At 46.7% G+C, this 57,671-nt stretch carries 54 protein-coding genes, 1 tRNA gene and 1 other RNA gene (1 of these 56 running past the window's edge); 12 read left to right on the forward strand and 44 right to left on the reverse strand.

What is annotated here, in order from left to right:
• Positions 1–462: 462 nt before the first annotated feature.
• The 3 genes from DXC01_RS10790 to DXC01_RS10800 form a co-directional block, all read right to left on the reverse strand.
• Positions 463–1,161: a CvpA family protein gene (locus tag DXC01_RS10790; protein WP_118698889.1), complete on the reverse strand. Its 699-nt coding sequence runs from the start codon at positions 1,159–1,161 to the stop codon at positions 463–465.
• Between the two features lie 10 nt (positions 1,162–1,171).
• Positions 1,172–2,272: a DUF5711 family protein gene (locus DXC01_RS10795; RefSeq protein ID WP_243002354.1), complete on the reverse strand. Its 1,101-nt coding sequence runs from the start codon at positions 2,270–2,272 to the stop codon at positions 1,172–1,174.
• Positions 2,273–2,386: 114 nt separating this feature from the next.
• The gene (locus DXC01_RS10800) at positions 2,387–3,673 is read right to left on the reverse strand and encodes a LysM peptidoglycan-binding domain-containing protein (protein ID WP_022214447.1); all 1,287 of its coding nucleotides are present in this window, start codon (positions 3,671–3,673) and stop codon (positions 2,387–2,389) included.
• A gap of 187 nt (positions 3,674–3,860) precedes the next feature.
• On the opposite strand from DXC01_RS10800, the gene yyaC reads away from it, so the two are divergent.
• A complete protein-coding gene (gene yyaC / locus DXC01_RS10805) occupies positions 3,861–4,409 on the forward strand; it encodes a spore protease YyaC (RefSeq protein ID WP_022214446.1) in 549 nt (182 codons plus the stop codon).
• Here yyaC and DXC01_RS10810 read toward each other — a convergent pair.
• The 8 genes from DXC01_RS10810 to DXC01_RS10845 form a co-directional block, all read right to left on the reverse strand.
• Complete coding sequence (locus tag DXC01_RS10810; protein ID WP_118698890.1) at positions 4,406–5,344, reverse strand: transketolase family protein; 939 nt, start codon at positions 5,342–5,344, stop codon at positions 4,406–4,408. The two genes, yyaC and DXC01_RS10810, sit on opposite strands and share 4 nt — an antisense overlap.
• On the reverse strand, positions 5,332–6,171 hold the full coding sequence (locus tag DXC01_RS10815; RefSeq protein WP_118698891.1) for a transketolase: 840 nt from the start codon (positions 6,169–6,171) through the stop codon (positions 5,332–5,334). The genes DXC01_RS10810 and DXC01_RS10815 overlap by 13 nt, the downstream gene beginning before the upstream one ends.
• A 232-nt stretch (positions 6,172–6,403) precedes the next feature.
• The gene (gene fsa / locus DXC01_RS10820) at positions 6,404–7,057 is read right to left on the reverse strand and encodes a fructose-6-phosphate aldolase (RefSeq protein ID WP_022214443.1); all 654 of its coding nucleotides are present in this window, start codon (positions 7,055–7,057) and stop codon (positions 6,404–6,406) included.
• 256 nt (positions 7,058–7,313) lie between these two features.
• Entirely contained in the window at positions 7,314–8,420 is a 1,107-nt protein-coding gene (locus DXC01_RS10825) for a LacI family DNA-binding transcriptional regulator (RefSeq protein ID WP_118698892.1), read from the reverse strand.
• A 38-nt stretch (positions 8,421–8,458) separates the two neighbouring features.
• Entirely contained in the window at positions 8,459–9,055 is a 597-nt protein-coding gene (gene recR / locus DXC01_RS10830; protein WP_022214441.1) for a recombination mediator RecR, read from the reverse strand.
• Positions 9,055–9,411, reverse strand: coding sequence for a YbaB/EbfC family nucleoid-associated protein (locus DXC01_RS10835; protein ID WP_022214440.1), 357 nt, complete (start codon positions 9,409–9,411; stop codon positions 9,055–9,057). The genes recR and DXC01_RS10835 overlap by 1 nt, the downstream gene beginning before the upstream one ends.
• A gap of 37 nt (positions 9,412–9,448) precedes the next feature.
• Positions 9,449–11,053 carry a DNA polymerase III subunit gamma/tau gene (dnaX, locus tag DXC01_RS10840; protein ID WP_022214439.1) on the reverse strand — a complete coding sequence of 535 codons (1,605 nt, stop codon included), beginning with the start codon at positions 11,051–11,053 and terminating at the stop codon, positions 9,449–9,451.
• Positions 11,054–11,155: 102 nt separating this feature from the next.
• Complete coding sequence (locus tag DXC01_RS10845; RefSeq protein ID WP_022214438.1) at positions 11,156–12,238, reverse strand: 6-phosphofructokinase; 1,083 nt, start codon at positions 12,236–12,238, stop codon at positions 11,156–11,158.
• 154 nt (positions 12,239–12,392) lie between these two features.
• Between DXC01_RS10845 and ffs the strand changes: the two genes are divergently transcribed.
• Positions 12,393–12,654: signal recognition particle sRNA large type (gene ffs / locus DXC01_RS10850), an RNA gene on the forward strand.
• 141 nt (positions 12,655–12,795) lie between these two features.
• Here the strand turns inward: ffs and DXC01_RS10855 are convergent.
• Together DXC01_RS10855 and tadA are read right to left on the reverse strand one after the other, a co-directional pair.
• Complete coding sequence (locus tag DXC01_RS10855) at positions 12,796–13,233, reverse strand: GatB/YqeY domain-containing protein (protein ID WP_022214437.1); 438 nt, start codon at positions 13,231–13,233, stop codon at positions 12,796–12,798.
• 99 nt (positions 13,234–13,332) lie between these two features.
• On the reverse strand, positions 13,333–13,857 hold the full coding sequence (gene tadA, locus DXC01_RS10860; RefSeq protein ID WP_118252133.1) for a tRNA adenosine(34) deaminase TadA: 525 nt from the start codon (positions 13,855–13,857) through the stop codon (positions 13,333–13,335).
• 140 nt (positions 13,858–13,997) lie between these two features.
• On the opposite strand from tadA, the gene DXC01_RS10865 reads away from it, so the two are divergent.
• Complete coding sequence (locus tag DXC01_RS10865) at positions 13,998–14,696, forward strand: anaerobic ribonucleoside-triphosphate reductase activating protein (RefSeq protein WP_118698893.1); 699 nt, start codon at positions 13,998–14,000, stop codon at positions 14,694–14,696.
• Here DXC01_RS10865 and DXC01_RS20295 read toward each other — a convergent pair.
• Both DXC01_RS20295 and DXC01_RS20300 read right to left on the reverse strand, forming a co-directional pair.
• Complete coding sequence (locus DXC01_RS20295; RefSeq protein WP_199704996.1) at positions 14,667–15,911, reverse strand: DUF6128 domain-containing protein; 1,245 nt, start codon at positions 15,909–15,911, stop codon at positions 14,667–14,669. The two genes, DXC01_RS10865 and DXC01_RS20295, sit on opposite strands and share 30 nt — an antisense overlap.
• Before the next feature lie 61 nt (positions 15,912–15,972).
• A complete protein-coding gene (locus DXC01_RS20300; protein ID WP_199704997.1) occupies positions 15,973–16,470 on the reverse strand; it encodes a type II toxin-antitoxin system HicB family antitoxin in 498 nt (165 codons plus the stop codon).
• 167 nt (positions 16,471–16,637) lie between these two features.
• On the opposite strand from DXC01_RS20300, the gene DXC01_RS10880 reads away from it, so the two are divergent.
• Entirely contained in the window at positions 16,638–16,874 is a 237-nt protein-coding gene (locus DXC01_RS10880) for a helix-turn-helix domain-containing protein (RefSeq protein WP_022214014.1), read from the forward strand.
• 139 nt (positions 16,875–17,013) lie between these two features.
• On the opposite strand, the gene DXC01_RS10885 is transcribed toward DXC01_RS10880, so the two are convergent.
• The 7 genes from DXC01_RS10885 to DXC01_RS10920 form a co-directional block, all read right to left on the reverse strand.
• Positions 17,014–18,363 (reverse strand): MATE family efflux transporter, encoded by a 1,350-nt coding sequence (locus DXC01_RS10885; protein WP_118698894.1) that lies wholly within the window; start codon positions 18,361–18,363, stop codon positions 17,014–17,016.
• 58 nt (positions 18,364–18,421) lie between these two features.
• Positions 18,422–18,550 carry a hypothetical protein gene (locus DXC01_RS20890; protein WP_264466946.1) on the reverse strand — a complete coding sequence of 43 codons (129 nt, stop codon included), beginning with the start codon at positions 18,548–18,550 and terminating at the stop codon, positions 18,422–18,424.
• Between the two features lie 123 nt (positions 18,551–18,673).
• A tRNA-Pro gene (locus tag DXC01_RS10895) sits at positions 18,674–18,747 on the reverse strand.
• A 328-nt stretch (positions 18,748–19,075) separates the two neighbouring features.
• Complete coding sequence (locus tag DXC01_RS20635; protein WP_243111605.1) at positions 19,076–20,389, reverse strand: amino acid ABC transporter ATP-binding/permease protein; 1,314 nt, start codon at positions 20,387–20,389, stop codon at positions 19,076–19,078.
• 369 nt (positions 20,390–20,758) lie between these two features.
• Entirely contained in the window at positions 20,759–21,586 is an 828-nt protein-coding gene (locus DXC01_RS10910) for a PD-(D/E)XK nuclease family transposase (protein WP_022214011.1), read from the reverse strand.
• A 701-nt stretch (positions 21,587–22,287) separates the two neighbouring features.
• Positions 22,288–23,103, reverse strand: coding sequence for a hypothetical protein (locus tag DXC01_RS10915; RefSeq protein ID WP_118698896.1), 816 nt, complete (start codon positions 23,101–23,103; stop codon positions 22,288–22,290).
• A gap of 41 nt (positions 23,104–23,144) precedes the next feature.
• Positions 23,145–23,714, reverse strand: coding sequence for an iron dependent repressor, metal binding and dimerization domain protein (locus tag DXC01_RS10920; protein ID WP_199704998.1), 570 nt, complete (start codon positions 23,712–23,714; stop codon positions 23,145–23,147).
• Between the two features lie 211 nt (positions 23,715–23,925).
• Here DXC01_RS10920 and pduB point away from each other — a divergent pair, with 211 nt between their 5' ends.
• A complete protein-coding gene (pduB, locus tag DXC01_RS10925) occupies positions 23,926–24,642 on the forward strand; it encodes a microcompartment protein PduB (RefSeq protein WP_118252139.1) in 717 nt (238 codons plus the stop codon).
• Positions 24,643–24,731: 89 nt separating this feature from the next.
• Here the strand turns inward: pduB and DXC01_RS10930 are convergent, their stop codons facing one another.
• The 4 genes from DXC01_RS10930 to DXC01_RS10945 form a co-directional block, all read right to left on the reverse strand.
• A complete protein-coding gene (locus tag DXC01_RS10930; RefSeq protein WP_118698898.1) occupies positions 24,732–26,108 on the reverse strand; it encodes a PcsB-like coiled-coil domain-containing protein in 1,377 nt (458 codons plus the stop codon).
• A gap of 273 nt (positions 26,109–26,381) precedes the next feature.
• A complete protein-coding gene (gene spoVG, locus DXC01_RS10935; protein ID WP_022214006.1) occupies positions 26,382–26,678 on the reverse strand; it encodes a septation regulator SpoVG in 297 nt (98 codons plus the stop codon).
• Between the two features lie 76 nt (positions 26,679–26,754).
• On the reverse strand, positions 26,755–27,876 hold the full coding sequence (glgD, locus tag DXC01_RS10940) for a glucose-1-phosphate adenylyltransferase subunit GlgD (RefSeq protein ID WP_022214005.1): 1,122 nt from the start codon (positions 27,874–27,876) through the stop codon (positions 26,755–26,757).
• Positions 27,873–29,150 carry a glucose-1-phosphate adenylyltransferase gene (locus tag DXC01_RS10945; RefSeq protein WP_022214004.1) on the reverse strand — a complete coding sequence of 426 codons (1,278 nt, stop codon included), beginning with the start codon at positions 29,148–29,150 and terminating at the stop codon, positions 27,873–27,875. Before DXC01_RS10945 ends, glgD begins: the two co-directional genes overlap by 4 nt.
• Positions 29,151–29,447: 297 nt before the next feature.
• On the opposite strand from DXC01_RS10945, the gene murC reads away from it, so the two are divergent.
• The 4 genes from murC to DXC01_RS10965 all read left to right on the forward strand — a co-directional run bounded on the left by murC (position 29,448) and on the right by DXC01_RS10965 (position 34,486).
• Entirely contained in the window at positions 29,448–30,827 is a 1,380-nt protein-coding gene (gene murC / locus DXC01_RS10950) for a UDP-N-acetylmuramate--L-alanine ligase (RefSeq protein WP_118252143.1), read from the forward strand.
• A 335-nt stretch (positions 30,828–31,162) separates the two neighbouring features.
• The gene (locus DXC01_RS10955) at positions 31,163–32,278 is read left to right on the forward strand and encodes a DnaD domain protein (RefSeq protein ID WP_118698899.1); all 1,116 of its coding nucleotides are present in this window, start codon (positions 31,163–31,165) and stop codon (positions 32,276–32,278) included.
• 25 nt (positions 32,279–32,303) lie between these two features.
• Positions 32,304–33,296 carry an ATP-binding protein gene (locus DXC01_RS10960; RefSeq protein WP_118698900.1) on the forward strand — a complete coding sequence of 331 codons (993 nt, stop codon included), beginning with the start codon at positions 32,304–32,306 and terminating at the stop codon, positions 33,294–33,296.
• A 2-nt stretch (positions 33,297–33,298) separates the two neighbouring features.
• On the forward strand, positions 33,299–34,486 hold the full coding sequence (locus DXC01_RS10965; protein ID WP_022214000.1) for a ribose-phosphate pyrophosphokinase: 1,188 nt from the start codon (positions 33,299–33,301) through the stop codon (positions 34,484–34,486).
• A 92-nt stretch (positions 34,487–34,578) separates the two neighbouring features.
• On the opposite strand, the gene DXC01_RS10970 is transcribed toward DXC01_RS10965, so the two are convergent.
• The 8 genes from DXC01_RS10970 to DXC01_RS11005 all read right to left on the reverse strand — a co-directional run bounded on the left by DXC01_RS10970 (position 34,579) and on the right by DXC01_RS11005 (position 46,899).
• Positions 34,579–36,330 carry a metallophosphoesterase family protein gene (locus tag DXC01_RS10970; RefSeq protein WP_022213999.1) on the reverse strand — a complete coding sequence of 584 codons (1,752 nt, stop codon included), beginning with the start codon at positions 36,328–36,330 and terminating at the stop codon, positions 34,579–34,581.
• 14 nt (positions 36,331–36,344) lie between these two features.
• Positions 36,345–37,736 carry an asparagine--tRNA ligase gene (asnS, locus tag DXC01_RS10975; RefSeq protein WP_118698901.1) on the reverse strand — a complete coding sequence of 464 codons (1,392 nt, stop codon included), beginning with the start codon at positions 37,734–37,736 and terminating at the stop codon, positions 36,345–36,347.
• A 103-nt stretch (positions 37,737–37,839) separates the two neighbouring features.
• Entirely contained in the window at positions 37,840–40,299 is a 2,460-nt protein-coding gene (locus DXC01_RS10980; protein ID WP_243111607.1) for a beta-propeller domain-containing protein, read from the reverse strand.
• Positions 40,300–40,508: 209 nt separating this feature from the next.
• A complete protein-coding gene (gene galT / locus DXC01_RS10985) occupies positions 40,509–41,999 on the reverse strand; it encodes a UDP-glucose--hexose-1-phosphate uridylyltransferase (RefSeq protein ID WP_118698902.1) in 1,491 nt (496 codons plus the stop codon).
• Positions 42,000–42,050: 51 nt separating this feature from the next.
• A complete protein-coding gene (locus DXC01_RS10990; RefSeq protein ID WP_118698903.1) occupies positions 42,051–44,501 on the reverse strand; it encodes a hypothetical protein in 2,451 nt (816 codons plus the stop codon).
• Positions 44,498–45,679 carry a class I SAM-dependent methyltransferase gene (locus tag DXC01_RS10995; RefSeq protein ID WP_118698904.1) on the reverse strand — a complete coding sequence of 394 codons (1,182 nt, stop codon included), beginning with the start codon at positions 45,677–45,679 and terminating at the stop codon, positions 44,498–44,500. Before DXC01_RS10995 ends, DXC01_RS10990 begins: the two co-directional genes overlap by 4 nt.
• Before the next feature lie 19 nt (positions 45,680–45,698).
• Positions 45,699–46,070, reverse strand: coding sequence for a hypothetical protein (locus DXC01_RS11000; protein ID WP_022213993.1), 372 nt, complete (start codon positions 46,068–46,070; stop codon positions 45,699–45,701).
• Between the two features lie 124 nt (positions 46,071–46,194).
• Positions 46,195–46,899 (reverse strand): 5'-methylthioadenosine/adenosylhomocysteine nucleosidase, encoded by a 705-nt coding sequence (locus tag DXC01_RS11005; RefSeq protein WP_022213992.1) that lies wholly within the window; start codon positions 46,897–46,899, stop codon positions 46,195–46,197.
• A gap of 255 nt (positions 46,900–47,154) precedes the next feature.
• On the opposite strand from DXC01_RS11005, the gene DXC01_RS11010 reads away from it, so the two are divergent.
• Positions 47,155–47,403, forward strand: coding sequence for a TIGR03905 family TSCPD domain-containing protein (locus DXC01_RS11010; RefSeq protein WP_022213991.1), 249 nt, complete (start codon positions 47,155–47,157; stop codon positions 47,401–47,403).
• Between the two features lie 85 nt (positions 47,404–47,488).
• On the opposite strand, the gene DXC01_RS11015 is transcribed toward DXC01_RS11010, so the two are convergent.
• The 3 genes from DXC01_RS11015 to DXC01_RS11025 all read right to left on the reverse strand — a co-directional run bounded on the left by DXC01_RS11015 (position 47,489) and on the right by DXC01_RS11025 (position 51,097).
• On the reverse strand, positions 47,489–49,105 hold the full coding sequence (locus tag DXC01_RS11015; protein WP_118252147.1) for an MBL fold metallo-hydrolase RNA specificity domain-containing protein: 1,617 nt from the start codon (positions 49,103–49,105) through the stop codon (positions 47,489–47,491).
• Positions 49,106–49,464: 359 nt separating this feature from the next.
• Entirely contained in the window at positions 49,465–49,992 is a 528-nt protein-coding gene (locus tag DXC01_RS11020) for a DUF6147 family protein (RefSeq protein ID WP_243111608.1), read from the reverse strand.
• A gap of 61 nt (positions 49,993–50,053) precedes the next feature.
• On the reverse strand, positions 50,054–51,097 hold the full coding sequence (locus DXC01_RS11025) for a DUF4367 domain-containing protein (protein ID WP_118698906.1): 1,044 nt from the start codon (positions 51,095–51,097) through the stop codon (positions 50,054–50,056).
• 152 nt (positions 51,098–51,249) lie between these two features.
• Here DXC01_RS11025 and DXC01_RS11030 point away from each other — a divergent pair, with 152 nt between their 5' ends.
• A complete protein-coding gene (locus DXC01_RS11030) occupies positions 51,250–52,320 on the forward strand; it encodes an undecaprenyldiphospho-muramoylpentapeptide beta-N-acetylglucosaminyltransferase (protein ID WP_118698907.1) in 1,071 nt (356 codons plus the stop codon).
• Positions 52,321–52,380: 60 nt separating this feature from the next.
• Here the strand turns inward: DXC01_RS11030 and DXC01_RS11035 are convergent, their stop codons facing one another.
• Both DXC01_RS11035 and DXC01_RS11040 read right to left on the reverse strand, forming a co-directional pair.
• Positions 52,381–52,911, reverse strand: a complete 531-nt coding sequence (locus DXC01_RS11035) for an RNA polymerase sigma factor (RefSeq protein ID WP_022213986.1) — start codon at positions 52,909–52,911, stop codon at positions 52,381–52,383.
• Between the two features lie 24 nt (positions 52,912–52,935).
• Positions 52,936–53,337 carry an HIT family protein gene (locus tag DXC01_RS11040; RefSeq protein ID WP_022213985.1) on the reverse strand — a complete coding sequence of 134 codons (402 nt, stop codon included), beginning with the start codon at positions 53,335–53,337 and terminating at the stop codon, positions 52,936–52,938.
• A gap of 127 nt (positions 53,338–53,464) precedes the next feature.
• Here DXC01_RS11040 and DXC01_RS11045 point away from each other — a divergent pair, with 127 nt between their 5' ends.
• Positions 53,465–54,205, forward strand: a complete 741-nt coding sequence (locus tag DXC01_RS11045) for a sensor histidine kinase (RefSeq protein WP_022213984.1) — start codon at positions 53,465–53,467, stop codon at positions 54,203–54,205.
• Here DXC01_RS11045 and DXC01_RS11050 read toward each other — a convergent pair.
• The 5 genes from DXC01_RS11050 to DXC01_RS11070 form a co-directional block, all read right to left on the reverse strand.
• Positions 54,121–54,735, reverse strand: coding sequence for a rhomboid family intramembrane serine protease (locus tag DXC01_RS11050; protein ID WP_243111609.1), 615 nt, complete (start codon positions 54,733–54,735; stop codon positions 54,121–54,123). The genes DXC01_RS11045 and DXC01_RS11050 overlap by 85 nt on opposite strands.
• 136 nt (positions 54,736–54,871) lie before the next feature.
• Positions 54,872–56,236, reverse strand: coding sequence for a DUF6382 domain-containing protein (locus DXC01_RS11055; protein WP_118698908.1), 1,365 nt, complete (start codon positions 56,234–56,236; stop codon positions 54,872–54,874).
• Positions 56,237–56,238: 2 nt separating this feature from the next.
• Entirely contained in the window at positions 56,239–56,679 is a 441-nt protein-coding gene (locus DXC01_RS11060; RefSeq protein ID WP_022213981.1) for a TadE/TadG family type IV pilus assembly protein, read from the reverse strand.
• On the reverse strand, positions 56,676–57,119 hold the full coding sequence (locus DXC01_RS11065; RefSeq protein ID WP_118698909.1) for a prepilin peptidase: 444 nt from the start codon (positions 57,117–57,119) through the stop codon (positions 56,676–56,678). The genes DXC01_RS11060 and DXC01_RS11065 overlap by 4 nt, the downstream gene beginning before the upstream one ends.
• Positions 57,097–57,671 carry the 3' portion of a TadE/TadG family type IV pilus assembly protein gene (locus tag DXC01_RS11070; protein ID WP_243111610.1) on the reverse strand. 67 nt of this gene lie beyond the right edge of the window, so only the last 575 of its 642 coding nucleotides appear in the window; its start codon lies off the right edge, out of view; the stop codon is at positions 57,097–57,099. Before DXC01_RS11070 ends, DXC01_RS11065 begins: the two co-directional genes overlap by 23 nt.

The following is a 57,671-nucleotide window of genomic DNA, read 5'->3' on the forward strand; positions in this document are numbered from 1 at the left end:
GCACGCCGCCAGCGTTCATCCTGAGCCAGGATCAAACTCTCTGATAAAATGTTTGATTCACTCAAGATAACAACTAGCTATCTCTCGTTTTACTGTTTATAAAAAGTTCATTCTGTTGAATGATGATTCTTAAAGAATTTTCGAGAATCGTATGTGTTTCACTGTTTAGTTATCAAGGTTCTTTATGTTTCGCTCTCTTTCGACAGCTCATTTAGTTTATCACGTTCATTTTCGTTTGTCAAGAACTTTTTTAAGTTTTTTCAAAACTTTTTGATGAACTTTTGTGATTTCGTTGCTCATTAGCAACTCGTTTATTCTATCGCATTCATTTCTGAATGTCAAGAACTTTTTTTATTTTTTCTGTTTTTATTTCGCATCTGCTTCATAAAGTCCAGAAAAAATCCGCCTCATCTCGAAGCGGATTTAAGTATATCATCGTTGTTTTTATACGTCAAGCGTTTTTTATAAAATTTTTGAAAAAATTCGAACTAACGGGTCATATTGATAAAGAGTACTCAATAAGGTATCTTTTTCGATCAATTCGAGGGCTGTTTTGCCTATTTCGGTGCTGCATAACACAGTCAGTACCAGAAATGCGATCCATATAAATACGATTCCCTTGAGGAATCCTACTGCGCCTCCGGTCAGTTTATTTGCTGTTTTGAGGACCGGAAGTCCTGCGATCAGATTCAGGACATACACGATAAGCCGGATCATGATCGTAGATAAAATATATGCCAGTACATAGGACAGACCATTGATAACTGTCCTCGCAAGATATCCTGAAACATATTCTGTCATGGTATCTACGGAAAGTGCCGCATATGTTTCCGCATTATTGTTCTCTTCGAGATTTTTTCTGAGGAGATCCGGAAGTTTCAGGCCGTCGATGAGGTTTCCTGTGCTGTCCGTCTCGTATTCTGCTTTTTCTTCGCCTTGGCTCTGCACGAAATTTGCACAGGTTTCCTGTATCGTATTATAGATTGGTGTTTTCTGCATGAGAAATTCATTTATATATGGATTGATCGCCCATGCAAGAGAAAGCGAAAGGAACACAAAGAAAAAAGAAACGATTTCTTTGATAAATCCCCGACTGTATCCTCTCCATACACATAATATCAATATGGCCAAAACAACGATTCCAAGCCATGTCACATTCATCTGCTGCTCCTTATTTAAGTTTTATCACATTGACACCGTTGTCCAGCACAAGCATGTACTTATTCCAGCCGATCTTGAAGAAGTTGTTGATTGTACCGTCAATGGTTCCATTATAACGTTCTACTCCACGGCTGTTCATGACGCAGATCTGAGAACTGTTGTACATAAGAATACATCCATCACTCATCTTGATCGTTGTATATGGAACATTGAATTCCTTCTCGAAGCGGAGAGTTCCATCTATGCTGTATACCTGCATTTTGTACTGTTTGTCTTTGTTTCCGCTCTTGAATACAAGGCCGATCGTATTTTCATCAAAAAATGTGCTTACGATTTCTTTCTTAACTTCTACTGTTGTGCCTTCCTTCGGGATCTGGGCTCCGGAATAAGTCGTGAATCCATTGTCCTTGAGTGCCACAGATCTGGTTGCGTCAATATATTCCACCTGCGGGATCACAACGCCCTCATAAGTATAGCCGCTTACGATATGGTCATCTTCACTCTGTCCCACATCGCCAAAGTTATAAAAGGCTACATAACTTGTCGTCTGGCTTCCCTCAACAAACTGATATGTCACCATCATGATCTCGCTGTTGTCCGAAATCGCCACATCCATCGGATATCCCGGATCAGCAACATGTGTCTGGTTTTCTGCGATCAGCGTACCATCGGAACTGTAGAAATTGATCCAGGTAGCATCCCCGCCATCAAGAATAGCAGCAACCATTCCCTGTGAGGAAACCCTCGCCTTGACAATATTATAAGATGTCGTCACACTTCCTGTCTCACCATCCTTGTCAAAGATCTCGATCAATGTGCCGTCCTGATCTGCGACAACAGCTCTGTCACCCTTAATGTCCGCAACAGGGTTCTTCATCTCATACAGGACACTCCAGTATGCCTCCATGCTGCTATTCACCAGAGAAGCTCCATCCGGACTGTAGCGCAGAATTCCATTTGCCATCTCCTCATAGCCTGTAGAAACCACGTCCTCCTGTTCGCTCGTCTGAAGGATCTCATAATCATGATAGCTTCGTTTCTCTACATAAAAATAAACAAGTGCCGCCACAGCCGCGATCACACCTATCGTAATCACCGTACCACGGTGCACAAATGAATTCTTCTTTTTTCGTTTTCTTTTCAGATTCTTTAGGATATTCAACATTTTAACCCTTGCCTTATGTGATCATTTATTTTGTGTTACATGCCGATTATAGCAAACTTTTCAGGGCAATACAATTATTTGTCCCGGATAAATGATCTCGTTCTCAGAAATACCGTTTGCGCGGCAGATGTCAGCAACTTTGTCCATGGTTCCATAATTTTCGATGCTGATCTGGTACAAAGTATCTCCCGGACGGATCGTATAAGAGCCCCGTGTCTGCATTGCAGATGTTGTCTCGCTGTCCTGATCTGAACTGGCCTGACCTGAGTTATCCTGTCCTGTGCTTTCTTCTTCATTCTGCTTCTTCTGCTGGATCCGCCGCTGTGCTTTCCTGGTATCAGATTCTTCCTTGTAGATCTGCGCCTCTTCTGCGCTGATCGTAACAGTTGGAATGAGCGTCGGTTCTGCTGTCGGCGTTATCTTCGGACTTTCTGTCAACTCCGCCCAGGAAGTCGGTGTCACCTGCTGCACAGACGCGGCAGGAATCTGTGTAATCTCCGTCTCCTGCATGATATCCGCAGAAGCAGTCCTTGTCTCTCCCTCAATGTTCTGCCCCACCTGATAATTCCGGTAAAAGCGCACACCGACCACTGCAAGTGCCAGCACGATACACGCCGTCGCCGCATAAGAAAAAACAGAAGTCTTCTCTTCTGTTTCCTCAGGTTCTTCTTTCTTCTTTTTCTGAATCAGTGATCGAAATGCCCTGACAGCATCATCCTGAACGGTTTCCTGTGACTCTTCCTGGATCTCAGGATTCTTTTCCAGCATGTAATTCTGCATCTGGGTATTTTTTTCATAATAGATATAATATCCACTCTGTCTCACCAGGAAATTATTTTCGTATCGAAAAAAAGCTTCTTCCTGTTCTGCCGTATCCATAAGCATCAGGATCTTCTCACCGCCGAACTGGTTCCTGTGCACCTTCCCAATCAATTCAGAAACCACCATCGGCAATGACTGCCTTGCCAGAAACCATCCTACGATCTCCTGCCCTTCAAAATATTTCTCCTGTTCTTCGTGGATCTTCTGCCACATATTCTGCGTGATCTCGATATGTTCTTCTGTGATCTCCCCGGCATCTGCCAGAAGTGCTCCCCTGATAAACGTATACCCCGTTCCGGACTGCCACCGGTTCTCTCCGAGAAAAACTGCCAGAATACCACTGTCCTCTTCTTGCTGGCACTTCGCCTGTGCCGCCCTGTGCAGGAATGTATAGACATAATCCTCTATATAGATCCTGTAATTCTCCCCGGCAAGTCCGATCTGACGTATATTCTTCGGCAGGTTCCACCCTGTTTCTCCGTCATTTACCTCCTGTTTCTCATCCTTATAAATGACTTCTATCATATCCTATCACCCCTTCAGGCATCAGGATAGCATATCCAAACCGCGGATTTTGGCATAATATAAGAGCCTTTTCTCAAAATTTAACGACAGATTCTGCATCTGCATAATTCAGAACGAACCGGGATACAATGAAACAGGAAAATATAGCCGGAATCTCAGATCAAAAATAAATTATGAGGATTTTCTTATGACTTTTTATATTAATGCCAGTCAGAGGGATTCGGTACTTCGGATCTCTCACACTTTGAAACAGTGTATTCTCGATCACCAGGAAAAGTGGTCGGAACTTGTCTTTCTCTGCATTGGAACAGACAGGGTTACAGGTGACTGTCTCGGACCTTTTGTCGGTCAGAAATTAAGCAGTTGTTCCACACCAGATTTTACAGTCTACGGAACGCTTTTTCAACCCGTTCACGCCCTGAACCTCACTGCCATGTATTCCTTCATCCGAAAGCGTCATCCAGAGGCTCTGATCGTCGCTATAGACGCTTCTCTGGGACAAAAAAAGCACCTGGGTTATGTGACCATCGCAAATGGTGCACTTTACCCAGGTGCCGCAATTCATAAACAGCTGCCGTCAGTCGGCCATATTCATATTACAGGGATCGTCAATGTCTCCGGTGTGCTTGAACAGCTCACGCTCCAGACGACTCGCCTGTCTACGGTCGTTTTCCTCGCGGACACGATCGTTCAGGGAATCCTCGAAATGATTCCTGTAACAGATCTCAGATCTTAGACGAATTCTTTGACCTGTTTGTAGATACCTTCTCCATCCAGACCATATTTCTCAAGAAGAGCAACTGCCGGTCCGGATTCACCGAATCTGTCGTTGACACCGATACGTTTTACCGGTACAGGAGCTTTCTCTGCAAGGCATTCGCATACAGCGCCGCCAAGTCCGCCAATGATAGAATGTTCTTCTACTGTGACAACTTTGCCGGTTTCTTTTGCTGCTGCAACAATCAGGTCTTCGTCAAGAGGTTTGATCGTGTGGATATTGATAACTTTGGCTTCGATTCCGTCTGCTGCCAGTTTCTCTGCTGCTTCAAGGGAAGCTGCTACGCAGAGGCCGTTTGCAACGATCGTAACGTCCTTACCCTCACGGAGAACGATACCTTTACCCATCTCAAATTTGTAATCCGGGTTGTCGTTGATCACCGGCACTGCCAGACGACCGAATCTCATATAAACTGGTCCCTCGTATTCATAAGCAGCTTTTACCATAGCTTTTGCTTCGATATCATCTGCCGGGGACATAACTACCATGCCAGGAACAACTCTCATAAGAGCGAAATCCTCGCAGCACTGATGTGTTGCACCGTCTTCACCAACGGAGATTCCACCATGAGTTGCACCGATCTTGACATTCAGATGCGGATATCCTACGGAGTTACGGATCTGCTCGTAAGCACGTCCTGCTGCAAACATAGCAAATGTGCTGGCAAACGGAACCTTACCTGTAGCTGCAAGACCTGCAGCGATTCCTACCATGTTGCACTCTGCAATACCGCAGTCGATGTGACGCTCTGGAAATTCTTTCTTGAACATTCCTGTCTGAGTAGCTGCAGCAAGGTCAGCGTCCAGAACAACAAGATCCTCATGTTCTTTACCAAGTTCCACCAGAGCTGCGCCGTAGCTTGCTCTTGTAGCGATTTTCTTTACTTCTGACATAATGCTTCACCTACTTTCTCCAGATCTTCCATTGCCTGTGCATACTGCTCGTCATTCGGAGCTTTGCCATGCCATCCGACCTGGTTTTCCATGAAGGATACGCCTTTACCTTTGACTGTCTTCATGATGATCGCAGTCGGCATTCCTTTGGTTGCTTTTGCTTCATCGAATGCAGCTTTGAGCTGATCCATGTCATTTCCATCTGCAACGTTGATCACATGGAAATTAAATGCTTCGAATTTCTTGTCGATCGGGTATGGAGAGCATACTTCGTCAACTTTACCGTCGATCTGAAGTCCGTTGTTGTCCACGATCACTACCAGGTTGTCCAGTTTGCGGAATCCGGCAAACATAGCTGCCTCCCAAACCTGACCTTCCTGGATCTCGCCATCACCAAGAAGTGTATATACTCTGTAAGATTCATCGCTCAGTTTTGCGGAAAGTGCCATTCCTACTGCTGCGGAGATTCCCTGTCCAAGAGATCCACTTGTCATATCAACACCCGGGATGTGTTTCATATCCGGATGTCCCTGCAGATAAGATCCGAGATGACGAAGTGTCTTAAGGTCTTCTTTCGGGAAATATCCTCTCTCAGCAAGTGCAGAGTAAAGTCCCGGTGCTGTATGTCCTTTGGACAGTACGAAACGGTCTCTGTCAGCTTTCTCAGGATCCTTCGGATCGATGTTCATTTCCTGAAAATACAGGTATGTGAATAAATCTGCTGCTGATAAAGATCCGCCCGGATGGCCGGCTTTTGCAGCATGAACTGCGGTCACGATGTCTTTGCGGACTTCGTTCGCAATCTTCTGAAGCTCTAATTTCTCCATGATTATTTCTCCTTTTATTAGTTTACAACAGACTCATGCTACAACCAATTCCAGCATTCGTCAAGCGATATGTATTGTTATATTGTTACTGTTCACAGGTAGTATCACGCGAGGTGTTTTGCCATGAATATGGCAAAATCCCGAGACATACAGGGCAAAATCCCATCACCATAGGTGATTTGGAATGGATTTTGACCAAGTTACTGTGAACGGAGTGAACAGTAACTTTATATTATTCACCAAATACTGCTTTGTAGTCTTTCTGGAATTTCTCGATTCCAGCGTCTGTCAGAGGATGTTTTGTCATCTGTTCAAGAACTTTGTATGGAACTGTTGCGATGTCTGCACCAGCAAGAGCACACTCTGTTACATGGATTGGATGACGAACGCTTGCACAGATGATCTCTGTTGTGATTCCTGCCACTTCGAACATCTCAACGATCTGACGAATCAGTGGAAGTCCGTCTGTGGAAATATCATCAAGTCTTCCAAGGAACGGAGATACATAGGTAGCACCTGCTCTTGCAGCAAGTAAAGCCTGGTTAGCTGTGAAGATCAGAGTAACATTTGTTTTGATTCCTTCTTTAGAAAGAACTTTGACTGCTTTCAGTCCTTCTACTGTCATAGGGATCTTAACTACCATGTTCGGATGGATCTTTGCGATCTCACGTCCTTCTGCAATCATTCCTTCTGCGTCTGTTGTGGTAGCTTTAACTTCACCGCTGATCGGTCCGTCAACGATAGATGTGATCTCTTTGATCACTTCGTTGAAGTCTCTTCCTTCTTTTGCGATCAGGGACGGATTTGTGGTAACACCACAGATGATTCCCATGTCATTTGCTTTACGGATGTCTTCTACATTGGCTGTGTCGATAAAAAATTTCATGATTGATTCCTCCTGAATTCTGCTGTTTTTGAATAGCATCGCTTTGATGATTTCATTATAGCAGATAGTTTTTTGAGGTCAAGGCGGGCAAAAATTATTAATAATTTTTTTATTAATAATTTCGCATTTTATTAATAACTTCGAGTGAAAATCAAATGGATTTTGTATAAATCCAAGTACATTTTATGGTTTTTTTGATCGTTTCCCGAAGGGAATTTTAAATTATTAATAATAATTTCAGCCCAATATATTTATTTTATTTTTTATCTTTCTCATCTGTCGTTCTCGCGTATGCAGTTGTCTTGCGGACGATCAGCTTCGGTGTGTATTCGATGTTATAAACACTCGTTGGCTGAAGCCCTGTATAAAACTGATCATTTGTCGTAATCTTTCTTATGATGATATCACAGGCATCTCTGCCTTTGAGGGCAACAAAGTGGTCGATCGTCGTCAGCGAAAGCCTGCGGATCCCTGAATAAAAAATATCATCGCAGCCGATCACGGACACATCCTTCGGAACACGGATCCTGGATTCCTCCAGCGCATCGATCGCACCGATCGCCATCATGTCATTCTGACCGGCGATCGCGGTAAACTTGCGCTGTTCTTTGAGAAGTTCCATCGTAAGCTGATAGCCCATGGAATATTCAGAATCCATACGGGGCATCCTGCGGTCGATCGACTCATCGGCTGCTTTGATGAGGACATGTCCTTCGAGTCCTTCCTTCTCGTATTCCTTGACAAAACCGTCAATCCTCCTGGAACGCTGCCACTGTCTCCTTGTCAGGGGCGGTGTGATAAACGCCACATCTCTGTGTCCCAGGTCCAGGAGGTGGCGTGCCATCAGCCTGCCTACCATAGTGTTGTCCTGATTAATCGCGTCTACGGTGATCGTCTTTTCTTTGTTGCTGATGATAACCAGAGGAATCCTGCGTGCCAGTTCCTCCACTCTCTTCTGAAAATCCGGATTTGGATTGCAGGTATAAATGATTCCCTGTGGTTCTATGTTTCCGATCATCCTCAGATACCGCTCTTCCAGTCTGGCATCTCTCTGCGTATTGCAGATAAAAACGCCGTAGCCCTTCTCGTTTGCTACAGATTCAATACCCTGAAGCAGAAGGACATAGTAAGGACTGGTAAGAGTAGGACAAAAAACAACGATCAGTTTTTCTTTCCTGCCGTTGTTTTTGTGCTTGCGGTGAGGCAGCTCGTACCCCAGTTCTCTGGCGGCACGCTCTACCTTCTCTATCGTTTCTTCCGAAAAAGAAACATTATTTCTGCGATTGAGGATCATCGATACAGTGGCCTGGGAAACCCCTGCCCTTTCTGCCACCTGGGAAGAAGTTGCCTTCTTTCTAGCCAAAGCCTGTCACCTCTTTCTGCTTTTTGTCTGAAAATCTGTCAAAGCTGGACTCTGCCTTCCAGCGCACGGAGCAGGGTCACTTCGTCAATGTATTCCAGATCTCCGCCTACCGGCACGCCGCTGGCGATCCTGGTGACTTTGATCCCGGTCGGTTTGATCAGTTTGCTGATGTACATCGCCGTTGTCTCACCTTCCAGGCTGGAATTTGTCGCAATGATGACTTCTTTTACGTCTTTCTGCAGTCTCTGCATCAGTTCCTTGAGACGGATGTCGTCCGGTCCGATGCCGAGCATCGGGGAGATCGCACCGTGAAGTACATGGTACACACCGTCGTATTTGCCGGTTTTTTCATAGGCAGCAAGGTCTCTGGTGTTCTCCACGACCATGATCGTGCTTGCATCTCTCTTGGGATTTGCACAGATCGGGCAGAGTTCCTGATCGGTCAGAGTACAGCAGTTTTTGCAGTAGCGGACTTTTGCCCTTGCTTCTGTGATGGATGAGGTAAGCTGCCCTACCTGGTCCTTCGGCATATTCATGATATGAAAAGCCAGACGCTGGGCGGATTTCGGTCCGATTCCCGGAAGGTGGGACAGCTGCTCGATCAGCTTATTGATGTGTGTGCTGTAATATTCCATCAGAAAGGAAGTCCTCCGCCTAAGCCGCCAAGTCCTCCTGTGAGTTTGGACATTACTGCTGTAGATTCTTCTTCGACTTTGCGCAGTGCTTCGTTTGTAGCTGCTACGATCAGGTCCTCGAGCATTTCAATGTCGTCCGGATCTACTACTTCTTCGTCAAGTTTGACTTTGGTCACTTCACGTTTACCGGAAATGGTTACTTCTACTGCTCCGCCGCCTGCGGTTGCTGTGAATTCTTTTTCTTCTAATGCTTTCTGGTTTTCTTCCATCTGACGCTGCATTTTCTGCGCCTGTTTCATTAAGTTGTTCATGTTTCCAGGCATACCCATGCCCGGGAATCCTCCACGTTTTGCCATGATTGTAAATCCTCCATTAACTTAAAATTTTTATTCTTTACTCCTCCAGGGATGAGCCTGGCTCTTCCTCTATCTGTACATCCATATGGATGTTCTGGCGGATCGCCTGATCCACCGTGATCTGTGTCAGGTTTGTCTGCTGATGATCCTCTGCGACAAGCATATGAAGTTCGACGCTCTTGCCAAGCTGCTTCTCAATGATCGCCTGAAGTTCCTGCTTTGCCTCGGAATCATCCGGATAAAGCCTGCCGAGCGGTGTCTGGAACTCTACATACAGTATCGGCTCGCCTGTCTCTCCGTTGTATTTCGGGATCGACTGCAGAAGTGCCTGTTTAAAAGCTGCCGTCGTCTGACCGACGATCACCTTCCAGCCGGATACGATCTTTTGCAGATCCTCCGGGGCGGCTTTCTGCGGTGGTGCTGCCGGGATCGGGGCTGCTTCCTGTACGGATGCTCCCGCACTCTGGACAACGACCTGCTGCACCGGACGCTCATCGATCCTCTGTTCCAGCACACGGATACGGTCAAGGACAGAATCCAGATTTGTCTCCATTGCCGGACGGCAGAGCTTGATCAGCGCGATCTCCACCAGAACTCGTTTCTGTGTTGCGAAACGGATCTGGTTTGAAAGTTCCGAAAAGATGCGGATGTATCTCATCAGAGTATCGATATCCGTCATTTCACTCTCTTCTTTGAGAAGTTTGAGGTTCTCAGATGAGACGTCGATCGCTTCTTCCGGATTGTCGGAAGTTTTGACCAGGAGAAGGTTTCGCATGTACCAGGTAAAATCTCCTACAAACTGGCTCAGTTCCCTTCCTCCTACGATCAGTTCCTCCAGGCTACGGATCGCAGCGGTCACATCTCCTGCGAGGACTTTTCGCAGAAGTTTGCTGAAAACTTCTGTGTCCACGGCTCCCAGGACTTCCAGGACTTTGTCATAGGTGAGCGTCTGACCAAGATAAAAGGCAATACACTGATCCAGAAGACTCAGCGCATCTCGCATGGAACCGTCGCCGGCTTTTGCCACATAACGGACGGCTTTTTCCTCTGCCTCTACGCCCTCTGCCTTAAGAAGTTCTGTCAGGCGGGCTGCGATCGTGTCGATCGAGATCCTGTGGAAATCATATCTCTGACATCTGGAAAGGATCGTGATCGGGATCTTGTGCGCCTCCGTCGTCGCCAGAATAAAGATGACATAGGACGGCGGCTCCTCCAGAGTCTTGAGCAGTGCATTAAAAGCTCCCGTAGAAAGCATATGCACCTCATCGATGATGTACACCTTATAATTGCCCTCCGTCGGGCGGTAAGTTACTTCCTCCCGGATCTCACGGATGTTGTCAACACCGTTGTTGGATGCCGCATCGATCTCGATCACATTCATCGAAGTTCCTGCCTGGATCGCTTTGCACATCTCGCATTCATTACAGGGGCTTCCATTGACCGGATGCTGACAGTTGACTGCTTTGGCGAGGATCTTCGCTACAGTCGTCTTACCGGTACCTCTCGTTCCGCAGAAAAGATATGCGTGTCCGATGCGGTTGGCATTGATCTGATTCGTCAGCGTTGTCACAATGTGGTCCTGCCCCTTGACATCAGCAAAATTATCAGGCCTGAACTTCCGGTACAGGGCAGTATAACTCATAATTGTACTCCTTTTCCTGCCCGGGCGGGCAGTTTCCCGTCAATATTCCCGGGCATTAAGCCGCCGCAGGAAAACTCCCGCGGCGGCAGTTATTGTTTAGTTTCAGTCTCCGAAGCTGATACCGATCTGTTTGGCTGCTTTGACGATCTGGTCTTTCGGAGAAACCATCTTGAGTTTGCCAGCGCATTCTGCAAGCGGAACTCTCTTGATCTTGCCATTGATGATACCGATCATGATGCCGTATTCCTCATCCAGAATGGCCTCTGCTGCACCTGCACCGATCCTTGTAGAAAGAACGCGGTCATACGGGCACGGCTCGCCGCCTCGCTGAATGTGTCCCGGAACAGTGACACGTACTTCGCTTCCGATGACCTGATTAATCTGATCTGCGATCTCGTAGGAAACTGACGGGTATTTCTTGGCTCTTGCTTCGAGTTTTTCTTTGTATTTCTTCTTAGGAAGTTCTGCGTCCTCCTTGGAGATCGCACCCTCGGCTACTGCGAGGATCGTGAAACGCTTGCCTTCTTTGTTACGTTTCTCGATCGCGGAGCATACTTTCTTGATATCATATGGGATCTCAGGGATCAGGATGATATCTGCGCCGCCTGCGATTCCGGCATGGAGTGTCAGGCTTCCAACCTTGTGTCCCATGATCTCCACGATAAATACGCGACCATGAGAAGTTGCTGTTGTGTGGATGCAGTCGATCGCGTTGGTAGCGATATTTACTGCACTCTGGAATCCAAAAGTCATATCTGTGCCATAGATATCATTATCGATCGTCTTCGGAAGATGGATGATGTTGAGACCTTCTTCTCTTAACAGATTGGCTGTTTTCTGTGTTCCGTTTCCTCCAAGGATAACGAGGCAGTCCAGGCAGAGTTTGTAGTAGGTCTGTTTCATAGCCTCTACTTTGTCAAGGCCCTTCTCATCCGGCACGCGCATCAGTTTGAATGGCTGACGGGATGTACCGAGGATCGTGCCGCCTCTTGTCAGGATACCGGAGAAATCCTTCACGGTCAGCATACGGTATTTGCCGTAGATGAGTCCTTTATATCCATCGTCAAAGCCGTAAACTTCCAGGTCGTCCACTGTATTGGACAGAGCCTTTACAACACCTCGCATGGTTGCATTTAAAGCCTGGCAGTCGCCGCCGCTTGTCAACATTCCGATTCTCTTGATCATAGAATTGTCCTCCTCACTGCGTATTGTTTTCTACGCAAAGTAGATTTTGCAGTCGTTTAAAAATCTGTATCAAAAAACATCTGCAATTTGATTTCTATTATATAATACTTTGCCCCCTCTTGACAAGTATACAAAAATCGTTTATACTTAAATTCCGCGCAGCCGGGGAGATAGCGGTGCCCTGTACCTGCAATCCGCTACAGCAGGGGTGATGCCAATCTGAGGCTTGTCTCCTGTGGGGCTGCCCTTTATAAGTGGCGTTGACGTTTGGGTCTCACGCAACAGGACTCTGTGAACCGTGTCAGGGCAGGAATGCAGCAGCACTAAGCAGAACCTCTTGTGTGCCGTGAGGGTGCCTGGGCCGAGTTAACTGTAGAGGTAACGTCCATGGGAACATTTCGAAGTGCGGCGCGCGGAAATAAAGAACTTTCATACTCCGATGACAGAGATGGCATTGGAGTATTTTTATTTTTTACAGGCAGAAGTTTCTTTATACAAACAGACCGGGAACTACAGGATTTCTTACCTGACAGTTTCCGGTCTGTTTATTCCGTGTTTTATTTGCAGAACTCTGCTACTACCTGGTTGATGAGTTTGCCGTCTGCTTTACCTTTGAGATCGCCCATGACAGCTTTCATGATCTGGCCTTTGTTCTTGGTTGCGAGAACTTCTGCGAATTTCTCTTCCAGATAAGTCTTGATCTCTTCTGCGCTCATCTGCTGTGGTGCGTATTTTGCGATTACATCGTATCTTGCCTGGTATTCTGCACGAAGATCCTCACGGCTTTCCGGGCAGGTATCGAGCTGTTCTTTGACTGTCTTTAATTCTTTGAGGATCACGCGGTCAACCAGCGCTTCCGGAATATCATCACGGCATCCTTCGTCGATGGCTGCTTTTTTGGCTGCGGAGATCAGAGCGGATACTGCTTCCTTGGTTGTTTTATCCTTTGCTTTCATGGCTGCTACCATGTCTTTTCTTAATGCTTCTACTGTCATTTTCATTTCCTCCTCGTTTATCGGATTGCTGTTCAGCATACGGCTTCTGCAATCACTCTTTGTTTATTATCATAGCACGATTTCTGCAAAAAACAAGATTTACTGTTCCTCTGTTTTCTGCTCCTGCATTTGCTGTGCTTCCTGCTTTGCGAGCATTTTGCGTTGTTTTTTCTTTTCGCGGAGTTCGCGGAAGAAGTCGGACAGCATTGTGGAACATTCTTCCTGGAGGACGCCTCTGGTGGTTTTTACCTGATGATTGAAGCCTTCTACTTCAAGAAGGTTCAGGACTGAGCCCGCACATCCTGCTTTGGGATTCATGCTTCCGATCACCACCTCATCGATCCGTGACTGGACGAGTGCGCCGGCACACATCTGGCATGGTTCGAGTGTCACGTACATCGTGCAGCCTTCCAGCCGCCAGTCGCCAAGTTTTTTGCTTGCTTTGCGGATCGCGTTCAGTTCTGCGTGGGACAGGGTGTTCTTGTCTGTATTTCTGCGGTTATATCCTCTTGCGATGATCTTGCCTTCGTATACGATCACACAGCCGATCGGAACTTCTTCCAGTGCCCGGGCTTTTTTTGCCTGACGGATCGCTTCTTTCATGAATTTTTCCTGTTCTGTCAACATGTTTTCTCCTTTTTTGTGTGGTGGGTTTCCGGTCGTCTGGTTGTTACTGCTATCCAGTATAAAGAAATCCGCTTGCAAAAGCAACGAAAAATAACTAGAATAAAATATCAGATATCATGATGAAAGAAGGGGAAATCATGCCTCATATACATGGTTTAAATAAAACGACATTACTTGATTATCCGGGGCGGGTTGCGGCGACGGTCTTTCTTGGCGGCTGCAATTTCCGCTGTCCGTTCTGCCAGAACAGTTCTCTGGTGCTGCATCCTTCCGAGGAGCCGGAGATTTCTGAGGAAGAAGTTCTGCGTTTTCTCAAAAAGCGAACCGGGATTCTGGAAGGGGTCTGTATTTCCGGCGGGGAACCGACACTGAGTGCAGACCTTGAAGATTTTATTGTTAAAATCCGCGAGATGGGATATCCGGTCAAACTTGACACAAATGGAACGCAGCCAGAAGTTTTGAAAGATCTTGCAGAAAAAGATCTCATCCAGATGGCTGCTGTCGATATCAAAGCCTGTCCGGAGAATTACCCTTCCCTGACCGGGCTTCTGAAGCCCGATCTGGATGCGGTAAAAGAAACGGTTGATTTTTTGCTGCACGGGAAACTGGATTATGAATTCCGGACGACAGTTGTGCGCGAACTGCACAGCGAAGAAGATTTCCATAAGATCGGCGTATGGTTAAAGGGTACCAAAGCTTATTATCTCCAGGCTTACAGAGACTCGGACGAGGTTCTGCAGCCTGGATTCAGCAGTTATTCTCTGGAAGAACTGGAACATTTCCGGGAAATTCTTCTGGAAAATATCTCAAGAGTTGAGATTCGGGGCATCGATTAGGCGATACCAGTAGCCTCCTTTGCCTTTTGGGATGCGGATGTTGGGACTTTCTTTGAAATAGGAAAAGCCGAACATATTCGCCATGAAGCGTTCCTGCTGGTCGTAACCGCCGGGGACGCCGAGGATCCATTGTCCGCAGGTGTTACGGCAGAGAAGAAGATGCCCGAAATTATAGTAGCCGTATTGTAAGAAGCGATTGTTACGCAGCATGCAGGCGCGGCGGCCCAGGAAGCAGAGTTCTTCCGGGGTGATCTTGCGGCAGTCGGTCAGCTCGCCATCGTTAAATGCGTCACATGGGGTACCGATAGGCTTCGATGTACGAGCCTGCCCGGACATGTGTGGTGGACGCGGCGGCGGGGGTGGTACTGGGCGACCTGGACCCGGCATCGGCGGCGGTACCGGATGACCCGCCCCTGGCTGATGCGGTGGGCGCGGTGGCTTCGGTGGATGATTCGGTTCTCCCGGCACCGGACCATGCGGCGGGCGATTCGGTCCTCCCGGCCCTGGACCATACGGTGGGCGCGGATATTCTTCGATTTCCTGCCCTTCTATGGACTGAGTATGGATTTCCGGCCGCGAAGTGTCCATATCCTGCGACGATTTATCCTGAGATTTCATCGCCCCTTCACCTGCACTCTGTTCCGTTATGTTTCCATCCACTATATCTCTTTCATCCTCGCCAGCATTTTCTACATTATTGTGTAGACTTCCCATCAATTTCGCATCTTCCGTTTCCTGCTCCTGTCCTCCACGATCAGTCTTTCCTTCTTCCGTTCCAACACGCTTCGATTCCCCATCAGATTTCGGCTCCTTCCGTGCCTCCGGCATCACCCGGAAGTCCTCCGGCCAGATCGGCTGGTCATCCCATTCTGTGCCAAAGAATCCTCCACTTTCCAGGATCAGCACCATACCATTCATTTCCCCAAGCGGGATCTTTCCTTGCCCGACAGCCATCGTCTCCGTTTCCAGCAGACAGTCCATCTTTCCCTCTTCCGTCCGGCAGTTTCCGATCCTGCTGCCGTCAAGCAGTCCTTTTTTCCTCACAAACCCATAAACACTACATTCCGTTCCCGCAAGCAGTCCCGGACAGCGCAGATGGATCTCCATCCTGCACACCTTCCCCCAGGCTTCTACCCTGATGAATCCACAGTTACTCCCTTTTTTTCCTTTCAGATATTCATATACATACGCCACAAAGCGTCGATATTCCGCCAAAGTATATCCTCCTGATTTTTTACATCACTTATGTATATGAACCCCCATTTCAAAATAGACCTTACAGTTTCTCGCATCCACCCATGATCCATCGCTCGCGCCACTGCTCATATCCCGCGCGGACCCATTTCTCCAGAGATTCCTTCATATTCTCACGAAGCATCTCCTTATCTTTCCCATATCCGATGCAGCCCGGCAGCTCCGGATAAAAACCGACATAACCTCTGCATGGATCTTTTTTTGTTTCATAAGCATCCTCCCACAGATTTTCCGTCATCATTTCCATCGTTATTTCTCCCAGTTCCACCATCTCATACAATCCGTCCAGAACTCTCTGATACAATCCATCTGCTTCATCTTCTGCTCTGTCTCTGTGCCGATCCAGTTCTCCGCTCAGTTCCCCCTTCTGGCTCCACACATCACAAATCTGCCGAAACTCTTTCTCCCAGATCCCATATTTTTTTCTCATCAGATTCAGATAATACACCGCATCCGCATAACAAAGTTTCCCGCTCTCGATCATTGCACATATCTGTGACAATTCATTTTCTATCCCCATATTTACTCCTTCTTTTCCTGCGGATCAGACGTGTTGTTTTTTATGTTATGTCTTTTCCGTTTCAGGACAAATGTTTCCCTATTACGAAACATTATAAAAGAATTCGTCTATATCATCAATGCATAAGAGCTTTCTTTATTGCGAAATTTATTTATGAGGAAGACGATATGCAGAAAATACGACCGGACCTGGACATCGGCGGGAATATTCAGCAGATGCGTTATCAGAACAAGCTCACACAGGATCAGGTGATCGCCCGTCTGAATCTCATGGGAATCCCGATCTCCAAAAGCACTTACGCAAAGCTGGAAACAAACCGTATGAACATCAAAGTCAGTGAACTGCTCGCACTCTCACAGATTTTGCACTGCGATGTCGGGGAATTTTTCAAAAATCTCATATGATCCGTTTTTTCACTTTCTCATAAGTTTTCTTTTCATGTAGTCCATTTCGTACTTTTTATTTTCCCACTCAGACCCACCATAGAATCCCCGGAAACACTACCGACAATTTCTCAATACACAAACAAAAAAACACCGCCAGTCATTTCTGACCAGCGGCATTTCTCATTCCATATCCATTTTTTACTTTCCGATAGAAAATAATCGTCAATACAGTTGCTGCGATCCACCCGAACGGCCACGCCATCCAGATTCCCGTACTTCCAAATCTGGGCGAAAGCATCAGTGCAAATCCGATTCGAAGAATCAGGTCCGGAATCGTCGCGATGACAAAGTAGATCATTGCCCCGGAACCACGGATGATCCCATCTGTCATAAGTTTCACCACGATCATGAAATACCACGGCGAGACGATCCGAAGAAACATCACACCCGCATGGATCGCCGCTGAGCTTTCTGCATTCAGAAAAAGTCCCATCATCTGCTGGCTGAGTCCGAAATAAAGGACTACAAACGGAAGTGCTGTCAGCTCCGAAAGTTTCAGCCCTGTCCGAAATCCCATCGGAATCCTCTCCTGTTTTCCTGCGCCAATGTTCTGTGCCGTATAACTCGAAAGGCAGGAACCAAGCGTCATAAAAATATTGATCGCAAATGTATTCAGTTTGATCGCCCCGGAATATCCTGCAACGACTGCTGACCCATATCTGTTTACGATATCCTGGACAAAAAGGTTACCCACGCTCAAAACACTCTGCTGCAGAATACTCGGCACCGCAATTGCAAGGATCTGTACAAAAAGTTTCCTGTCAAACAGCGGCACTCTTTCCGTTCCTGCAAACTTCTGCAGTCTCACCAGCAATGTAACAAGCGCCAGCACCGCCGAAATCCCCTGTGCAATAAATGTCGCCCATGCAACACCGGCTACGCCCCAGTGAAGTTTCGCCACAAACAGAAGATCCAGGACAATATTTCCTGCCGATGATCCAAGCAGAAACCACAGCGGCGTCCTGGAATCACCAAGTGCAGTAAAAATCCCCGTACAGACATTGTACAGCATCAGAAAGATCAGTCCAAACACATAAATCTTAAGATATAGCACACCGTCCTGCATGATATTCTGTGGCGTGTGGATCCATTCCATCATATTGCGGCAGAAAAAATATCCATACACTGTCAGAATCACAGCAAGGCTCAGTGATGAGGCAAAAGCCGTCGTGACAGCACGCTTCACACCCTTGCGGTCACCCGCTCCAAACAGTCTTGATACGATCACAGATGCCCCAAGGTTCATTCCCACAGCAAATGCCATAAAAATAACAGTGATCGGGTAAGACGCCCCAACCGCAGCCAGCGCATCCTCTCCCGCAAATCTTCCCGCGATCATACTGTCCGCAATATTGTATATCTGTTGAAAAGCCACACTGAACATCATCGGAAGCCAAAAACGCCATAACGTTTTATCCGGATGTTCCTTTGTCAGATCTGTAACCATTTTTTCCTCTTTTCTTCACAAAAGGGACGATCGCTCGTCCCTCATGATTTCTGTAAAATTATAACTGATGTGTACTTCCGTTCAAAGTATCCGTAATCTCCTTGATGCTGACAGGTTTCGGGATATATCCGTTCATTCCCGCATCGCGGCAGTTTTTGCGGTCGCTTGCAAAGGTATTGGCTGTCATCGCAAAGATCGGAATATTGTTGTCATCGCAAATTTCGACATAAAGATTTGAGAGAGAATTTCTTGTTTTTCTATGACAACGTAAAAAGGAACTCCTTAAAATAAGGAATTCCTTCATCGTTAGTCGAAGTGACAGGATTTGAACCTGCGACCTCTGCGTCCCGAACGCAGCGCTCTACCAAACTGAGCCACACTTCGTTATTTCGTTGTTTAAATTTGTTATGTCGTTCAACGCAAGACATATTATATTATAGGGTATCGGAATTGTCAACAGGTTTTTTGAAAAAATTTAAAAAAATTTTCTGTTGGGATATAAGTGATTGTATCGTGTGTTTTGTTTGTATTATTCGAACTACAAGAAACATGCTTTGAGAGTTTCGCAAATTATCGCGGCAGTCGTCAAGATCTCCTATAAAATGAGGCATTTTGCCCGTTACTTCCTCTAATAATATATCCCCGCCCGCGGGGTGAGGCTCCGCGGGGCGGGGATATTATTTCTTCGGCGGTAGGAGCGCCGGAGATAGCGTTATATTGGGGCGAAATCTTTCATCTCAAATACCACATCTGCCACATTCATAGTGGATTTCCTGTGTGGTACAAGAACCACCGTCTTCTCTTCTGCGGATTCTCTGAGGGATTTGAGGATGATGCCTTCGTTCAGGGAATCGAGGTTTGAGGTCGGTTCGTCCATGAGAAGGAATGGACTGTCATGAAGGAAAGCGCGGGCGATGCCAATTCGCTGTTTTTCGCCACCGGAGAGGGTGTCTCCGAGTTCGCCTACTTCTGTGTCGTAGCCTTTGGGAAGGTGCATGATGAAGTCGTGGATGGACGCTTTGCAGGCGGCTTCCATGATCTCCTCGCGCGTCGCGCCCGGCTTGCCGATTGCGATGTTGTTGGCTATGGAATCATGGAACAGGTGGGTCTCCTGTGTCACGTAGCTTTCCATATCGCGGAGATGCTTTGTAGGAATCTTTCGCACGTCTTCGCCGTCTACGTGGAGCGCGCCGGAATTCACATCCCAGAAACGCATCAACAGCTTGAGAAGTGTGGATTTACCAGAACCGCTCGCCCCGTGGATCCCCAGGATCTTTCCTGCCGGAATATCCAGTGAGTAATTGTCCAGAATCACTTCATTATCATATGCAAACGTCACATGCTCCGCATCTGCGCCAGAAAATGTCCATCCTGCAGCACCATTACCAACATCCTGCTTTGCAGACACTCCCACTCCATCAGATGCACTGGCAGCATCCCGTTTTAAACCATCCACTACCAAAGCAGACTTCCTCTGCCCTGCACCACTCTGCACATCAGCAGTCACATTCCTGCACGCCTGTGCACCAGGCATCCACTCGCCCTCAACTTCCTCTACCTGCGGTTTCTCCTCAAGGATCGACAGCACTCTCTCCCCGCTTGCAAGCGTCTGGTTGAGGTTATTGGAAAGGCTTGACAGTGCCACAACCGGGCCGAAGGAGCCCATCATGGCGATCGTGCAGGTCAGCACTCCGTCATATCCGATACTGCCCTGTCCATACAGATTCAGCGTCAAAAACAGCATTCCGAAAGACGCGATCAGGATCACCAGATTCGTCACTGATCTCTGGCTTCCTTCCATCTCGCTCAACTTCTTCTGCATCCCCGCCAGTCCGTCAGACCTCTTCTGCATCTCATCCGCACGTTTCGCGCCCTGCTGGTACTGGATCGTCTCGTCCAGACCACGCAGAGAATCCAGCACAAAACTGTTCAGTTTGCCAAATTCCGTACGGAATTTCATACCGCTGCCGCCGCCTCTTCTGCCGTTCCAGAGCGGGATCACAACGCCCACAACCAGATATGCCACCAGTGCAAACACCCCTGCTGCCGGGTGATCGCCAGCAGTTTAAACGCAATAAAATGATTGCAGTACTGTTCCACATAATGCAGCACGCCACGCAAGCGTATAAATCGATGACGCAAACTTTACATATCGGGCATAATAGGCATCGAGAAATAGAATAAGTACATAAATCGATGCAACCTTGCTATTTCGGTATCATCGGCCTGGGTGGGTGCCGGGATGGTTACTTTACGCTAACTCATCTTCTATGAAGCTAACGCATGTGGTTAGTTAAAGTCAACTTATATTACCACCTGGCAACCTGCTGCTGACTTTCTACGCTCTCTTCATTACTGCCCGACAGCCTCCAGCCAGCTTTCTACATTTTCTTCCTCACCGCCCGGCAGCCTCCAACCAACTCTCTACGGTGGCTTCTTTTTCGCTGATGACTTCGGCGATTTCTTTTATTGACATTCCCCTCTGAAAAAGAGCTTTTGCCGTTTTTCTGCGTTCGTTTATTTCGCACTCCTGACGCATTTCTTTCATCAATTCTTCTAATGCTTCGCACATACTACCCGTCTCTCCTTCTGTCTCTTTTAATTCTGATACTCGTTTTGACAAGATTTCACTATACATTTCATCTGCGTTCTTGCAATGCAGATCATGCATTAATCGTCCCAGGTCTGTGTCCTCGTTCTGAATTGAGGAGTTTACATATATGATATGTGCGCCATCTCCAAACATATCTCCCGTTTCTTCGATGACCCGATCTGCATGATAAATCGGCAGACCTTTTCCTGGTACGTCATCTCGTGTGATAAAGATCACGTAACTCTCCGGCAGCTCCTCATAATCCTGACCCGGATTTAATGTGTTCATATCCAGCAGGCCGCTGTGATAGCGTGCTCTTTTCGGCGATGCGCCTTCTGATTCCTGCTGGATTTCTACATTATATCTCTTATCTTTATCGTCCTTTGCCACGCAGTCAAGAATTGCTGATCTGCCCTGTAGATTCTTGTAATCCTTCTGGACAATGTGATCCACAACCTGCAGGTCCTTCATTTCCATTATGATACGCAGAATATATTCTGCACATTCGCGTTTCTTCAGTACATTTCGCATGAAGATATCATTCATGATCGTAAGTTCTTTTATTACGTCTTTGTATCTTATGTAGCGCTGTTCCAGTTCATTATCTGGAGCTATACCAGTGGTTCCCATTTCGATAACGTCCTCCATTCGTAATGATAAAATAATTTTGCAGTGTGTTTTATGTAATTTTTTATCAGCTTGAAATGTATTTTTTTAGAGTATTATCGGAATGTATTTTTAATTTTGGGTTTTTGTTTCAGAAAATTTTTGACCTCTGTGCAGATGAAGTTTTTTCTGTATCAACTCCTTGTTTATAGTACTTTATGTTCTTAATTTTAACAAGAATTATATTTCTGGTCAACGAAACTTTTTATAAAGTTAGGTAAATATTTGTTTCTACTTTTTTTATTTTTTGCCTTTTGTCCGGGGGATTTTTCGCCTGGGTGGCGTAAGAAGACCGTCAAGGGACGTCGCCCGTCCCCTGACAACCCCCGGGCTGGGTGTTGGACGGAAATTTTGTCGTGTGGGGTGCCCTTTGAAAAATTCTCCTGGTGTTTCAGGTCGGGAGATTTTCGTATGAATGGGATTCTGGGTTGCGCTGTGGCTCCTTGAGTCTTGGGTTTTGTATGGGGTAGGGTGTCCTGTGGACACGCAGATTGTTGGTTGGGACTGGGGATGGTTTGTATAGATCTGATTTCTATTGGTATCCGAATCCACAAAATTCCCATAAAAAAATGGCCCAAACCACAATCAAGTAGATTCAAGCCAACAAAAAAATCTTAATAAATAACTCTCAGCCAACTCACCACCTCCAAACAAGCACTCTCCCCTCACATCCAGAAGGTTAGCAACGCCGTGCTCTCCGGCATATGCGCCTTCCCCGCAGTACAAGTCACCGTGATCATGATCATTCCCTTAATATTCCCATGACTGCTCCGCGTAAACCGACACGCGCTCAGCGGGATTCTCACCTTATTCGCGCGAAGATCAACTTCGCACAGCTGCCCATGATTCTCATACTTAAGGGACGAAAGCCACCCCGTCATATCCTTGCCATCGATCCGGGAAATGCCATGTACCGGACAGATCGTAAGTTCGAGCCAGCTTCCCCGGCTATTATTACGGATCACCGCAATATGCTCAAACCCCTGATGTGCCATGGAAAGACGCGGGCCGCCGGTACGGTTCACCTGATGAAGCGCTATCCCCACCTCATAATTGCCCCTTTCAAGGACTTTTTCCAGGAAATTCGGCGTAAAAGATTCCTGCGAGATCGTAGTATCTTTTTTTACCTGTGTATCACTTCTGGTGATAGACAGAAGAAGTTCATAATCGACATTTTCTATCAGCTGGCGAAGCGATTCCTGCCGGGATCCTTCGCTCACTCCCAGACGGGTCAGATAAGACTGCGTGGACTGCAGAATGCGCTCGTACATCCTGAGTGCACGGATGCCAGCCTCAGTAAAAGTATACTGTTCCGTCAGATACCCATAATTTACACATTCCTTAAAAAAACGACTTACCGGACCGTGGCTCACACCACAGATATCAGCAACAGTCCCCACACAGCCACGCTTTTTTTCAATTTTTTCCAGAGTCATCAGATAGTTAATCTGAAGCAGTGAAGGATGGAGTAGATCTTTCATAGTTTATGTATATTCCTTTCCAGTAAAAAAACGAGCCAGTCTTACCATATATGAACATCCAGTTCCCTGCTGTTCCAGTCCACCGGTTCCTCGTCCTCATTCGCAAACGCGATCAGGGCATTTCCCTCGATAACAGGGTCCTGTCTCTGAATTGAAAATTCAAAAACATCAGAAGGAATGACAGGTTTCCCTTTATGCAGTTCCGCACGGATCCATTTTTGCTGATCTTTGTACCAGAGACAGCCCAGATTACTGTCCGGCTCCGGATCGATCTCAAGCTCAAACCAGCTTTTTTCTTCCTCGACATGAAGCCTGATATTCTGGGAAAAATCATGAAATTCCCGCGCGAACCTGCGGGGATACGTTTTTTCCATATAATAAATCCCCATCAAAAAAACATAGTCTCCAGGTGCATACCGATAACTCAGATCCGTATACCGCAAAACTCTCTCAAAAGTCTCTCCATAATTCACAAAATTGCAAACCTGCCGGACTGTCTCCTCGCTGACGATATGCTCCATACGGCAGGCATCCTCCCTGGCGGTTTCACTTCCCACACCGACAAACTGCAGAAACTGAGCAAAAGTCTCATGCCGATACCCACACTCCACCCCCGTCAATAGCCCCAGCGCTTTTCGCGCCCAGCGAAACAGCCCTCCGCGTGGTCAGGAGGGGAGCGCGAGGGGAGAACGACCTTCGCAACTATGAGTGCCCTCCCCTCGCAAGGCTTTTCAAAGCCCTTGTCAGACTCAATAATATATCGTATATTATAACTAACACACAAAACTCGCCCGCCAGCGGCGGGCGAAAGGAGAACCCACTATGATAGATATACACAACATCAGCACCCACTGCACCCGCACCGAATTCGTCGGCACCACCGTCCTCGACACCATCGGCCTCGTCATCTCCGGCATAGATGACACCTTACTATCCACCATGAACATCAGCACCAAATACCACACCCTCGGTCTCTTCAGCTCCCGGACCGGAGCCGCCGGTCAAATCACCGCAATAGACGACGCAGTCAAAGCCACCAACACCGAAGTCCTCTCCATCGAATTTCCAAGAGACACCAAGGGCTGGGGCGGCCACGGCAACTACATCGTGATCGGCGGTAACGATGTTTCCGATGTACGCCACGCGATCGAACTCGCACTTGAACTCACGAAAAAAAATGCCGGAGAGCTGTACATCAGCGACTCCGGACATCTTGAATTTACATTTTCCGCCAGCGCAGGCGCAGCCCTGCAAAAAGCTTTCCACGCTGTACCGGGACAGGCTTTCGGCTTCATGGCAGGATCCCCTGCTGCGATCGGTCTCGTCATGGCTGACACCGCAATGAAAGCTTCCGCCGTCAACATCGCCTGCTACATGACCCCGAGCATCGGCACCAGCCACTCCAATGAAGTCATCCTCGGTATCTCCGGTGATGCCAGTGCCGTCAAAGCCGCCGTCCTCGAAGCCCGCCAAGTTGGTCTCGAACTCCTCATCGGCATGGGCAGCTACCCCGAAATCCCCGGTACACCGTACCTGTAAATCAAAAAAGCCCGCGCCCCACACCACTCATCCAACCGACAAGTGATCCTGGGGTACAGGCTTTTTATTATATTCATTAATAATTGAATTTAGTTAAGCTGGTAAACATCTGCATACTGCAGTCCGAAGCTCAGCGCCTCGCTGTGGCTGCTGCAGTAGATATCTACGTGTCCGTATGGAGTTCCAAGGTCTTCTACGGTGTAAACGTTGCCGTTGATGAGAAGTTTGGTTCCGAACGGTACGCCTGCCATGGCTACGGTACGTCCTGCTACCGGCATGGTTCCGCTGGCTGTTGCGTTTCCTGCTGTTCCGCAGCAGATCGCACAGTTACAGTAAGCAGTCAGCTTGAAGTTTCCAAGGTAAGTTCCCTGACTGGAGTCAGAAGAAGAACTGCTGTCGCTGGAAGATGTATCGCTGCTGTCAGAAGAACTGTCAGAGCTTGTATCCTCGCTGGAATCATCACTGGAAGTATCCTCTGTTTCATCTGTATACTGGCTGTCATCATCGATAGTTCCTGCATTATCATCCTCAGAATAATCATCGGAGCTGTCAGAAGAACTATCCTCTGTGTAGGAATCATCACTCTCATCATAGGACTCGTCCTCAGAGTAATCCTCGTCACTGGATGCATCCTCGCTGTAATCAGAAGAATCCTCCTCATTTGCAGCTTCTGCTGCCGCTGCCTCGGCTGCTGCCTGAGCCGCTGCTTCCTCAGCTGCACGCTCCTGCTCAGCCTGCTCCATCAGGACTGCGATATCATTGTCTGCGTTGTTGACCTCTGCCATCAGAGCATTCGCTTCTTCCTGACTTGCGCTGATCTGATTTACATAGGAGCTGATATTATCGCTTGTTGTAGCAACAAGGTTCTGAACCTCCTGCTGCTTGGAGCCTTTCTCTGCGAGCATAGTATTGATGGAAGCGGATTCCTCCTCGATCTTCTGCTGCTGATCGGCGATATTCTGCTGTGTTGTCTCGTATTTCTCAAGCATGTTTCTGTCGTATTTGGACAGCTCGGAAATGTTGTTTGCCTGATTCAGGAGCTCGGAAAGACTTCCTGCTGAGATCAGTGCCTCAAACATGGTTGTGCCGCCGTGCTCATATATGTACTGGATACGGTCGGACATTGCTTCCTTCTGCTTGATGGCTGCCTTCTTCGCACTGGCGAGTGCAACCTTGACTTTGTTTAACTCGTCCTCTTTCTCAGCGGCCTGTGTGCTTAACTGGGAAATGCTCTCTGTCAGTTCATTATATTGTGAATTCAGTTCTGACAGGTAGGATTCGAGTTCCTGTTTCTTGCTCTCCAGGCCACTGATGTTTGCCTGTGCCTGGTCAAGTCCTACCTGCGCTTCCTGCTTCTGAGCCTGTGCTGCGGCTATCTGATCTTCTGTAGAAGCGAATACGGTTGTTCCCATAGAAGCAGTCATTGCACATGTTATCAGCAGTGAAAGAACTTTCTTACTTTTCATATAAACACCTCATAACTTTTTTGTATCCTTAGTATAACACATTTTTTCATAAAATCAACACTTTTATTTAATTTTTGTAACATTCATGTAACATTTCAAATAAAAATCCCCGATTTTACCGCATATCCACTATATCTGTTACAAAAAAATTACACCGCAAAACCAGTCCGCCACTCTCTCCGCAGCACCACCCCAGGCAGATCTGTCATCAATTCTGCACAAAAAAACAGCCCGCCGGGATCTCTCCCAACAGGCTGGTGCAACTGGCATCTGTTATTCCGCCGCAGCTTCCTCCAGTTCCTCTCCGTCTTCCGTATTCAGAAGTTCCTGATATTTCTCCAGGATCAGAGACTGGATATGGTCTCTTGTCTGCGAATTGATCGGATGTGCGATATCACGGTATTCTCCGTCACTTGCCTTGCGGCTCGGCATTGCGATGAACAATCCCTTTTCTCCCTCGATCACCTTGATATCATGTACTACAAATTCATCATCTATTGTGATCGAAACGACCGCTTTCATCTTTCCTTCTTTTGCAATCTTTCTCACACGTACATCTGTAATATTCATTTGTTTGCTGCCCCTTTCATTTTTCATACGCACAGTTTGATTCTGTATTTATCTGCCACCATTACCAGCGACCTGATTATAATGCGTACCTTTCATTCTTTTCTACAATGATACGAACCTTGCCGTCCTCACCGGTGTAACAGGAATCTGCCCTGATCGTATCTCGGCTCTCAACGATGCAGTTCTCGATCCGGACATTATCGCCCAGATAAACATCATTGAGGATCACGGAATTCCTGATCACACAGTTGTTGCCTACGTAAACATCCTTGAACAGCACAGAATTCTCAACTGTACCATTGATGATGCATCCGCTTGCAACAAGACTGTTCTTTACGACTGCTCCCGGATTGTACTTCGCCGGTGGAAGGTCGTCGATCCTGGTCTTGATTGCCGGTTCCTGTTTGAAGAAATAGTTCCGGATCTCCGGCTGCAGGAATGCCATATTGGTCCGATAATATGCTTCCGCAGTAGAAATATTGCTCCAGTATGTATCTATCTTATAGCCGTAAATTCGTTTGAGGTTTTTGTAACGGATAAGGATATCATTTACAAAATCATGTCTGCCTTCCTGGGCAGCGCGCTCCAGAAGCTCGATCAGCTGGCGGCGCCTGATGACATAAATGCCGGTAGAGATCGTATTGTAATTGGATACGATCGGTTTCTCTTCGAATTCTTCGATCCTGCAGTCATCATTCATGCGGACCACGCCAAAACGCTCTACTTCACTCTGGTCCTTACATGTCGTACATACAACAGTGATGTCTGCACGTTTCGAAATATGGAAATCCAGAACCTTGTTGTAATCCATCTTGTAGATACAGTCGCCGGATGCGATCACAACATACGGCTCATGGCTTTTCTTGAGGAAATCAATGTTCTGGTAAATGGCATCTGCTGTTCCCTGATACCACAGGCTGTTGTCCTTGGTGATCGTAGGGGTAAATACAAAAAGTCCTCCCTGCTTACGGCCGAAGTCCCACCATTTGGAGGAACTTAAGTGTTCGTTGAGGGATCTTGCGTTGTACTGGGTCAGTACGGCAACTTTCTGTACGTGTGAATTTGCCATATTGCTCAGTGCGAAATCTATACTGCGGTAACTTCCGGCTACCGGCATTGCTGCGATTGCTCTCTTGTCCGACAATTCCCGCATACGGCTGTTGTTGCCGCCTGCAAGGATAATCCCGATTGCCTTCATGACTGCTCACCATCCTTTGCTTTGATCACCTGTCCACTCTCAAGAATTCCGTTCGGATAATCCTCCGCTGCAGTAATTCCTGAAATTGCAGTGTTTCTTCCTATCTTAACATTGTCCGGTATGACGCTCTGCTCTCCGATCGTAGCAAGTCCGAACGCATAAACTGCAGGCTTGAGGACGTTCTTCGCCTCTTCTCCGCATCCAATGATAACGTTATCGCCAACGGTGACATCCTCTGCTATGATCGCCTTGTCCAGAACGGAGTTCTCTCCTATTACAGTGTTCCTCATAATGATGGAATCCTTCACAACCGTTCCCTTGCCGATCACGACATTCGGTCCGATGACGGAATGATAGACCTCTCCGTAGATCTCCGTGCCCTCGCCGATCAGACAGCAGTCTGTCACTGCATCCGCTGCGATATACTGAGGCGGGATAATATCTCCCTTGGTATAGATCCGCCAGTATTCTTCATAAAGATTGAACTCCGGAACAATGTCGATCAGTTCCATATTGGCTTCCCAATAAGATCCCAGAGTTCCAACATCCTTCCAGTATCCACTGTATTCGTAGGCAAAAAGTCTCTGCCCCTTGTCCTTACAATAAGGAAGGATATGCTTGCCAAAGTCACAGTTGCTCTGTGCCTTAAGTGCGATCAGAGCCTCCTTCAGCACAGGCCAGCTAAATATGTAAATTCCCATAGAAGCCAGATTGCTGCTCGGCTTCTCCGGTTTCTCCTCGAATTCCTTCACACGTCCTGTCTCGTCAGTCACCATGATGCCGAAACGGCTTGCTTCCTCCATAGGGACAGGCATACATGCAATTGTGATATCCGCTTTGTTTGCCTTGTGGAAATTCAGCATGATCTCATAGTCCATCTTGTAGATGTGGTCGCCGGAAAGAATCAGCACATAATCCGGATTATACTGCTCCATGTAATCGAGATTCTGGAAAATCGCATTTGCTGTTCCGGTGTACCATTCGCTGTTGTCGCTCCTCTCATATGGAGGCAATACGGTCACACCGCCCTCATTCCTGTCCAGATCCCACGGGATTCCGATTCCGATATGTGTATTCAGACGCAATGGCTGATACTGCGTCAAAACGCCCACTGTGTCAATGCCTGAATTAATACAGTTACTCAGCGGAAAATCAATGATACGATATTTTCCCCCAAAGGCGACCGCTGGTTTCGCTACCTTAGCTGTCAATACTCCAAGTCTGCTGCCCTGACCGCCAGCCAGCAGCATGGCGATCATCTCTTTCTTAATCATGCACTCACCTCTTGTTTTGTTTGATTTTTTAATTATACCATACTCATCAAGATTAGTGAGCATTATTTACAATTTTTTTGTGTAAACTTTGTGTTTTTTATATTTATTGCACACGTTTTTTGTGTTACGAAAAAACGTCGCATTACTTTTTATGTGAGTTCTGCACAATTTTTCGACATTTTATTGTATATTTTTTCATCCATCAAACTTAGACTTTTCATTTCCACCCTCAAGGGGTATAATATTAGCGTAACTGTTTCGTATTTTCACAGTTAATAAATTAAGGAGATTATCATTATGTATCAGATAGACTTTCATAAACCGATCGCCATCCATTTCATTGGTATTGGCGGAATCAGCATGAGCGGACTGGCTGAGGTCCTTCTGGAAGAGGGATTCACCATCTCCGGCTCTGACGCGAAGAAAAGCCCGCTGACCACTCTTCTCGAGGAAAAAGGGGCTACCCTCTACTACGGACAGCGTGCTTCCAACATCAAGGACTCTGTTGACGTTGTTGTTTACACAGCAGCCATCCATCCGGACAACCCGGAATTCGCCTGTGCAAAGGAGAAAGGCATCCCGATGCTCACCAGAGCGCAGCTTCTCGGACAGATCATGCGCAATTACGACACCCCAATCGCAGTATCCGGAACTCATGGCAAGACTACCACAACTTCCATGATCTCCCACATTCTGCTCAAAGGTGAATGCGACCCGACCATCAGTGTCGGCGGTATCCTTCCGGCGATCGGCGGAAATATCCGTGTCGGTCAGTCAGAGACTTTCCTCACCGAAGCCTGCGAGTACACCAACAGCTTCCTGAGCTTTTTCCCGAAGATCAGCATCATCCTGAACATGGATGCGGATCATCTGGATTTCTTCAAGGATATCGATGACATCCGTCATTCTTTCCGTAAGTTTGCAGAACTTCTTCCGGCAGACGGTGCACTCATCATCAACGCAGATACTCCGAAATACGAGGAGATCGCGAAGGATCTTCCATGCAAAGTCATCACCTACAGTCTTGAGAAAGAAGCCGACTACACAGCCGACAATATCACATACGATGAATTCGGACATGCTACTTTCCGCGTACTCCATAACGGTGAGCCGATCGGAACCTGCACTCTCCGCGTTCCGGGAATCCACAATGTTTCCAATGCGCTGGCATCCATCGCCTGCGGACAACTTCTGGAACTTTCCAACGAAGTGATCTTTGAGGGACTTAAGGACTTCACAGGAACAGACCGCCGTTTCCAGTACAAGGGACAAATCGGCGGCGTTACGATCATCGATGATTATGCACATCATCCGACAGAGATCGAGGCAACTCTCCATGCAGCAAAGAATTATCCACACAAAAAGATCTGGTGTGTTTTCCAGCCGCATACTTATACACGTACCAAGGCTCTGCTTCCGGAATTTGCCAAGGCTCTTTCCCTGGCAGATCATGTCGTTCTTGCTGATATTTATGCAGCCAGAGAGACTGATAACCTCGGAATTTCCTCCGCAAACCTGCAGGAACTGATCTCTGAGATCGGTACTCCGTGCGAATATTTCCCGACTTTCGACGAAATCGAGAACTTTTTGCTTGAAAATTGTACACAGGGTGACCTGTTGATAACTATGGGGGCCGGAGACGTTGTAAATATTGGAGAACAGCTCCTCGGCAAGTAAGTTATCCACATTATCCACATGCTTATACACATTTTGGACGGTGTATAGCATGTGGATTTTTATTGCCCTGGAGTGTTTACATAAGTGTATGTGGAAACCTGCAAAAATGCGCTGATTTGCACGTTTTATCGACATTTATCATGGTTGCAGATAATTTTATCCCAATTTCACTTTCCACATTATCCACATTATCCACATTTTAGTGTGGAAATCTTTTACCGAAAAATACCCTATTCTCTTTTGAAAAAGGTTGTGCTATAATCCAATTGTTCCAGACTGCCGCTGTTTCGGCGGCATTTAACCGGAATTTTTTCTTGGAAAGTGAGCGATATTTCATGGCAATGATCACCTTACAAAACTCCTCCATGACGGAGATCACGATCTTATCGAACACATTTATCGACAATTATATGCCGGAGGCAAACGGGGAATTCGTCAAAGTGTATATCTATCTTTTGCGTTCACTCTCCAATGCTCCGGTTTCTTTCAGTCTGGAGCAGATGGCAGACCGTCTGCTGTGCACAGAGAGGGACATCCTCCGTGCGCTGAAATACTGGGCAAAGCAGGAGCTCCTTGTCCTTGATTTCACAGACAGTGATAAACTCTGCGGGATTGCACTGCTCTCTCCGGATAAACATACGGAGAATGCGTCTTCTGTCTCTGCTTCTGTGGAGACCGTTTCCACCGTAGAACAGCCGGCCATTCAGGCTGCATCAGCTCCTTCCGCCGCTGTGGAACCTTCTGTTCCCACTGGCAAAGCTTCTTCTGACAAGAAGCAGGAACTGACCCCTGAGCGTATCCGCGAGCTGAAGCAGAATGAGGAGATCATCCAGATCCTTTATATCGCAGAACAGTACCTCGGCAAGACGCTCTCCCCTACGGAGAGCCAGAAGCTGCTCTTCTTTTATGACGGGCTTGGCTTAAGCGCGGATTTGATCGAGTATCTTCTTGAATACTGCGTCAGCCACAATCACAAGAGCATCCGTTACATTGAGAAGGTTGCCATTGCCTGGGCTGAGGAAGGCATCACTACTGTCGAGCAGGCGAAGCGTTCCAATTCACGTTATAATAAGGAATATTTTACGATTCTCAAGGCGCTGGGGATCACGAACCGTAACCCGGTTGAGACAGAGATCACGCTTATGGATACCTGGCTCAAGACGTATTGTTTTTCCATGGAGATCATCCAGGAGGCATGTAACCGTACCGTTCTCCAGACCGGACAGGCAAGTTTCCAGTACACGGACAAGATCCTCGAGGGCTGGAAGAAGAAAGAAGTCAAAACTCTCGACGACATCCGTTCTCTGGATGATGAGCACCAGAAACGCCGCCAGAGCAAGAAGGCTGCCTCCAGGAAACCGGCCGCACCTGCTTCCAATAACCGTTTTAACAATTTCGAACAGAGAGAATATGATTTCAGCGAATATGAGAAGCATCTGCTGAATCAGTAAGCTTTTTACACATAAGGAGAAAAGCGTGGCTTTACAGAATTTTCAATATGATACCATCATGAGAGAATATAGCCGCCGTCAGTCAGAGGTCCAGCGAGCCCTCGAGGAGCGGCGCAAAGAAGCGTATACACGAGTTCCCAGACTCCTGGAAATCGACCAGGAAGTCGCATCTTTGAGTGCCCGTAAGGCCCGTGCATTGCTTCTCGGACAGCCGGCTTCCATCGAGGAACTGCGCGAGGAGGTTGCTGCGCTTGCCAATGAGCGGATCTCTCTTCTCAAGGCAAACGGGTTTCCTGCGGATTACCTGAAACCGCATTATTTCTGCCATGAATGTCAGGATACAGGATATACTGACGGTCACCGCAAATGCGCCTGTTTCAAAAAAGCAGAGATCGAGCTTCTTTATACACAGTCAAATCTTACAGAGATTCTCAAAAAAGAAAATTTTGAGCACTTTTCTTTTGACTGGTATTCTGATACAATAAAAAATGAAGCAACAGGATTAACTGCCCGCCAGACAGCACAGCGGGCTTACGATACCGCCTGGAACTTTGTGCAGGATTTTGACTCCCGCTTCCAGAATCTGTTTTTCTATGGCAGCACCGGTGTAGGCAAGACTTTTCTTTCCCACTGTATCGCCAATGCACTTCTGGAGAGTTCTCACTGTGTTTTGTATTTTTCTGCGTTTGATCTGTTTGACAGCATGGCTCAGACAGCTTTTTCCAGAAAATCCGAAACCGACCCCGGCGAAAATTTTATCCTGGACTGTGATCTACTGATCATTGATGATCTGGGTACGGAGCTGACCAACAGCTTTGTGTCCTCGCAGTTATTTTTGTGCATCAACGAGCGTATTGCCCGGCGTAAATCCACGGTCATTTCAACGAATCTGACGCTTGAGGATTTCTCAGCCACGTATTCCGAGAGAACTTTTTCCCGGATCGCGAGCAACTATCAGATGTTGAAACTGATCGGCAAAGACATCCGAATACAGAAAATATTTTTAGGAGGAAAATAAAGATGGCACAGTTAAACAACAAGGAACTGACTACACTTCCAGTAGGAAGACTGGGACTCATCCCTCTGGAAAGCTGTCGTCCCCTTGGCGAAAAGGTCAATGAATGGCTTGTTAAATGGAGAAACGAAAGAGACCACGCAGAAATGCAGTCCTTCGCATTTGAAGGATATCAGCGCGATTCTTACATTGTCGATGTCAAAACTCCTCGTTTTGGCTCCGGTGAAGGTAAGGGTGAGGTCAATGAATCTGTCCGTGGTGATGATATCTATCTTATGGTAGATGTAACCAACTACAGCCTGACTTACCGTATCAGCGGATTCACCAACCTGATGTCTCCGGACGACCATTTTCAGGATCTGAAACGTGTGATTGCAGCGATCGGCGGCAAAGCACGCCGTGTCAATGTCATCATGCCGTACCTTTATGAGAGCCGCCAGAGCAAACGTACTGGCCGTGAATCTCTGGACTGTGCATCTGCACTCCAGGAACTGACCGGAATGGGCGTAGAGAACATCATCACTTTTGACGCACATGATGCGCGTGTACAGAATGCTACTCCGCTTCATGGTTTTGAGACCATCCAGCCGGCTTATCAGTTCATTAAGGCTCTTCTTAAGAACGAAGAGGGACTTCATATCGACAATGACCATTTCATGATCATCAGCCCGGATGAAGGAAGTATGAGAAGAGCGATCTACCTTGCCAACGTCCTCGGTGTTGACATGGGTATGTACTACCGCAGACTGGACTACACCCGCAAGGTAAACGGCCGTCATCCGATCGCAGCTTACGAGTTTCTTGGACCGAAGCTCGAGGGCAAGGACGTTATCCTGATCGACGATATGATCTCCTCCGGATACAGTATCCTTGAGATCGCATCTCTCCTCAAGAAACGTGGTGCAGGCAGGATCTATATCTGCACAACCTTCGGCTTCTTTACAGACGGACTTGAGAAGTTTGACGATGCTGCAAGAAACGGAATCTTTGATAAGCTTCTGACCACCAACCTGATCTATCAGACTCCGGAACTTCTTGCGAAGCCATACTACATCAGCTGTGATATGAGTAAGTATATCGCCCTGATCATCGACACTCTGAACCATGATATGTCTGTCAGCCACCTGCTGAACCCGGCAGACAGGATCAAGCGCTGCGTGTCCAATTATATGGCTCAGTATGACGAGAAATAATATCTGATTACATTTTTTCTTCCATAATAAATACCCCGCGGGGAGGATGTTTCTTGCATCTTCTCTGAGGGGTATTTGAATTTATAAGTATATTAGTTCTGATCTCCTGCAAGCTTCTGGATCGTGGACATTGCCAGATTAAGGGAATCGATCTCTATCTCCTCTGCGATCGGAAGGTATGTATAGTCTTCGACTTCCTGGTACTCTTCCATCAGGTTTGACAGGCTGATCTCCTTTTCTTTGATTGCTTCATCGAGATCATCTTTGCCGGACTGTAAGCGGTCCTGACGCGCAAGGAAACGCTTCTTGACTCTCCGACGCTTCTCAAGCTCACGGATGGTTTTCATATTGAAAAAGCCTTCCAGCAGCACGAGGCAGATTCCGGCTGCGGCTGCTACCAGTGCCAGCATCGTTTCTTTGAAATGTACGCCAAGAATGAGTGCACCTGCCAGAAACAGAATCAATGTTACACAGATTCCGGCTGCCTGTATCTGATTTCTGCGTTCCAGCTGTTGAATACGTTCTTCCGAAAATCCCTCTCCGTGACCTCCATCCAGTCTGCGTAAAGAATCCTCCTGCGCGCGCATTTCAATTCTCTCTTCCTCCAGTTCATGAAGTTCCCTGTTCATATGGTCAATAGAGGTACGGATCTTCTGTTTCTCAGCAAGATTCTCTTTCTTCCGGCGTTCTACCTGCACCTGATAACCCTTGCGGGACATCTTGAGCATCTGTAAAATGCGTCCGAGATCCTTCTGTTCTGCGTCCTGCATAACACGCCCGTTTACAAGCACAGAAGCATTCAAAAGGGACTGCAGGCCGTGATAAAGTGCCTTGTCCTCTACGACAGGTCTGCTGCCGCTATCTGCAAACTGTTCGATATAGTCCCCGATCAGGGTTCCCTTATATTGTTCGTGCAGTTTCTCAAGATCATATGCCGGACGGGACTCGTCCAGAACTTCCACGATATTTCCCATTGTTTTGAGGCGTTCTGCGAGAAGAAGGCTTCCCGGGGAGCGGGTTCCCTGTATGATGATACGGTAGATATTTTTTCCGCCACGCTTCATGATCTCGTTACGCAGCATTTCCTCCAACGTATGCTGTGTAGAACCTTCTTTGACTGTCAGAAGAAGATTCTGGTAAGAACGGCTGGCAAACGGTACGAAGTGCGTCCTTACTTTACCTTCACCGTAGGTTCCTTCTATATATCCATGCTCTCCCAGGTCATTCCTGTCGATCGGCTCCAGCGCACCGGAATACAGCATCCAGTCCTTGAACGGTGCCTGCTGCTGGTGCTTATGTCCAAGTGCAATATAATCAAATCCACCGTCTGCCAGTTTACGGAAATCCATCGGGATATGCTCAGTATCTCCACCATGCGCCATCAGAACGTGAAATCCTCTTTTATCGGATTTCTTCCAGCCATCATAAAGTGCTTCGTGAATCTCCTTATGTTCGTAACTCAGACCATATACATAGACGTTTTTCTCCGGAATCTCAATACAGGTATGGCTCTCTCCGTCAAAAAATGATACATTCTGATTCCATTTGAATGTCCGGTAGAAAGAATCCTTCCTCATATAATCGCTGTCTCCGGCCATAAGAAAGACTCTGGTCTGACTGATCGTGCCAAAAAGGTCATTTATCTCTCTCAGTTCGCTTAGAAGAGGCTGTCGATGAAAGAGATCTCCGGCTATAAACAGCAAATCCACCGGGCTCTTGCGTATTGTCGCAATCACCCGGCGGAAAGTTTCCCAGATTTCTTCTTCCCGCTCGCGACTCCACGGGCAGCCTCGATCCGGCACTGCCCCCAGGTGTACATCTGCAAGATGAATAAATCTTATCATTTAATTACTACTCCTTATAAATCACAGTTATTTACAGTTCTCGGGAACGGGATCACGTCACGGATGTTGCCCATTCCTGTCAGATACATTACACAGCGTTCGAATCCAAGTCCGTATCCGGAATGACGGGTAGAACCGTATTTACGGAGATCCATGTAGAACTGATAATCCTCGGCTTTGAGTCCGAGTTCATCCATACGGGATTTCAGTTTCTCGTAGTCGTCCTCTCTCTGGCTTCCTCCGATGATCTCTCCGATTCCAGGAACAAGGCAGTCCATAGCTGCAACGGTCTTGCCGTCGTCATTCAGTTTCATGTAGAATGCTTTGATCTCCTTCGGATAATCTGTAACGAATACAGGTTTCTTAAAGATCTGCTCTGTCAGATAGCGCTCATGCTCTGTCTGAAGGTCGCATCCCCAGAATACTTTGTAGTCGAATTTGTCGTTGTTTTTCTCAAGAAGCTCAATTGCTTCTGTGTAGGTTACATGACCGAATTCGGAATTTACTACGTGGTTCAGACGATCCAGAAGTCCCTTGTCGATGAAGGAATTGAAGAAGTTCATTTCTTCCGGAGCGTTCTCAAGTACATAACGGATCACGTATTTGAGCATTGCTTCTGCGAGATCCATGTTGTCGTTGAGGTCTGCAAATGCACACTCTGGCTCGATCATCCAGAACTCAGCAGCATGACGTGTGGTGTTGGAGTTCTCTGCACGGAAGGTCGGTCCGAAGGTGTAGATGTTGCGGAATGCCTGTGCATAAGTCTCGCCGTTGAGCTGTCCGCTTACAGTGAGGTTTGTCTCCTTGCCAAAGAAGTCCTTGCTGTAGTCTACAGTTCCGTCCTCGTTCAGCGGCGGGTTCTTCATATCCAGTGTGGTTACCTGGAACATCTCTCCTGCACCCTCACAGTCGCTTCCTGTGATCAGTGGTGTATGAACGTAAACAAATCCTCTCTCCTGGAAGAATTTGTGGATCGCATAAGCGCACAGGGAACGTACACGGAATACTGCCTGGAAAGTGTTTGTTCTCGGTCTTAAGTGTGTCATGGTTCTTAAGTATTCAAGAGTATGGCGTTTCTTCTGAAGCGGGTAGTCCGGTGCGGATGCGCCTTCTACCTGTACTTCCTCTGCCTGGATCTCAAACGGCTGCTTTGCTTCCGGTGTCGGAACGAGGGTTCCTTTGACGATGATGGCAGCACCTACGTTTAATTTGCTGATCTCAGCAAAATTCTCCATGGTGTCGTGATATACGATCTGAAGTGTCTCGAAATAGGTTCCGTCATGAAGGACGATGAATCCAAATGCTTTGGAACCACGGACGCTGCGGACCCAGCCTCCTACTGTCACTTCCTGATTCATATATTGTTCTCTGTTTTTGTAAATTTCTCTTACAGTTGTAAGCTTCATAATCTGTTTCCTCTCTGTCTTTCATTTCTCATCCAATTGATTTCTAGTATAGACTATTCGTCTGATTCCTGCAAGGAGTAAATATGAGAGATTACGGGATTTCTTATGATTCCCAGAGAAGAGTATCTGTAAGTTTATATCCGTCTGTCATATCGTAGGAACTGATGCCGTTTTCTGTAACAAGATAAAACGTATCTGAAATATAAATGCCTCTCATGGTGCGGTATTCCGTATTGGTGAGTGCATCGTCAAACAGACCGCTCTGTGTGATGTTCAGGTATGCTCCCGGAACAAAACCGTCTTCTTCGCTGTAGGAAAGAAGTCCGTAGTAATACTGTTCTTCTGTGTGGTAGTAGTCTCCTGTGCCGCTGTTCTTATACAGTCCGTAGGCAAAACCGAAGAGGTTTTTGTCCGGGGATGCCAGGATCGCGCGGTAATTGGAAAGCGCATCGCAGATGGATACATTCTTGAGAACAATGCGGTCAATCTCTTTGACATCGGAAGGATCTGTGATGTCGAACATGGAGCATTTCAGACCTTCGATGCTGCCTGTGTCGGGATCTGTCTCCCAGCCGATACCGAGCAGCTTGTTTTCTCCGTAGAAATGGAGGTATTCGGAGAAGCCGGTGATCTTGAGTTCGCCGATGATCTTCGGTTTCGTCGGGTCAGAAAGATCTGCTGAAAACAGCGGGTCTGTGTTTCTGTAGGTGACAAAGTATCCGGTATCTCCCATGAAACGGGCAGACTTGATCTCTTCGTTATCGGCAAGGTTCTCGATCTTGCCAATGGTTTTCATGTCTGCATCAAGGATATAAAGTCCGTTGGTTCTGGTATATTCGCTGTAATCTTTGTTCCAGCCTGCGGTTGTTGTAACCAGGCGGAGGTTTCCGTTATATTCATCCATGGAAAAACTATTGTTGAGTTCTCCGGATACGGAACCGGTGCTTCCTTCTGTAAAAAAGCCATCCTCATAACCGATGCGGACGATCTCCGTGCGCGGTTTCGTGTCGGATGCGGTCCAGTCGGAAACAGCAGAATAGATGTTGGATTCGCTTACGTAAAAAGTCTCTGCGCCGCTGACAACTGCCATGCTGTCTGTGATCTGATCCGGGTTCTCATCGGAGACGGAGGATGCTACCAGATAGTTTTTGCCGTCATAGGTGTAGTCTGTTGTTTCTTCGGCTGCCGGCAGGTAGATGTGGTCGTATGCGATGTACTCGTCATCAATCCTCGGAATGTATTTTACTTTTGCATCGACCCCGTCTGTGGTGTCCGGGGAGTAGGAAGTAAAGAGATAAAGATTCCCGCCATTTCTTCTGGAAGAAAGGTATGTGCCGTCCTGCTGGCAGGTTCCTGTCTGTTTCGGATTCTCACGGTCGGAAATGTCATAGGTGTCGATGGAGACCGTTGTCACCGGGACGCTGTAGCTGGCGCGGACGGTGTTGGTGTCGGTGTTATCTGTTTCGCTGTCTTTATCGGTGTTCTTATTAGCTTTACTGTCGCTGTTATTCTGTGCGTTGGTTTCCTGGTCGCCGCTGTCAGATGAAGAAAGGTTGATATCTCCTTTATAAGTAATATATGTCTCCTGCTGGCGGATCACCTGGAGGCTGTCGCCGTTTAAATACATTTCCATATAATCGGCATTACGGTCGCCGGAGATCTCGCTGACCAGTTTCATGGAAACGGCATCTACGATACGGATATCACCCCTGCTGTTCATCGCATAGATGTAGGTCCCGTCTGTCTTGACAATGTCTGCCTCGTCAACGTTTTCTTCCTGTGTATTGGTTGTTGAATGGTCGGTGGATTCCTGCGATTCATCATAGGTAAAACCGGAGTCAATATCAGACGGATACATTGCCGCGGAGGAGTCTTCCGTGGCAACAGCATCTGCGGTGCTTTCGCTTACCATATCTGTCTCTGCATCAGATGAATACAATTCAATTCCTCGTGCACCGTCTGCTGCGTTCCAGTTGTTGCTGTCGCTCTGCCATTTGTGCAGGATCTCATATAAAGATTCATAGCTCTCAGCATGTGCGAGACCTGTGATTGGAGGTGTGGCGATTTTTTCCTTACCATCAGCCTTGCTGTCCTGCTGCCCGGTGCTTGATATATCTGTTTCATCTGTTGTTTCTGTTACATTTGATGTATCCGATTTCAGGGCTGCCTCATCTGCCTGTAATTCTTCCCCCTGCTCTGCGCTTTCCTGACTCTCATCTGCGCTCGCAGTTTCTTCCTGTGCAGCCTGCTTCTTCGCTTCCTCGATCTGTTTCTTCGTCTCCGGATCTTTCATGAGCCGCGGTGCCACGCCAAACGCCGCCGCTCCCAGCACAACGACCGCTGCCGCCGCTATCATATACTTTTTATTGATAACCGGCATCTTACGTTCCGGCTGCTCCTCCTGCACCGGCTCCCTGCGGATCGAACTTTTCCACTCCGGGATCTCCTCCTCACCAGAGTTATCCACCGGCGGTGTCGCCTGCATACGCTGGTCTGTGGATTTCTTCTCAAACTTTGGCTGTTTCTGCTTCTTATCTTCTGGTTTGTTCAGATCATCTTTCATAAAGTCACCTCTCCTCATGATTTCTGTTACTGCTTCGCCCTGTTTCCGTTATTATAAGTTTACCCTGTGCCATTTATTTATATTAGTGCTATTGTACCATATCATTCCCGCTTATCTGTAAAATTTTTTTGTTAAAAGAATATAAACAAAAGGGGCCTCAGCCTGTCACAGCCGAAGTCCCTCTCGTGGAAACTGTTATACTAGTGTTCTTATAAAGTTTCGATAAATCTCATAAACGCCTCTCTGCCTTCCGGTGTACATTTGTAGACGCCGGCATCTTCGAGAACATGGGTGAAGACGATCCCAACTTCTTTCTGAAGGATCCCATGAACGTTGTCCTTGTTGATGTTGTCATATTTCGGCAGGAATTCTGCTGCCCAGGCAGCGTGTTTCTCGATTTTTTCGTTGGAAGCGATATCCTTGCCTTCGAGAATGTATTCCTCGAGAAGTTCCAGCTCTTCTTTCAGTCTCGCCGGAAGAACTGCAAGTCCCATAACCTCGATCAGACCAATGTTTTCTTTCTTGATGTGATGATACTGAGCATGCGGATGATAAACACCAAGAGGATGCTCCTCTGTTGTGATATTGTTTCTCAGTGTCAGGTCAAGTTCATACATATCGCCGACTTTACGCGCGATCGGAGTAATCGTATTATGCGGCTCTCCATCTGTCTCTGCAAAAACAAATGCCGCTTCATCGGTGTATCCTCTCCATACTTCCAGCACATGAGTCGCAAGATCCACCAGACGGTCAGAATCTTTGTGACGGATACGAAGTACAGATAACGGCCATTTCACGATTCCAGCTTCCACATCCTCAAATCCCGGAATGGTCACATGTTTCTCGATCGGAGCTTTTGCCATGGCGAAAGTGTAATGTCCACCCTGGAAATGGTCATGGCTCAGGATAGAACCGCCAACGATCGGAAGGTCTGCATTGGAACCAAGGAAATAATGCGGGAAAAGTTTCACAAAATCAAACAGCTTGATAAACGCATTTCTCTCGATCTTCATCGGTGTATGCTGGCTGTTGAACACGATGCAGTGCTCATTGTAATATACATATGGAGAATACTGGAATCCCCACGGTGTATCGTTGATCGTGATCGGAATGATCCTGTGGTTCTGTCTTGCCGGATGGTTTACACGGCCTGCATATCCCTCATTTTCCGGGCACAGAAGGCATTTCGGATAACTGCTTGCCTTGGCATTCTTTGCTGCAGCGATCGCCTTAGGATCCTTCTCCGGCTTGGAAAGGTTGATGGTGATGTCGATATCCCCGTATGGGCTCTTAACTTTCCATTTCTGGTCTTTCTTAACACGATAGCGGCGGATATAGTTGCTGTCCTGGCTCAGTTTGTAGAAATAATCCGTTGCTTCCTGCGGGTTCTTCTCATATCTGTCCCAGAACTCCTTCTGAACCTGTGCCGGACGCGGCATCAGGCAGTTCATAAGTCTTGTATCAAAAAGATCACGGTAGACAACACTGTCCTCGATCAAACCTCTTTTGACCGCCTCATCCAGAAGCTCGTTCAAAGTTTCTTCCAGATCTACATCAGCAGCTTTTTCTTCCGGTTCCACGAATTCATCCTCATGAAAAACATCAAGAAGAAGGTTGATCGTGTAACTGCGCTCACATTCTGGTGTAAGTCCTGACTCAATTCCATACTGTACAAGTTTTGCAATACTGTTACTTAACATATGTGTTGTCCCCCTGTCATTTTGTGGTGTTTTTTAACAACTTGTTTCCATTTATTTCTGATCAAGATACGTGATAAACACATTTCCTGCACTCTGGAACAGTGCTGTACTGTCATTCATTCCATATGGCTTCACTTCTCCTGTAGACGGATCGAGCAAATAGGTATTGTACTGATCATATCCAACGATCACAACACTGGAATCTGCACCGGTCTTGGCGATCACGGCACGCTGTGCACTGACCTCGTAAAGCACATTTTCCAGAGAGCATCCACTGAGATCGACAACCTTTGCACTGTCACCCAGACCATTCTGAAGATTCTGAACATCCAGAGAAGCTGTCCGGATGATTTCCGGAATGTCCGTAGTATTCAGGGTAAGCTGTGTCTTCATATTTCCACGCTCCCATACATACTGCTGTGCACGGTTCAAAACAACTCCTGTCTGTTTGTCAGCACGCTGGACTGCTTTTGCCGGATCTGTCCAGACACTGTCCAGACCGCCTCTGGCATATACATAATAAACTTCCTCTGTGGAACTCTTGTCTACCTGGATATCTACAGTCTTCTCACCGACGCTGCTCACCTTCGCATAAAGAACCAGCGGCTCCTCTGCTGACGGTGAATCATCAAACGTAAGCCGGACGATCACACCCTGGCGGGTTGAGCTTGTCTGCTCCGCACTTGTCAGATCCGTTGAAGTCGTGTTGTTGTTCATGATATTGTCTTTTTTGACAGCTTTGTAAATATCGCCGTTTTTCTGCAAAAGATTAAATTCCATCAGCGTTGATCCAACCGTCACACCTGCCACATACAGTCCATCCTGGTGATACTCCTTCTTTACCGTGCCGTCAAAGCCTTCGATACGGAAAGTCGAAATTCCATCTATATCGTAGCCGTTCGCATTCGGCAGTGTATCTCCATCCAGAACGATTCCATAAATGATATCCTCATTCATAAAACCAAGAAGAACCAGTTTCTGTGCTGTCTTCGGAGCGATCATCCGGGTTTCCATGGTATCAAAATCAATCATTTCGATCTGGCCTGCCTGATCCCCGCTCTTAATCTTCCATGCTGCATGTGCATTTGTTGCAGAAACTCCGAAGTCATCACTGTCAATGTGATCACCCAGAACTTCATAGGTATTTTCATTAATATTAATGCTATAGAGATTTCCTGAAATCAGAAGGAATAACTGGTTATTCTGGTTTACATAAGATAATGTTCCAAGATCTTCTTTCAGGAATTCATAAGACTCCGTACACGGAATAAATACCTGCTCTTCAATCACACTCTTGTCGTTGTTGTAGTGGTAAATTCCGACACCGCTGTAGCCCTCATGCGCTCCGCGGTTCATATATCCATAAACCATGAAATCAACATCGCCGTTGTCCGCGACATCCAGAATCGTGATATCATGCTCTACCCGCGCGTCACGAAAATCACTGTTTTCATTCTTGCGGAAGGTAAAAATCTCCACAAACTTACCGGTATCCGGTGCGTAGCTCCACAGATCTCCATTCTGCGTAAATGCAGTCACACTTCCCTCTTCGTTCGTCATGTAATCCACATTTTTGCTCCGAACTCCCAGAATAAGCCCACTGTTACTGATCACAGAACGCGACGGGGCAAAAACCTGCGTTGCAGAACGCTCAAAATCCAGAAGGCGGATTCTTGTCTCGTCATATCGCATTCTGTAAAAATCTGTTACAAGATAATATTCGGCGTTTCCATTTTCATCCGGTGCCGTGATCTCATATTCAACAGAAATACTGGCTGTTGTTTCATTGATATCCTTGATGATCGGAATTCCCGCCTTGGATAACTGCGGATTCAGATTTCCCCAGATGATATCAGCAAGCGGTGAATTGATATTCAGCCCGGCAAAATTCCTCGAAGAAGCACTGTCTGACGTTTCCATATAAGCTGCCAGATTATCTGCCTGGTCTTTATCGAGGCTCATCTGTACGAAGTCACTCGCAAATTTCGCATACTGCTCGGTATACGTTGCAGATCTGGAAACTACCCTTGTATAGTAATAGACATCACCATGATTCGTCGAAAGCGTGATCTGAAAAGAATATTCCTGATTCATCAGAAGCCCGGAAGAAATCTCGATCTCTGTCCTTAAATATCCATCAGAACCTGTCTCCAGGTTCTTGATCGTGCGGTTTTCCATGACCTTGCTTCCATCAGAAGTCCGGATCTCGTAAGAAAGATTTCTGACTTTCGCATCATATGGATTTACTGCAAGTGTTAATTTCTTTGTCGTATCCAGAGGTGTTACGCTGTCCCTGACAAAATCCGTCTCCATAGGCTGTTTATATCCGTACATGCGGTTCGTGAGTGTATCTCCGAACTGCACCATTACCTCCGGTAAGGTGGAATCATTCATATCTGAACGGTCATCGGTTGTCTCACTGTTCATAAGAAATGAGGTTCCTGCCACTCCAAGCACAAACACAACAAGAAGGATCAAAAACCGTTTGAGAAAATTTTTCATAGTTTTTGTGCTCCCTTCTCTGTCTGGATGCCCTGCGGATAGAGAAGTTTCTCAAGTATGAGATCTGCGTGAAGTGCCTCTGTCATCTCTGCAAGGCTGTCTGTGGACTGTTTCTTACCGGTCTTGACCGCACGGATCAGAAGATTCTTCGGCGTGTGCTCCATATCGATGAACTCAAGGATCTGTGTACGGTACCCCTTCGATTCAAGAAGTTCCGCGCGGATTCCGTCTGTCAGGAGCGCGGACATTCGTTCTTTGAGGATTCCATATTTGAGAACCGGTTTGAGAAGTTCGTTCTGGATCTTGTCGTTCAGCTCATGCTGGCAGCACGGCACGGAAAGGATGACCTCTGCCCCCCACTCAACCGCCTTGGCAAGTGCATAATCGGTTGCCTTGTCACAGGCATGAAGTGTCACGACCATATCCACCTTCGTAACGCCGTCATAATCTGCGATGTCCCCCTGCAGGAAATGCAGTTTCTCATAACCATATTTCTGTGCGAGTCCGCTGCATTTCTTAATTACATCTGTCTTGAGATCCAGACCGATGATGTTGACATCATAACCCTTAAGTTCTCTCAGATAATAATACATGGCAAAAGTAAGATACGACTTACCGCAGCCAAAATCCAGAATCGTGATCTCCCGCTCTCTGGAAAGTGCCGGAAGGATATCCTCGATAAATTCCAGAAAACGGTTGATCTGTTTAAATTTGTCATAAGAGTGCTGGTGGACTTTGCCCTGCGCATTCATTACGCCGAGATCCACCAGAAATGGGACTGGTATTCCTTCTTTGAGGATATACTGCTTTACCCTGTTGTGTGCCATGATCTTCACCGGTTCCAGTGCCGGATGCTGTTTTACTTTCATGGTCTGTTTACCCTTCTTGCTGACAAGAACGGAAGCATCTTTGCGCTGTCCCTGTATCTGAAGCTGGGAAAAACCGTCTTCGAGGCAGTCTGTAATGTAGGCAGTCACTTCCTCATGTGTGTAGTTCTTGTGGATGGCTTTCTGACCGACTGTCGCAGTTGCCTGATAACAGACAGTTCCTTTGATCTCCACAGGACGTATACGCACTTTGGACGGGACATCGGCATCTTTTTTGCGCTGTCCGCTCAAGACCGCCAGCATCATTTCCTGGTCAAACTGTTCCTCCAAAAATTCCTGTAATGTTTTCATATTTTACTGTAAATTCTTTCTATCTATATAAACCATAGTTCCTGCGTCTTCTGCATCGTCTGCGGGAGATTTCCTGGCAGAGAAGGACCTGGATGAGATCATCCATAAGGCTGTCTGGTACACCCTGGGCTGCCGTTTCACCTTCTACCTGCGTGCGGATCTGCCTGCACAGCTGATGCAGCATAAATTTATCCGGATATTCGTCATAAAGTCTGCTTCCTTCGTAATCCAGAAGCTGGCATTCTTCCTCCACTTTTTCCTGGATCCTGCCTGCTGCCTCGGGATAATAAGATTTCATCAGCGCAAACTCCTGCTCCTGTATCCGTTCCCCGTCATAAAGAGCGGGATTGGCATATGCTACATAGAATGGAAAAAATCTGTCGTAGTACATAAGTTTCTCCTGTTTTTCCCACTATCTATAATAGTCTATGCACTTAGGTCTGTAGTGTGCGTTTTCAGCCAGAAATCAGGCGATTTCAACCGTTACTGTTCACGGCTGCTGTGAGCAGTAACAATCAGCCCTGGATCTGATTCAGGATGCGAAGTGTCATCTTGACACAGTGTTCTACTGCCATTGCCTCAAAAGTCGGGTAATCTACTTCTGCGCTTCCGTCTGCTTTGTCAGAGATCGCGCGGACTACGAGGAACGGAACATTGTTGAGGTAAGCAGCCTGTGCGATCGCTGCGCCCTCCATCTCTACTGCATAAGCATCGAACTGTTTCACAATCTCGTCCTTGACTCCCTGATCTGCCACGAACTGATCTCCGGATGCGATACGTCCCTCAAAAACTTCGATATCCGGGTTCACATCTCTGCATGCCTGTACGGCAAGTTTACGCAGAGCCTCATCACTCTTGAAGGAAAAAGTCTCCATCTGCGGGATCTGTCCCACCGGATATCCAAATGCAACTGCGTTCATGTCGTGATGTACAAGGTCTGTGGAGATCACAAGGTCTCCGATGTTGATATCAGCATTCAGGCTTCCTGCGATACCGGTGTTGATGACAACTTCTGCGTCAAAATCGTCGATCAGGATCTGTGTGCAGACTGCCGCATTTACCTTGCCGATCCCGGAGCGGACTACGACTACGTTCTTACCCTCAAGAGTTCCTGCATAAAATTCCATGGAGGCTTTGCGTGTGATCTCTACGTTCTCCATACGTGCTTTCAGTTTCTCTACTTCTACTTCCATTGCGCCGATGATACCAATACATCTCATAATAGTTATTCTCCTCTGTGTGTATGTTTTATCTGTAAAAAATTTCTTTATATTTTATCAAACCAGTAGCTGCCCATTCTCTATGGCAGTTTTTTATTATATCACTGGCTATTCTGCTTTCAGTAAACATTTCGTTACTGTTTTTTCATTATAACAAAACTTCAGATTATATGGAAACTTTTTTTGCTTTCTGTTATAATATTAATTCGGCAGGGAATTCTGCCGTAAATGTTGAATTCAAAGGAGGATTTTACTATGGTATACAAGACATCTGGTGTCTGTTCCAGCGCCATTTCATTTGATATTGACGATGCAGGAAAGGTTCACGACGTGAAATTCCAGGGCGGCTGCTCCGGAAATACACAGGGTGTTGCCAAACTCATCGAGGGAATGGATGCCAAGGAAGCGATCAGCAGACTGGAAGGAATCCGTTGTGGTTTCAGACCGACTTCCTGCCCGGATCAGCTTTCCAAAGCATTAAAACAGGCATTAGGAGAGGCATAAAAGCCTCTCCCTTTTGCATTGCATATCGAGGAGGTGCCAGTGACACCTCCGCTGATTTATTATGTTTATAAAATTGTTCTGTGTATCAGATATCATCTCTGTCCCATTTATCACACAGCGACTGGATATCTCTCGCAAAGCGGTCGAGGTCTTTGTTCGGAATGCCCTCGCTCTTGCGGATAACGGACATAAGGCGCTGTCCCATGGCAACCAGTTTCTGGAATGCTCTTGCGGCTTTGCTTGCCTTCGGGGAAGCGGAAGCCTTAGTGATGCGGATACCCTGTGCCTCATAGATGCAGTTGTTTGCCTTGAGGTCGTAGATCGTACCGCTGAACGGAGCCATGGAGTCCAGTCCCATCTCATCATGCAGACGGCGGGCAAAAATCTCTGTCACTTCGTCATCGCCGTGTGTTACAAATACTTTCTTCGGCTTATCGCCAAAAGCTTTGATCCAGTCTATCAGACCGTTGACATCGGCATGACCGCTGATTCCCGGCATCTGGCGGATCTCTGCGCCTACATGGACAGTCTCACCAAAAAGCTTCACGTCCTCGGCACCCTCGAGCAGTGCTCTTCCCAGCGTTCCGATCGCCTGATATCCTACAAAAAGTATCGTATTTCTTGGATCCCATAAGTTATGTTTCAGGTGATGCTTGATTCGTCCTGCATCGCACATACCGCTCGCAGAAATGATCACCTTGCAGTCCTCATCATAGTTGATGGCTCTGGAGTCATCGCTTGTGATGGATGTACGGAGTCCCGGGAACATCAAAGGGTTGATTCCCTTCTGGACCAGTGCGATCGCTTCTTCATCGAAGCAGTCATACTGATGTTCATTAAAGATCGTCGTCGCCTCATTTGCCAGCGGGCTGTCGACATAGACCTTGAAGTTGCCATGTCCTGTGACACGGTTTTCTTCCTTGATCTGCCGGATAAAGTACAGCATTTCCTGTGTACGGCCGACCGCAAAAGACGGGATGATAACGCTTCCGCCTCTGTCAAACGTATGCTGGATCACTTCTGAAAGGATGGCAACATAGTCCGGACGTTCCCCATGGCTTCTGTCACCGTAAGTGGATTCCATGACAACATAATCTGCATCGTGGAGGTAAGTCGGGTCCTTGATTAACGGCTGATGAAGGTTTCCGATATCTCCTGAGAAGACGATCTTCTCTTCCTCTCCGTCCTCTTGGATGGTCAGCTCAATGCTTGCTGATCCGAGAAGGTGTCCTGCGTCTACAAACCGAACGGAAATCCCTGGTGCCGGGGTAATTGTTTTTTCGTAGGGGCATGGTACAAAATTCTGTATTACACCCATGGCATCTTCCATCGTGTAGGCAGGTACAAATTCCGGTTTACCCTGACGGCGTCCCTTACGGTTACGCCATTCTGCCTCGAACATCTGAATATGCGCGCTGTCACGGAGCATGATATCGCAGAGATGACAGGTTGCCTGGGTCGCATAGATCGGACCCAAAAAGCCTTTCGCATAGATAGCGGGCAGGTTTCCGGAATGGTCCATATGCGCATGTGTCAAAAGAACGAAATCCAGGTCTCCCGGATTAACTGGGATTTCCTGATTCTGATAATAATCCGGTCCCTGTTCCATACCGCAGTCTACCAGAAACTTCTTACCTGCTGCTTCCAGATAATAACAACTACCAGTTACTTCGTGCGTCGCCCCAATAAAGGTAATCTTCATGTGCGAACCCCCTTTTTCTGACAATTTTTCCAATACATTCTAGTTGTAATTATTATACACGATATGGCAAGTTTTTAACAGTCTTTAGATGCAAAAACGGGATGAAATTTTTATAAATTTCACCCCGCTTCTGTGTATGTTGTTTGTATGTATGTTGTATGATGTTGTTTTTGCCGATCCGGAATATTTCTCCATGCAATCGGCGATTGCAAGCACTTCGCGTCAGCCGGAAGGTAATGGATGTTTACACTTTTTTCGTTACGTTCGTATGCTGACATCCCGCTGACCGCACCTGTGCTTCGCTATTCAGTTGTTGATTTTATTGCAAATATTTCTCTTTTTCTGCTGGTCGGTAGAAATTATTTCACCATGATACCCTGTGTCAGAGTAGATGTTGATTCTTTCAAGCCTCCATTGCTCGCTGCATGGTAGCCACGAACGCGATAGTAGGTGCCGCTTGGAACTGCAACGTCTAAGGTTCGCTGCACATTTGTTGTATTATTGCCTGTAAATTCCCAATATTTATATGTTCCATAACTACCATTTACTTTGCGTTCCAAATACAATGATAAATACACCTTACTACAGCTTTTATGGCACTGTGTTAAACCATAAATGGCTATTTCATTGCTGGCTATTTTCTGAATTTTTATAGTCCCATAACCTAGATTTGTTCCGCGAAGCAGGCTATAGCTAGTATCTTCTGAAAAATCTTCCATTGTTTCCTCATCTGTGAGTTCAACGTCATCCGTTTCTTCACTCAAAATTGCATCCATGAGGTTGTCAGATTCCGCAAATACCGGCTGAACACTTCCTGCCAGCAGCATTCCTGCCGTCAGTCCTACTGCCATCATCCGTTTCCATGTTTTCTTCTTTACTGTTTTCACTTCCTTTCTGTCGTAAACAACCCTTACACTATTAATACGACAGAAACTCGCGAAAATCACGCTAAAATTTCATTTTTTCAACTATTTTTTTAATTTCTTCAAAATCTATCTTTCCAAACAAAAAATAAGAGGTTCCATCTTTATACCATTCAGCCGAATAATCATATGTTCCATCTTGATTGCCAAGTTCTTTTATAGATATTTGTAAGTCCTCATTTTCTATTATTATGTCTTCTTTTTCATTACCATCTAAACTATTAATTTTACTCGCGGTTTTAATATCTTGTTTATCTATTATCAATGTTACAACACTATCATTACATTTATATTGAAGCCAAGCTACCAAAGTTAAATCATCAATTTTATAACTTTCAAATTCAAATCCATACGGTCTATAATAAAACTCCGGTACTTTTACACCTAGTTTTTCTTCAACATCCGCAATCGCCTTATCTTCATCCAAATTAGCATCTTCATTACTCGGATCATTATAATTTACCGTCTTCGTATCATCCCCACTCCAAATCCGCACGCTATTCACCAAATACTTCCGATTCGCCTCACTAGTCATGCTGGCTGCAAACACGCATGCCACGCAGACCACAGCCATTCCCACGACTTTCCCAAGCCGGTGCAGACCACCTCCCGTAGTCCGGATCTTTGTATTCGTCCGATTCTTTGCATTCGGTTCTTCCGTATTCGCTTCTTTCGAAACTTCCTCGCGCATTTCTCTCTCCGCGGTCTTCTTCCGGCGATCACGTATCTCTTCGATAGAAATAACGCGCTTTTCATCCGAAGCAGCCTCTTTCCTGCGAACTGCATCCACATCCGGGACCAGTTCCTCGGAGAATTCCGTGTTTTCCTTCTTCTCCCTCTCAATCCGGCGCAGGAATTCCTGATAGGAGTTGTCCAGTTCCTCTTTCGTGAACTTAATGTCCTCTACGTCATCATCCGCAAAGAGTGCTGCCGTAATTCGTTTTTCCCTCTCTATAAACTCTTTCTCCAGAATCTTCTGAAAGGTTTCGTCATCTATTTCATCCTGTGTTTCCAGGTTATTCTCTGATTTATTTTCTGATTCTTCGTTTTCTTCAAATTCTTTTCTCATAAAGTAATTTCTCCTGCCAATGGAATTTCCCAACGTTATGTGTTACTGTTCCCTCCGTTCACAGTAACTTTCCTGCCTATCTTTCCTTGACAATTCTGCCCTTCTGGTTCATAGTAATTGGTAATAAAAAAGATTTTTCAGGAGGAATTCCCATGAAACATATTGTACTTACCGGCGGCGGTACTGCCGGACACGTTACTCCAAACATAGCTCTGATCCCGGCTCTCAAGGATGCCGGATATCAGATATCCTATATCGGTTCCTACAACGGAATCGAACGTAAACTGATCGAGGAACTCGGAATTCCCTATTACGGAATTTCCTCTGGTAAATTAAGACGTTACTTCGACCCGAAGAACTTCTCCGATCCGTTCCGCGTTCTCAAAGGATTCCATGAAGCCAAAAAGCTTCTCAAACAGCTGAAACCTGATGTTATATTTTCCAAGGGTGGTTTTGTAACCGTCCCTGTTGTTATCGCTGCAAAGCGTTGCAAAATTCCAGCAATCATCCATGAGTCTGATATGACTCCAGGACTTGCCAACAAACTGTGTATTCCCTCCGCTGTCAAAGTCTGCTGCAACTTCCCGGAGACTGTCAACAGCCTTCCGAAAGACAAAGCAGTTCTTACCGGAACTCCAATTCGTCAGGAATTATTAAACGGTAACAGAGAGGCTGGCCGTCAGTTCTGTGGTTTCACCGCTGACAAACCTGTCCTTATGATTATCGGAGGCAGTCTCGGTGCAGCATCCATCAATGACCATGTACGCAAGATCCTTCCGGAACTTCTGAAGGATTTCCAGGTAATTCATCTGTGCGGCAAGGGCAAAATGGACGAGAAACTGACAGGCACAGCCGGATACGTTCAGTACGAATATATCAAAGACGAACTGCCGGATCTCTTCGCCCTGGCAGATGTTGTCATCTCCCGTGCCGGTGCCAATGCGATCTGTGAGATCAGTGCTCTTCACAAACCGAATCTCCTGATTCCGCTGTCAGCCAATGCAAGCCGTGGTGACCAGATCCTGAATGCCCGTTCTTTCGAAAAGCAGGGCTACAGCATGGTTCTTGAAGAAGAGGAGATCACCGATCAGAAGCTTCTCGATACCATCCATAAACTCTACCAGGAGCGTCATTCCTTCGAAGAAGCAATGGCAGCAAGCAAACAGATGGATTCTATCCACCATATCGTATCTCTTATCGAGGGCTGTGTTTCATCCAGATAAGCATGGAAGGTACTATGCCTCACCGATATGCGACGCAATAAATTGCGCAGACATCCTTACTTAAAGGTGTCTGCGTATTTTTTTAATTTTCTCTTTCATCCACGTTGTTGCTCTGGAATTGCGATTGTTGACACAGTTTCTGCTCATCCCAAGTTCTTTTCCTACTTCCTCTGATGTTTCTCCATAGACTCTTGTCCTGATCAGGATCTCATAACTCAGAGGATTTTCCCTGCGAAGCATATCCAATGCCGAATACTTTTCTGCTTTATCTTCCAGTTCGAGGATAATCGTTTCCGGATTACTCTTTTCATCTATAATCTCGTCGCCATTATCCGCATCTATAATACACATTTCATGTCTGTTACAGGAAAGTTTCATATAATCAAAACTTTCCTTTCTGGTTTTGCTGCTGACTTTTGCCATCAGCATTTCTTCATCCGAAAAATCAAGCATGTCCTGATGTTCAAAGAAATAGGAAAATACATTATGGGCGATATCATTCGCAATGTGCTCATCCTTTACAATCCTGCGGGCAGTGTTTACTGAGAATTGAAGGAACGCCTTATAAAAGACTTCAAAATTCTCAATCATATCTTCTGTATCCTTCCGGCAATTTTATTTTACCTTCGCCAGAATTTCTTCTCTGTCCTCGTCTGTCAGAGTTCCCGGTTTCCAGGTAAGTCCTACCCCGTCGCCCTCATATCTCGGAATCAGATGCATATGGAAATGAAATACTGTCTGACCGGCGATCTCACCGTTATTCTGAACGATATTGAAGCCGTCACAGTTCAGTCCATCTCTGAGTTTCGTTGCCATTTTCTTTGCAAGGATCATTGCCTTGCCTGCTGTTTCATCCTGAAGTTCATAGATATTCGCTGCGTGTGATTTCGGAAGAATCAGGGCATGTCCCTTGCTTGCCGGTCCCAGATCCAGGATCACGCGGAAGTCTTCATCCTCATATAAAGTAGCTGACGGAATTTCTCCATTTGCAATTTTACAAAAAATACAATTTTCCATGGTCGTTTTCTCCTTTATTTTATAGTGTTTTCTGGTTCTATTGTGACGTATTTCTTTGATTTTTTCAATACGAAATTTGTTGCCGTGGGCATTTTCCAATGCTACACTTGACGTGAGGTGACAGATTATGAAAGAAAAAATCGATTCTGCGGTACAGACAGAACAGTTTCAGATCCTGCTTTCCAGGTTTTCGCATGAGCTGCGAAACCCGCTGGCTCTTCTCTCCAGCGAACTGCAGCTTCTCGCTTCCTCCCACCCGGAACTCACATATGACGAACAGTGGGAAAATATTTATGCAAACCTGGATTATATCCATGCTCTCCTGAACGACATGACCAGATACCAGAATGCGGGGCAGCTTTCCCTTGTCTTGACTGACTTAAGCGCATGTTTAAATGAAATCGCAAAGTCCTTTCGCCCCACACTTGATTATCTTGGTATTGAATTTGAGACGGATATTCCAAATGATCTCCCCAATCTATCTCTCGATCCGTTAAAAATCCGCCAGGTCTTTCTGAACATTCTTCGCAATGCACAGGAAGCAATCGATCATCCGCATGGAACCATCCATTTTCGTGCCGAATCCTCAGCACAGTACGTACATATTTCCATCTCTGACAACGGATGCGGCATGACCTCCTCTCAAAAAAAGCGGGTATTTGAACCTTTCATAACCTACAAGTCCGGCGGCACCGGCCTCGGACTTGCTGTCACCAGACAGATCATCGAAGCCCATCACGGCTCCATAGAAATCGAAAGTGCTCCCGGAAGTGGAAGCACTTTTCATATATATTTTCCCTTAACCCGGCTGGACGGATGCCAGGCCAGAACAGCAATTACAAATCCGGCTATCATCCCTCCAACATGAGCGGCATTATCCACACCTGAACTGGTAAACCCAAAATAAAGTGAGAATGCTGCCATCACCAGAACCTGTCTCATAGACAGATCACCAAGCCAGCCTTTATTTCGAATGACAACATAGATCATCGCTCCCATCACAGCAAACACTGCTCCGGATGCCCCTGCTGATACAGAAAATTCCTGAGACCGCAGTTCCAGAACCAGCGAGAGAATATTTCCCGCAATTCCGCCCAGAAGATAGATAAGCACGAAACGGATCTTTCCGGTCACCTGCTCCAGCCGGCTTCCAAGTACAAACAGCACCAGCATATTGTTGACAAGATGCTCAATTCCAAAGTGCAGGAACATGGAGGTAAACAGCCGGTAGACTTCTCCTTTTTCCACAATATAAGGCGTATACGCCGCTCCATAGTTCAGTACATGCCATGCATCCTGCGAAGTCCCTGTAAGTTCCACTGCAATAAAAATCAGTACATTAATAAGAATTAATGCGACCGTCACCGGTTCTTTCCGAATCTCTTCCAAAGTCCTCACTCCATTCTGTCAGATGGTCACTGTTTCCAGCAGCCTGGTCAACATTTTCATTATTCCGTTTATTCTAACAGATGGTCTGCTGCATAGCAAGCACTGTGTCCCCGTGAAATCTTATCTTTTTATAAACTTCCGCAGCTTATTTTATAAATATATACCGCGCTTCTGCAAAATCTACTTCATCTTCGTCCTGAAGCTGGTATTCTTCATTTGCCCTGAGCATTCTTCCATTTACAGAAGTACCGTTTCTTGAGTTCAGATCCGCAAGAAAATATTCTTCCTCATCTTTACGGATCCTGGCATGAACCCGGCTTACGGTTGGTCTGGGAATCACTGCATCAGCTGCGTTTTCCATTTTGCCGATAATCGTCAGGTCCCGTTCCAGAAAGATCGTTGCAAGCTCTCCTGGTTCCTTACTCACAAGGCTGGACGGTCCCTTGACTGCTCCTGCGGAAAGAACGACTGTCTCACCGTAATCTGTCTCTTCCGGTTCTTCGAACTGCAGTCTTTCTCTGTACTCATCCCGGAACTTTTTGTGCTGTTCTGCTTTTTCAGTATTCCCTGCGGCATCTGTAAATTCCCGGCGGACTTTCTTTCTCCATTCCGCTGTTTCGTCCTGCTTTTTCTTCTTTTTCTCACCTGCCCACATCCCAAGTGCTCCAATACCCAGAAGCGCGATCGCTGCTGCCAGCACCGCCTCAATCGGAACTCCGGGGAGGTATCCCAGATAACACGCCGCCAGAATTCCAAGCAGCACGAACACCCCAAAACCGCATCCACCGATCCACACAAAGTTTCCGCGAATCTTTCCTCCTGTTTTGTTCGAGGTTTCACTTTTTTCTTCCCATTCGGGCGGTTTCTCTGCAAAATCCAGCGGTATTTGTTCTTCCCGAAGTACTGTTTGTTCTGAAATCTTTTCCTCTGGCTTCGTCGGTTCCTTATTCTCCGCTGGTTCTTCTGTCCCACTCTGATAGATAAACTCTTTGAGTGCATCCAGCTGCACTCCCGTTTCCAGTGCTTTGCGGTAGATTCCATACCCCATCGTCACAGCTGCCGCATCATCATGGTCCAGTTTCGGCAGGAAATATTCTGTCATCTCCCGGAACTGCTCGCTGACTGCCTTTGCTTCTCCTGGCAGACAACAGAAATACAGTTTCTGTTTTTCCACATCCAGATACATATATTCCGGCGATAACAACAGCTGATCCGGATTCAGAAGAAATTCCATCATTTCTTCCATGATCTTCACAACACCGCCAAAAATAATACGCAGATCCGATGCTTTCAGTTTCTTCTGCTCATAGAAAGATGCCAGCGACTGCCTTGACGTAATGTCATAATAAAACAGAAATCTCCCGTCCAGCCCCTGGATCCTGCATTTCAATATAGAAGGAACCGCATTTCCCGTCAGCATCCTCACCTGATAGGAAGCAGTATCTACCGGATTCTCCCCATGCAGGATCAGATAATTACGACTTACATCCCGTTTATATTCTGCCCTCATTTTTATCCTCCAATTTCTGCTATTACTTCAGAAGCAGCCCTGATCTTCCGGATCCACTCCACCGGACGAACGACTCTGGAACTTCCATCCACTGCAAGTTTCCATTTCAGACCTCCAAATCCAGACACTGTATCCGCTGTATAAGTTACTTTGATCTCCTTACCGCCATTTACCTGACCGGTCAGATTCTCAGCTCCAAAAAATCCGACATTTCCAAGTTCCCGGCTCCTGACAGATGCCGCTTCCTGTGGCTGTCCGTCTTTTCGTACACCTTCCATACTTCCGGTAAGTGCCGACTCGCACGCCGCCGCTGTCAGCCATGCACGGTTATGTACAAAAAAGCTCAAGTACAAAACTCCCATCAAAACCAGCAGGACCAGTGACATCACACATGCTGCCTCGATCGTAAAACTGCCTTTTTTTATCTGTCGCAAATCCGTCATATCAAAATTCCTCCTATATATCCCGCCAGCAGAAAAGGCACCAACGGAATCTCTGTCTTCCTGCTTTTCCTGCGGATCACAAGCAAAATCCCGGACCAGAACGCTGCCAGAAAAAATCCAATGCAGAGCATCCGGATATATGTTTCCGTATCCAGCAAAGCTCCCAGTGCCAGCAGGATCCAGCAGTCTCCCGCCCCAATCGCACCCCTGCTTATCAGCCCCGCTGCAAGAAACAAAATACCAATCCCTGCCGGTATCAGCACATCCTGAATTTTTCTTCCCTGCAAAATACTGCAAATGATCCCACATCCTGCATAGACCACAGTCAGGAGCAGCGAAATTTCCCTTCTCCTGATATCCAGCCAGCTGTTCATCGCCAGAAAAACCACCGTACACAATTCTTTCACTCCATCCTCCTTATCCGCAACTGCTGCACGCATGCATACTTCCTGCCTGCGACAGCTTCACCAGTTTCACCGTCCGCTTCAGTCCGCTGCATGTTTCCTGATTATGATAGCGGTTTCCCGTCGAAGTGACATAGACACTTCCCGCGGGCTTCTGACCACGGCTGCACGATTCACACGCTGCATACTTCTCTCCATAACTGTTCCGCATCGAGGAGATTCCTGAACCGGCAACCTGCTGGATCGACACTTTCAAATACCGGCATCCCAGTTTTCTGTGATATACAGAACCGGATTCTGTTACATACACCATTTCTTCCTGCTTCTCTGTTTTTCCTGAATTTTCCTGTTCCTCTGCTCCCGTCCATGCATGGACAGTTATGGTATTATGCATCCACACATTTGAGAGCGGAATCAGTCCGCCAACCGGCGTATAGGAATATACATCCGGCAGAGTAACTTTGTCCGGACCTTTCCCGTCCAGTATATACGCATACATTCCCGCATCTTTCGTCTTTTCACACAATTTCTGGAGATGCAGTGTCTGGATCTGATAAATATCCATAAAGGAGATCATCGTAACCATCC

Origin of the sequence: Blautia sp. OM07-19, assembly GCF_003481595.1 — a bacterium.
Lineage (GTDB): Bacteria > Bacillota > Clostridia > Lachnospirales > Lachnospiraceae > Blautia_A > Blautia_A intestinihominis.

What these genes read in the sequence shown, in the direction of transcription:
- DXC01_RS10790 (WP_118698889.1), bottom strand. Translation starts at nt 1,161, where the DNA reads ATGAATGTGACATGGCTTGGAATCGTTGTTTTGGCCATATTGATATTA.
- DXC01_RS10800 (WP_022214447.1), bottom strand. Translation starts at nt 3,673, where the DNA reads ATGATAGAAGTCATTTATAAGGATGAGAAACAGGAGGTAAATGACGGA.
- yyaC (WP_022214446.1), top strand. Translation starts at nt 3,861, where the DNA reads ATGACTTTTTATATTAATGCCAGTCAGAGGGATTCGGTACTTCGGATC.
- DXC01_RS10810 (WP_118698890.1), bottom strand. Translation starts at nt 5,344, where the DNA reads ATGTCAGAAGTAAAGAAAATCGCTACAAGAGCAAGCTACGGCGCAGCT.
- DXC01_RS10815 (WP_118698891.1), bottom strand. Translation starts at nt 6,171, where the DNA reads ATGGAGAAATTAGAGCTTCAGAAGATTGCGAACGAAGTCCGCAAAGAC.
- fsa (WP_022214443.1), bottom strand. Translation starts at nt 7,057, where the DNA reads ATGAAATTTTTTATCGACACAGCCAATGTAGAAGACATCCGTAAAGCA.
- recR (WP_022214441.1), bottom strand. Translation starts at nt 9,055, where the DNA reads ATGGAATATTACAGCACACACATCAATAAGCTGATCGAGCAGCTGTCC.
- DXC01_RS10835 (WP_022214440.1), bottom strand. Translation starts at nt 9,411, where the DNA reads ATGGCAAAACGTGGAGGATTCCCGGGCATGGGTATGCCTGGAAACATG.
- dnaX (WP_022214439.1), bottom strand. Translation starts at nt 11,053, where the DNA reads ATGAGTTATACTGCCCTGTACCGGAAGTTCAGGCCTGATAATTTTGCT.
- DXC01_RS10845 (WP_022214438.1), bottom strand. Translation starts at nt 12,238, where the DNA reads ATGATCAAGAGAATCGGAATGTTGACAAGCGGCGGCGACTGCCAGGCT.
- DXC01_RS10855 (WP_022214437.1), bottom strand. Translation starts at nt 13,233, where the DNA reads ATGACAGTAGAAGCATTAAGAAAAGACATGGTAGCAGCCATGAAAGCA.
- DXC01_RS10865 (WP_118698893.1), top strand. Translation starts at nt 13,998, where the DNA reads ATGCCTCATATACATGGTTTAAATAAAACGACATTACTTGATTATCCG.
- DXC01_RS20300 (WP_199704997.1), bottom strand. Translation starts at nt 16,470, where the DNA reads ATGGGGATAGAAAATGAATTGTCACAGATATGTGCAATGATCGAGAGC.
- DXC01_RS10880 (WP_022214014.1), top strand. Translation starts at nt 16,638, where the DNA reads ATGCAGAAAATACGACCGGACCTGGACATCGGCGGGAATATTCAGCAG.
- DXC01_RS10885 (WP_118698894.1), bottom strand. Translation starts at nt 18,363, where the DNA reads ATGGTTACAGATCTGACAAAGGAACATCCGGATAAAACGTTATGGCGT.
- DXC01_RS20890 (WP_264466946.1), bottom strand. Translation starts at nt 18,550, where the DNA reads ATGACAGCCAATACCTTTGCAAGCGACCGCAAAAACTGCCGCGATGCG.
- DXC01_RS10910 (WP_022214011.1), bottom strand. Translation starts at nt 21,586, where the DNA reads ATGGGAACCACTGGTATAGCTCCAGATAATGAACTGGAACAGCGCTAC.
- DXC01_RS10915 (WP_118698896.1), bottom strand. Translation starts at nt 23,103, where the DNA reads ATGAAAGATCTACTCCATCCTTCACTGCTTCAGATTAACTATCTGATG.
- pduB (WP_118252139.1), top strand. Translation starts at nt 23,926, where the DNA reads ATGATAGATATACACAACATCAGCACCCACTGCACCCGCACCGAATTC.
- DXC01_RS10930 (WP_118698898.1), bottom strand. Translation starts at nt 26,108, where the DNA reads ATGAAAAGTAAGAAAGTTCTTTCACTGCTGATAACATGTGCAATGACT.
- spoVG (WP_022214006.1), bottom strand. Translation starts at nt 26,678, where the DNA reads ATGAATATTACAGATGTACGTGTGAGAAAGATTGCAAAAGAAGGAAAG.
- glgD (WP_022214005.1), bottom strand. Translation starts at nt 27,876, where the DNA reads ATGAAGGCAATCGGGATTATCCTTGCAGGCGGCAACAACAGCCGTATG.
- DXC01_RS10945 (WP_022214004.1), bottom strand. Translation starts at nt 29,150, where the DNA reads ATGATTAAGAAAGAGATGATCGCCATGCTGCTGGCTGGCGGTCAGGGC.
- murC (WP_118252143.1), top strand. Translation starts at nt 29,448, where the DNA reads ATGTATCAGATAGACTTTCATAAACCGATCGCCATCCATTTCATTGGT.
- DXC01_RS10955 (WP_118698899.1), top strand. Translation starts at nt 31,163, where the DNA reads ATGGCAATGATCACCTTACAAAACTCCTCCATGACGGAGATCACGATC.
- DXC01_RS10965 (WP_022214000.1), top strand. Translation starts at nt 33,299, where the DNA reads ATGGCACAGTTAAACAACAAGGAACTGACTACACTTCCAGTAGGAAGA.
- DXC01_RS10970 (WP_022213999.1), bottom strand. Translation starts at nt 36,330, where the DNA reads ATGATAAGATTTATTCATCTTGCAGATGTACACCTGGGGGCAGTGCCG.
- asnS (WP_118698901.1), bottom strand. Translation starts at nt 37,736, where the DNA reads ATGAAGCTTACAACTGTAAGAGAAATTTACAAAAACAGAGAACAATAT.
- DXC01_RS10980 (WP_243111607.1), bottom strand. Translation starts at nt 40,299, where the DNA reads ATGAAAGATGATCTGAACAAACCAGAAGATAAGAAGCAGAAACAGCCA.
- galT (WP_118698902.1), bottom strand. Translation starts at nt 41,999, where the DNA reads ATGTTAAGTAACAGTATTGCAAAACTTGTACAGTATGGAATTGAGTCA.
- DXC01_RS10990 (WP_118698903.1), bottom strand. Translation starts at nt 44,501, where the DNA reads ATGAAAAATTTTCTCAAACGGTTTTTGATCCTTCTTGTTGTGTTTGTG.
- DXC01_RS10995 (WP_118698904.1), bottom strand. Translation starts at nt 45,679, where the DNA reads ATGAAAACATTACAGGAATTTTTGGAGGAACAGTTTGACCAGGAAATG.
- DXC01_RS11000 (WP_022213993.1), bottom strand. Translation starts at nt 46,070, where the DNA reads ATGTACTACGACAGATTTTTTCCATTCTATGTAGCATATGCCAATCCC.
- DXC01_RS11005 (WP_022213992.1), bottom strand. Translation starts at nt 46,899, where the DNA reads ATGAGATGTATTGGTATCATCGGCGCAATGGAAGTAGAAGTAGAGAAA.
- DXC01_RS11010 (WP_022213991.1), top strand. Translation starts at nt 47,155, where the DNA reads ATGGTATACAAGACATCTGGTGTCTGTTCCAGCGCCATTTCATTTGAT.
- DXC01_RS11015 (WP_118252147.1), bottom strand. Translation starts at nt 49,105, where the DNA reads ATGAAGATTACCTTTATTGGGGCGACGCACGAAGTAACTGGTAGTTGT.
- DXC01_RS11025 (WP_118698906.1), bottom strand. Translation starts at nt 51,097, where the DNA reads ATGAGAAAAGAATTTGAAGAAAACGAAGAATCAGAAAATAAATCAGAG.
- DXC01_RS11030 (WP_118698907.1), top strand. Translation starts at nt 51,250, where the DNA reads ATGAAACATATTGTACTTACCGGCGGCGGTACTGCCGGACACGTTACT.
- DXC01_RS11035 (WP_022213986.1), bottom strand. Translation starts at nt 52,911, where the DNA reads ATGATTGAGAATTTTGAAGTCTTTTATAAGGCGTTCCTTCAATTCTCA.
- DXC01_RS11040 (WP_022213985.1), bottom strand. Translation starts at nt 53,337, where the DNA reads ATGGAAAATTGTATTTTTTGTAAAATTGCAAATGGAGAAATTCCGTCA.
- DXC01_RS11045 (WP_022213984.1), top strand. Translation starts at nt 53,465, where the DNA reads ATGAAAGAAAAAATCGATTCTGCGGTACAGACAGAACAGTTTCAGATC.
- DXC01_RS11055 (WP_118698908.1), bottom strand. Translation starts at nt 56,236, where the DNA reads ATGAGGGCAGAATATAAACGGGATGTAAGTCGTAATTATCTGATCCTG.
- DXC01_RS11060 (WP_022213981.1), bottom strand. Translation starts at nt 56,679, where the DNA reads ATGACGGATTTGCGACAGATAAAAAAAGGCAGTTTTACGATCGAGGCA.
- DXC01_RS11065 (WP_118698909.1), bottom strand. Translation starts at nt 57,119, where the DNA reads ATGCGTGCAGCAGTTGCGGATAAGGAGGATGGAGTGAAAGAATTGTGT.